Source organism: Streptomyces tagetis (assembly GCF_018069565.1).
Lineage (GTDB): Bacteria > Actinomycetota > Actinomycetes > Streptomycetales > Streptomycetaceae > Streptomyces > Streptomyces tagetis.
In genome coordinates this window covers 1-56,456 of record NZ_JAGPNL010000004.1, presented here as the reverse complement: position 1 = coordinate 56,456, position 56,456 = coordinate 1, and the positions used below count along the sequence as shown (strand labels likewise).

The 56,456-nt window shown below is 72.8% G+C and carries 54 protein-coding genes, 5 tRNA genes and 3 pseudogenes (1 of these 62 running past the window's edge); 51 read left to right on the top strand and 11 right to left on the bottom strand.

Annotated features, from left to right (window positions below):
* The 6 genes from J5Y05_RS16015 to J5Y05_RS15990 all read left to right on the top strand — a co-directional run.
* A protein-coding gene (locus J5Y05_RS16015) for an HAD family hydrolase (protein ID WP_210872919.1) crosses the window boundary here: on the top strand, positions 1–502 show its 3' portion. The gene continues 230 nt to the left of window position 1, outside the view; only the last 502 of its 732 coding nucleotides appear in the window; the start codon falls outside the window, past its left edge; the stop codon is at positions 500–502.
* 90 nt (positions 503–592) lie between these two features.
* A tRNA-Gln gene (locus J5Y05_RS16010) sits at positions 593–664 on the top strand.
* Positions 665–707: 43 nt separating this feature from the next.
* A tRNA-Glu gene (locus tag J5Y05_RS16005) sits at positions 708–780 on the top strand.
* A gap of 86 nt (positions 781–866) precedes the next feature.
* Positions 867–939: transfer RNA gene (locus J5Y05_RS16000), tRNA-Glu, on the top strand.
* A gap of 20 nt (positions 940–959) precedes the next feature.
* Positions 960–1,031, top strand: a tRNA-Gln gene (locus J5Y05_RS15995).
* Positions 1,032–1,059: 28 nt separating this feature from the next.
* Positions 1,060–1,132: transfer RNA gene (locus tag J5Y05_RS15990), tRNA-Glu, on the top strand.
* A 183-nt stretch (positions 1,133–1,315) separates the two neighbouring features.
* Here the strand turns inward: J5Y05_RS15990 and ndgR are convergent.
* A complete protein-coding gene (gene ndgR / locus J5Y05_RS15985; protein WP_210872917.1) occupies positions 1,316–2,032 on the bottom strand; it encodes an IclR family transcriptional regulator NdgR in 717 nt (238 codons plus the stop codon).
* A gap of 197 nt (positions 2,033–2,229) precedes the next feature.
* Between ndgR and leuC the strand changes: the two genes are divergently transcribed.
* From leuC to J5Y05_RS15965, 4 genes are all read left to right on the top strand, one after another.
* Positions 2,230–3,657, top strand: a complete 1,428-nt coding sequence (gene leuC / locus J5Y05_RS15980; protein WP_210872915.1) for a 3-isopropylmalate dehydratase large subunit — start codon at positions 2,230–2,232, stop codon at positions 3,655–3,657.
* Between the two features lie 5 nt (positions 3,658–3,662).
* Positions 3,663–4,256 (top strand): 3-isopropylmalate dehydratase small subunit, encoded by a 594-nt coding sequence (gene leuD, locus J5Y05_RS15975; protein WP_210872913.1) that lies wholly within the window; start codon positions 3,663–3,665, stop codon positions 4,254–4,256.
* Positions 4,257–4,526: 270 nt separating this feature from the next.
* On the top strand, positions 4,527–4,757 hold the full coding sequence (locus J5Y05_RS15970; RefSeq protein WP_210872911.1) for an SCO5555 family protein: 231 nt from the start codon (positions 4,527–4,529) through the stop codon (positions 4,755–4,757).
* A gap of 136 nt (positions 4,758–4,893) precedes the next feature.
* A complete protein-coding gene (locus J5Y05_RS15965) occupies positions 4,894–5,553 on the top strand; it encodes an HU family DNA-binding protein (RefSeq protein ID WP_210872910.1) in 660 nt (219 codons plus the stop codon).
* A 97-nt stretch (positions 5,554–5,650) separates the two neighbouring features.
* Here the strand turns inward: J5Y05_RS15965 and J5Y05_RS15960 are convergent, their stop codons facing one another.
* Both J5Y05_RS15960 and cofC read right to left on the bottom strand, forming a co-directional pair.
* A complete protein-coding gene (locus J5Y05_RS15960) occupies positions 5,651–5,854 on the bottom strand; it encodes a hypothetical protein (RefSeq protein ID WP_210872908.1) in 204 nt (67 codons plus the stop codon).
* Between the two features lie 9 nt (positions 5,855–5,863).
* Positions 5,864–6,502 (bottom strand): 2-phospho-L-lactate guanylyltransferase, encoded by a 639-nt coding sequence (gene cofC / locus J5Y05_RS15955; RefSeq protein WP_210872906.1) that lies wholly within the window; start codon positions 6,500–6,502, stop codon positions 5,864–5,866.
* A gap of 143 nt (positions 6,503–6,645) precedes the next feature.
* Between cofC and J5Y05_RS15950 the strand changes: the two genes are divergently transcribed.
* The 3 genes from J5Y05_RS15950 (at position 6,646) to J5Y05_RS15940 (ending at position 9,731) form a co-directional block, all read left to right on the top strand.
* Positions 6,646–7,422, top strand: coding sequence for a lysophospholipid acyltransferase family protein (locus J5Y05_RS15950; protein WP_210872904.1), 777 nt, complete (start codon positions 6,646–6,648; stop codon positions 7,420–7,422).
* The gene (locus J5Y05_RS15945) at positions 7,419–8,429 is read left to right on the top strand and encodes an NAD(P)H-dependent glycerol-3-phosphate dehydrogenase (RefSeq protein WP_210872902.1); all 1,011 of its coding nucleotides are present in this window, start codon (positions 7,419–7,421) and stop codon (positions 8,427–8,429) included. The genes J5Y05_RS15950 and J5Y05_RS15945 overlap by 4 nt, the downstream gene beginning before the upstream one ends.
* A 147-nt stretch (positions 8,430–8,576) precedes the next feature.
* Positions 8,577–9,731, top strand: a complete 1,155-nt coding sequence (locus J5Y05_RS15940) for a D-alanine--D-alanine ligase family protein (RefSeq protein WP_210872901.1) — start codon at positions 8,577–8,579, stop codon at positions 9,729–9,731.
* 24 nt (positions 9,732–9,755) lie between these two features.
* On the opposite strand, the gene J5Y05_RS15935 is transcribed toward J5Y05_RS15940, so the two are convergent.
* Together J5Y05_RS15935 and J5Y05_RS15930 are read right to left on the bottom strand one after the other, a co-directional pair.
* Complete coding sequence (locus J5Y05_RS15935; RefSeq protein ID WP_210872899.1) at positions 9,756–10,241, bottom strand: DUF3515 domain-containing protein; 486 nt, start codon at positions 10,239–10,241, stop codon at positions 9,756–9,758.
* Positions 10,242–10,261: 20 nt separating this feature from the next.
* Positions 10,262–10,495: an Lrp/AsnC family transcriptional regulator gene (locus tag J5Y05_RS15930; RefSeq protein WP_210872897.1), complete on the bottom strand. Its 234-nt coding sequence runs from the start codon at positions 10,493–10,495 to the stop codon at positions 10,262–10,264.
* A gap of 224 nt (positions 10,496–10,719) precedes the next feature.
* Between J5Y05_RS15930 and J5Y05_RS15925 the strand changes: the two genes are divergently transcribed.
* The gene (locus J5Y05_RS15925; protein WP_210872895.1) at positions 10,720–11,688 is read left to right on the top strand and encodes a thiamine-phosphate kinase; all 969 of its coding nucleotides are present in this window, start codon (positions 10,720–10,722) and stop codon (positions 11,686–11,688) included.
* Complete coding sequence (gene thiD / locus J5Y05_RS15920; protein ID WP_210872893.1) at positions 11,685–12,482, top strand: bifunctional hydroxymethylpyrimidine kinase/phosphomethylpyrimidine kinase; 798 nt, start codon at positions 11,685–11,687, stop codon at positions 12,480–12,482. The genes J5Y05_RS15925 and thiD overlap by 4 nt, the downstream gene beginning before the upstream one ends.
* 80 nt (positions 12,483–12,562) lie before the next feature.
* On the opposite strand, the gene rpmB is transcribed toward thiD, so the two are convergent.
* Entirely contained in the window at positions 12,563–12,748 is a 186-nt protein-coding gene (gene rpmB, locus J5Y05_RS15915; RefSeq protein WP_003993230.1) for a 50S ribosomal protein L28, read from the bottom strand.
* Positions 12,749–13,010: 262 nt separating this feature from the next.
* Between rpmB and J5Y05_RS15910 the strand changes: the two genes are divergently transcribed.
* The 9 genes from J5Y05_RS15910 to mutM all read left to right on the top strand — a co-directional run bounded on the left by J5Y05_RS15910 (position 13,011) and on the right by mutM (position 22,804).
* Positions 13,011–14,897: a DAK2 domain-containing protein gene (locus J5Y05_RS15910; protein WP_210872891.1), complete on the top strand. Its 1,887-nt coding sequence runs from the start codon at positions 13,011–13,013 to the stop codon at positions 14,895–14,897.
* Positions 14,898–15,257: 360 nt separating this feature from the next.
* Complete coding sequence (recG, locus tag J5Y05_RS15905; protein WP_210872888.1) at positions 15,258–17,486, top strand: ATP-dependent DNA helicase RecG; 2,229 nt, start codon at positions 15,258–15,260, stop codon at positions 17,484–17,486.
* 85 nt (positions 17,487–17,571) lie between these two features.
* Positions 17,572–18,159, top strand: a complete 588-nt coding sequence (gene rsmD, locus J5Y05_RS15900) for a 16S rRNA (guanine(966)-N(2))-methyltransferase RsmD (protein ID WP_210872886.1) — start codon at positions 17,572–17,574, stop codon at positions 18,157–18,159.
* Positions 18,160–18,185: 26 nt separating this feature from the next.
* Complete coding sequence (coaD, locus tag J5Y05_RS15895) at positions 18,186–18,665, top strand: pantetheine-phosphate adenylyltransferase (protein ID WP_210872883.1); 480 nt, start codon at positions 18,186–18,188, stop codon at positions 18,663–18,665.
* Positions 18,666–18,784: 119 nt separating this feature from the next.
* Entirely contained in the window at positions 18,785–19,984 is a 1,200-nt protein-coding gene (locus tag J5Y05_RS15890) for a F0F1 ATP synthase subunit B (RefSeq protein WP_210872881.1), read from the top strand.
* Between the two features lie 180 nt (positions 19,985–20,164).
* Positions 20,165–20,818, top strand: coding sequence for a YceD family protein (locus J5Y05_RS15885; protein WP_210872879.1), 654 nt, complete (start codon positions 20,165–20,167; stop codon positions 20,816–20,818).
* Between the two features lie 2 nt (positions 20,819–20,820).
* Positions 20,821–20,994 (top strand): 50S ribosomal protein L32, encoded by a 174-nt coding sequence (gene rpmF, locus J5Y05_RS15880; RefSeq protein WP_003951102.1) that lies wholly within the window; start codon positions 20,821–20,823, stop codon positions 20,992–20,994.
* A gap of 7 nt (positions 20,995–21,001) precedes the next feature.
* On the top strand, positions 21,002–21,856 hold the full coding sequence (gene rnc, locus J5Y05_RS15875; protein ID WP_210872877.1) for a ribonuclease III: 855 nt from the start codon (positions 21,002–21,004) through the stop codon (positions 21,854–21,856).
* 90 nt (positions 21,857–21,946) lie between these two features.
* Positions 21,947–22,804, top strand: coding sequence for a bifunctional DNA-formamidopyrimidine glycosylase/DNA-(apurinic or apyrimidinic site) lyase (gene mutM / locus J5Y05_RS15870; RefSeq protein WP_210872875.1), 858 nt, complete (start codon positions 21,947–21,949; stop codon positions 22,802–22,804).
* On the opposite strand, the gene J5Y05_RS15865 is transcribed toward mutM, so the two are convergent.
* Together J5Y05_RS15865 and J5Y05_RS15860 are read right to left on the bottom strand one after the other, a co-directional pair.
* On the bottom strand, positions 22,762–23,166 hold the full coding sequence (locus tag J5Y05_RS15865; protein WP_210872874.1) for a winged helix-turn-helix transcriptional regulator: 405 nt from the start codon (positions 23,164–23,166) through the stop codon (positions 22,762–22,764). The two genes, mutM and J5Y05_RS15865, sit on opposite strands and share 43 nt — an antisense overlap.
* A gap of 273 nt (positions 23,167–23,439) precedes the next feature.
* Positions 23,440–24,600, bottom strand: a complete 1,161-nt coding sequence (locus J5Y05_RS15860) for a CAP domain-containing protein (RefSeq protein WP_210872872.1) — start codon at positions 24,598–24,600, stop codon at positions 23,440–23,442.
* Between the two features lie 161 nt (positions 24,601–24,761).
* Between J5Y05_RS15860 and J5Y05_RS15855 the strand changes: the two genes are divergently transcribed.
* The 4 genes from J5Y05_RS15855 to J5Y05_RS15840 all read left to right on the top strand — a co-directional run bounded on the left by J5Y05_RS15855 (position 24,762) and on the right by J5Y05_RS15840 (position 31,371).
* Positions 24,762–25,043 carry an acylphosphatase gene (locus J5Y05_RS15855; protein ID WP_210872871.1) on the top strand — a complete coding sequence of 94 codons (282 nt, stop codon included), beginning with the start codon at positions 24,762–24,764 and terminating at the stop codon, positions 25,041–25,043.
* A gap of 368 nt (positions 25,044–25,411) precedes the next feature.
* On the top strand, positions 25,412–25,624 hold the full coding sequence (locus J5Y05_RS15850) for a hypothetical protein (protein WP_030421545.1): 213 nt from the start codon (positions 25,412–25,414) through the stop codon (positions 25,622–25,624).
* Between the two features lie 269 nt (positions 25,625–25,893).
* Positions 25,894–29,724, top strand: coding sequence for an AAA family ATPase (locus J5Y05_RS15845; protein WP_210872869.1), 3,831 nt, complete (start codon positions 25,894–25,896; stop codon positions 29,722–29,724).
* Between the two features lie 225 nt (positions 29,725–29,949).
* Positions 29,950–31,371 (top strand): sugar porter family MFS transporter, encoded by a 1,422-nt coding sequence (locus tag J5Y05_RS15840; RefSeq protein WP_210872866.1) that lies wholly within the window; start codon positions 29,950–29,952, stop codon positions 31,369–31,371.
* A 137-nt stretch (positions 31,372–31,508) separates the two neighbouring features.
* On the opposite strand, the gene J5Y05_RS15835 is transcribed toward J5Y05_RS15840, so the two are convergent.
* A complete protein-coding gene (locus J5Y05_RS15835; RefSeq protein ID WP_210872864.1) occupies positions 31,509–33,014 on the bottom strand; it encodes a cytosine permease in 1,506 nt (501 codons plus the stop codon).
* A 174-nt stretch (positions 33,015–33,188) separates the two neighbouring features.
* On the opposite strand from J5Y05_RS15835, the gene ftsY reads away from it, so the two are divergent.
* Complete coding sequence (gene ftsY, locus J5Y05_RS15830) at positions 33,189–34,400, top strand: signal recognition particle-docking protein FtsY (protein WP_210872863.1); 1,212 nt, start codon at positions 33,189–33,191, stop codon at positions 34,398–34,400.
* Positions 34,401–34,537: 137 nt separating this feature from the next.
* Here ftsY and J5Y05_RS15825 read toward each other — a convergent pair whose 3' ends face one another.
* Positions 34,538–35,203, bottom strand: a complete 666-nt coding sequence (locus J5Y05_RS15825) for a bifunctional DNA primase/polymerase (RefSeq protein ID WP_210872861.1) — start codon at positions 35,201–35,203, stop codon at positions 34,538–34,540.
* Between the two features lie 445 nt (positions 35,204–35,648).
* On the opposite strand from J5Y05_RS15825, the gene nsdA reads away from it, so the two are divergent.
* The 21 genes and pseudogenes from nsdA to J5Y05_RS15720 all read left to right on the top strand — a co-directional run bounded on the left by nsdA (position 35,649) and on the right by J5Y05_RS15720 (position 55,546).
* Positions 35,649–37,139 carry a transcriptional repressor NsdA gene (gene nsdA, locus J5Y05_RS15820; RefSeq protein ID WP_210872859.1) on the top strand — a complete coding sequence of 497 codons (1,491 nt, stop codon included), beginning with the start codon at positions 35,649–35,651 and terminating at the stop codon, positions 37,137–37,139.
* Positions 37,140–37,416: 277 nt separating this feature from the next.
* The gene (locus J5Y05_RS15815) at positions 37,417–38,766 is read left to right on the top strand and encodes an ammonium transporter (protein WP_210872856.1); all 1,350 of its coding nucleotides are present in this window, start codon (positions 37,417–37,419) and stop codon (positions 38,764–38,766) included.
* Entirely contained in the window at positions 38,763–39,101 is a 339-nt protein-coding gene (locus J5Y05_RS15810) for a P-II family nitrogen regulator (RefSeq protein WP_210872854.1), read from the top strand. The genes J5Y05_RS15815 and J5Y05_RS15810 overlap by 4 nt, the downstream gene beginning before the upstream one ends.
* A 252-nt stretch (positions 39,102–39,353) precedes the next feature.
* The gene (gene ffh, locus J5Y05_RS15805) at positions 39,354–40,904 is read left to right on the top strand and encodes a signal recognition particle protein (RefSeq protein WP_210872851.1); all 1,551 of its coding nucleotides are present in this window, start codon (positions 39,354–39,356) and stop codon (positions 40,902–40,904) included.
* A gap of 903 nt (positions 40,905–41,807) precedes the next feature.
* Positions 41,808–42,404: a hypothetical protein gene (locus J5Y05_RS15800; RefSeq protein ID WP_210872849.1), complete on the top strand. Its 597-nt coding sequence runs from the start codon at positions 41,808–41,810 to the stop codon at positions 42,402–42,404.
* 270 nt (positions 42,405–42,674) lie between these two features.
* The gene (gene rpsP, locus J5Y05_RS15795; protein WP_210872847.1) at positions 42,675–43,094 is read left to right on the top strand and encodes a 30S ribosomal protein S16; all 420 of its coding nucleotides are present in this window, start codon (positions 42,675–42,677) and stop codon (positions 43,092–43,094) included.
* 2 nt (positions 43,095–43,096) lie between these two features.
* Positions 43,097–43,336, top strand: coding sequence for an RNA-binding protein (locus tag J5Y05_RS15790; protein WP_003973401.1), 240 nt, complete (start codon positions 43,097–43,099; stop codon positions 43,334–43,336).
* 106 nt (positions 43,337–43,442) lie between these two features.
* Complete coding sequence (gene rimM, locus J5Y05_RS15785; RefSeq protein WP_210872845.1) at positions 43,443–43,997, top strand: ribosome maturation factor RimM; 555 nt, start codon at positions 43,443–43,445, stop codon at positions 43,995–43,997.
* Positions 43,997–44,827, top strand: a complete 831-nt coding sequence (trmD, locus tag J5Y05_RS15780; RefSeq protein WP_210872843.1) for a tRNA (guanosine(37)-N1)-methyltransferase TrmD — start codon at positions 43,997–43,999, stop codon at positions 44,825–44,827. The genes rimM and trmD overlap by 1 nt, the downstream gene beginning before the upstream one ends.
* A 133-nt stretch (positions 44,828–44,960) precedes the next feature.
* A complete protein-coding gene (rplS, locus tag J5Y05_RS15775) occupies positions 44,961–45,311 on the top strand; it encodes a 50S ribosomal protein L19 (protein WP_030421558.1) in 351 nt (116 codons plus the stop codon).
* Positions 45,312–45,356: 45 nt separating this feature from the next.
* Positions 45,357–46,073 (top strand): signal peptidase I, encoded by a 717-nt coding sequence (gene lepB / locus J5Y05_RS15770; RefSeq protein WP_210872841.1) that lies wholly within the window; start codon positions 45,357–45,359, stop codon positions 46,071–46,073.
* Positions 46,066–47,145 (top strand): annotated as a pseudogene (gene lepB, locus J5Y05_RS15765) (signal peptidase I); the annotation flags it as partial. The gene lepB (J5Y05_RS15770) and the pseudogene lepB (J5Y05_RS15765), both read left to right, overlap by 8 nt.
* On the top strand, positions 47,039–48,043 hold the full coding sequence (gene lepB / locus J5Y05_RS15760; protein WP_210872839.1) for a signal peptidase I: 1,005 nt from the start codon (positions 47,039–47,041) through the stop codon (positions 48,041–48,043). The pseudogene lepB (J5Y05_RS15765) and the gene lepB (J5Y05_RS15760), both read left to right, overlap by 107 nt.
* A gap of 389 nt (positions 48,044–48,432) precedes the next feature.
* Positions 48,433–49,206 carry a signal peptidase I gene (gene lepB, locus J5Y05_RS15755; RefSeq protein WP_210872837.1) on the top strand — a complete coding sequence of 258 codons (774 nt, stop codon included), beginning with the start codon at positions 48,433–48,435 and terminating at the stop codon, positions 49,204–49,206.
* A complete protein-coding gene (locus tag J5Y05_RS15750; RefSeq protein ID WP_210872835.1) occupies positions 49,196–49,711 on the top strand; it encodes an NUDIX hydrolase in 516 nt (171 codons plus the stop codon). Before lepB (J5Y05_RS15755) ends, J5Y05_RS15750 begins: the two co-directional genes overlap by 11 nt.
* A 55-nt stretch (positions 49,712–49,766) precedes the next feature.
* Complete coding sequence (locus J5Y05_RS15745) at positions 49,767–50,075, top strand: DUF2469 domain-containing protein (RefSeq protein ID WP_003965949.1); 309 nt, start codon at positions 49,767–49,769, stop codon at positions 50,073–50,075.
* Between the two features lie 119 nt (positions 50,076–50,194).
* Entirely contained in the window at positions 50,195–50,557 is a 363-nt protein-coding gene (locus J5Y05_RS15740; RefSeq protein WP_210872833.1) for a YraN family protein, read from the top strand.
* Positions 50,557–52,157 (top strand): annotated as a pseudogene (locus J5Y05_RS15735) (YifB family Mg chelatase-like AAA ATPase). The gene J5Y05_RS15740 and the pseudogene J5Y05_RS15735 overlap by 1 nt, the downstream one beginning before the upstream one ends.
* A gap of 461 nt (positions 52,158–52,618) precedes the next feature.
* Entirely contained in the window at positions 52,619–53,737 is a 1,119-nt protein-coding gene (gene dprA / locus J5Y05_RS15730; protein WP_307853972.1) for a DNA-processing protein DprA, read from the top strand.
* A 278-nt stretch (positions 53,738–54,015) separates the two neighbouring features.
* Positions 54,016–54,858 (top strand): RNA polymerase sigma factor WhiG, encoded by an 843-nt coding sequence (whiG, locus tag J5Y05_RS15725; protein WP_210872829.1) that lies wholly within the window; start codon positions 54,016–54,018, stop codon positions 54,856–54,858.
* Between the two features lie 130 nt (positions 54,859–54,988).
* Positions 54,989–55,546, top strand: a complete 558-nt coding sequence (locus J5Y05_RS15720; protein WP_210873753.1) for a TetR/AcrR family transcriptional regulator — start codon at positions 54,989–54,991, stop codon at positions 55,544–55,546.
* A 33-nt stretch (positions 55,547–55,579) separates the two neighbouring features.
* Here J5Y05_RS15720 and J5Y05_RS15715 read toward each other — a convergent pair whose 3' ends face one another.
* Positions 55,580–56,173: a peptidoglycan DD-metalloendopeptidase family protein gene (locus tag J5Y05_RS15715; protein ID WP_307853931.1), complete on the bottom strand. Its 594-nt coding sequence runs from the start codon at positions 56,171–56,173 to the stop codon at positions 55,580–55,582.
* Between J5Y05_RS15715 and J5Y05_RS15710 the strand changes: the two are divergent.
* Positions 56,163–56,456: pseudogene (locus J5Y05_RS15710) on the top strand (hypothetical protein); the annotation flags it as partial. The gene J5Y05_RS15715 and the pseudogene J5Y05_RS15710 sit on opposite strands and share 11 nt — an antisense overlap.

Below are 56,456 nucleotides of genomic sequence, written 5' to 3'. Positions count from 1 at the left end.
CCTGGAGCGGGAGCTGACCGACGCCGAGGCCGACGACTGGTTCCGCCGCTACCTCGTCCACTACGAGGCGGCCTGGGCCCTCTTCCCGGACGTGCTGCCCGTCCTGGACGCCCTGGCCGGCAGCCACCGCCACGCCGTGCTCTCCAACTCCAGCCTCACCGTCCAGGACCGCAAACTGCGCGTCCTCGGCGTGCACGACCGCTTCGAGGCCATCCTGTGCGCCGCCGAACTGGGCGTCTCCAAGCCGGATGCCGCCGCCTTCCTGGCCGCCTGCGAGGCCCTCGGGCTCGCCCCGCACGAGGTCGCCTACGTCGGGGACCACCCGGAGATCGACGGGCGCGGCGCCGCCGACGCCGGGCTGCTGTCGGTGTGGATCGACCGGGGCGGTCCGTACGCCGCCCTCGAACCGCCGTCCGGGCCGCGCCGTATCGCCTCCCTCTCCGAACTCCCCGCGCTCCTCGGCGCCGATACTCGTTTTGGAGCCCCGTCCACCTTCGGGTAATGTTCTTCCTGCGCCGCCGGGGAGCGGGCCGAAAGGCCGGAACCGGGGACGCGACGCTAGAACAAGATCCCTCCGGGGCTTGCGTTCCAGTGGCCTATGGTGTAATTGGCAGCACGACTGATTCTGGTTCAGTTAGTCTTGGTTCGAGTCCAGGTAGGCCAGCTCGCAGAGCTTCATCTGCGTCCGTGGAGGACTGCTCCACAAAGCCCCCGTTGTGTAGCGGCCTAGCACGCCGCCCTCTCAAGGCGGTAGCGCCGGTTCGAATCCGGTCGGGGGTACAGATCCATCCCGCGGGAACAATCAGGGTCGCACCCTTTGTTCTCGCGGTGACAACACCCGGCTGCCGCCGGGTGGGATCGCCAAGGCCCCCGTTGTGTAGCGGCCTAGCACGCCGCCCTCTCAAGGCGGTAGCGCCGGTTCGAATCCGGTCGGGGGTACTGACTGGTCTAAACCACATTGGTCTATGGTGTAATTGGCAGCACGACTGATTCTGGTTCAGTTAGTCTTGGTTCGAGTCCAGGTAGACCAGCTCGGACCTGCGGAAACGCAGTGTCCAGGCCCCCGTTGTGTAGCGGCCTAGCACGCCGCCCTCTCAAGGCGGTAGCGCCGGTTCGAATCCGGTCGGGGGTACGTCACGGATGGCCCCTCGCTCAGGCGGGGGGCCATCGGCGTGTCCGGGGTCCGGCGGCCGGTGCGGCGCGCAACTCGCCCCGGGCGGGTACGGGTTCACCCCGGGCGTCGGGGACCAGGGTCGGGGGGAGCGCCCGCCGCGGCGTTGAGGCGGACACTCCCGAGGAGGACGACGGACGGCGGTCAGCCGTTGCGGCGCAGGGCCTCCGAGAGGCGGCCGGCGGCGTCGATGATCGCCTGGGCGTGCATCCGGCCCGGGTGCCGCGTCAGGCGCTCGATCGGCCCCGAGACCGACACCGCGGCCACCACGCGGTTGGACGGGCCGCGCACCGGCGCCGAGACCGAGGCCACGCCCGGCTCCCGCTCGCCGATCGACTGGGCCCAGCCCCGCCGCCGTACCCCGGAGAGCGCCGTCGCCGTGAAGCGGGCGCCCTGCAGGCCCCGGTGCAGCCGCTCCGGCTCCTCCCAGGCCATCAGGATCTGCGCCGAGGAGCCGGCCTTCATCGTGAGCGTGGACCCGACCGGGACCGTGTCCCGCAGCCCCGACAGGCGCTCGGCCGCGGCCACGCAGATCCGCATCTCGCCCTGGCGCCGGTAGAGCTGCGCGCTCTCGCCCGTCACGTCCCGCAGGTGCGTGAGGACCGGGCCCGCCGTGGCGAGCAGGCGGTCCTCGCCCGCCGCGGCGGCCAGCTCGGCCAGCCGCGGGCCGAGGATGAACCGGCCCTGCATGTCGCGCGCCACCATGCGGTGGTGCTCCAGCGCCACGGCCAGGCGGTGGGCCGTGGGTCGTGCCAGTCCGGTCGCACCGACCAACCCCGCGAGGGTGGCCGGGCCGGACTCCAGAGCGCTCAGGACGAGGGCCGCCTTGTCCAGAACGCCGACGCCGCTACTGTTGTCCATGCAACGATACTTGCGTCTCACTCTGTGAAACGCAAGTTCAATTTTCCGTGGAACACGCCACCCTGGGTGCCACGACGTCACAGCGGCCCATGGACGGAACGGGCCTGGCGGCGGACGCCCGGGACCAGGGGGGCGCGGGCGCCGCTTCCACACGATCTAGTTGGTTCGGCGCTCGGTCGCCGGCCGGAGGGAAAGCGATGGCCAGGACACTCGCGGAGAAGGTCTGGGACGACCACGTCGTCCGGCGCGCGGAGGGCGAGCCCGACCTGCTCTTCATCGATCTGCACCTCCTGCACGAGGTGACCAGCCCGCAGGCTTTCGACGGCCTGCGCAAGAGCGGGCGCGCGGTGCGCCGGCTCGACCTCACCATCGCCACCGAGGACCACAACACCCCGACCCTCGACATCGACAAGCCCATCGCGGACCCGGTCTCCCGGGCCCAGCTCGAGACGCTGCGCAAGAACTGCGCCGACTTCGGCGTGCGGCTGCACCCGCTGGGCGACGTCGAGCAGGGCGTGGTGCACGTGGTCGGCCCGCAGCTCGGCCTGACCCAGCCCGGCACCACCGTGGTCTGCGGCGACTCGCACACCTCCACCCACGGCGCCTTCGGCGCGCTGGCCTTCGGCATCGGCACCTCGCAGGTCGAGCACGTACTGGCCACCCAGACGCTGCCGCTGGCCCGCCCGAAGACCATGGCGATCACCGTCGACGGCGAACTGCCCGACGGCGTCACGGCCAAGGACCTGATCCTGGCGATCATCGCGAAGATCGGCACCGGCGGCGGCCAGGGCTACATCCTGGAGTACCGCGGCGAGGCCATCGAGAAGCTCTCGATGGAGGCCCGGATGACCATCTGCAACATGTCGATCGAGGCCGGCGCCCGCGCGGGCATGATCGCCCCCGACGAGACCACCTTCGCCTACCTCAAGGGCCGCCCGCACGCCCCCGAGGGCGAGGACTGGGACGCGGCCGTCGCCTACTGGAAGACGCTGAGGACCGACGAGGGCGCCGAGTTCGACGCCGAGGTCGTCATCGACGCCGCCGGGCTGTCCCCGTTCGTCACCTGGGGCACCAACCCCGGCCAGGGAGCGCCGCTCTCCGCCGCCGTCCCCGACCCGGCCACCTACGATGACGCATCGGAGCGCCTCGCCGCCGAAAAGGCCCTGGAGTACATGGGGTTGGACGCCGGACAGCCGCTGCGCTCCATCAAGGTGGACACCGTCTTCGTAGGTTCCTGCACCAACGGGCGCATCGAGGACCTGCGCGCCGCCGCCGAGATCCTCCGGAGCCGCAAAGTCGCCGACGGCGTGCGCATGCTGGTCGTCCCCGGCTCCGCCCGGGTCGGCCTCCAGGCCGTCTCCGAGGGCCTGGACCAGGTCTTCAAGGAGGCCGGCGCCGAATGGCGGCACGCGGGCTGCTCGATGTGCCTGGGCATGAACCCGGACCAGCTCGCCCCCGGTGAGCGCTCCGCGTCCACCTCCAACCGCAACTTCGAGGGCAGGCAGGGCAAGGGCGGCCGGACCCACCTGGTCTCCCCGCAGGTCGCCGCCGCCACGGCCGTCACCGGCCACCTGGCCTCCCCGGCCGACCTGGCCGCCGACGTCCCCACGCCCGCTGGAGTCTGAGAGTCATGGAAGCCTTCACCACGCACACCGGCCGGGCCGTCCCGCTGCGCCGCGGCAACGTCGACACCGACCAGATCATCCCCGCCCACTGGCTCAAGAAGGTCACGCGGGACGGCTTCGAGGACGGGCTCTTCGAGGCATGGCGCAAGGACCCGTCCTTCGTGCTGAACCAGCCCGAGCGCCAGGGCGCCACGGTCCTGGTGGCCGGCCCCGACTTCGGCACCGGCTCCTCCCGCGAACACGCCGTCTGGGCCCTGCAGAACTACGGCTTCAAGACCGTGATCTCCTCGCGGTTCGCCGACATCTTCCGCGGCAACTCGCTGAAGAACGGCCTGCTGACCGTGGTCCTCGACCAGAAGGTCGTGGACGCCCTGTGGGCGCTGACCGAGGCCGACCCGCAGGCCGAGATCACCGTCGACCTCCAGGCCCGGGAGGTCCGCGCCGAGGGCGTCACCGCCGCCTTCGAGCTGGACGAGAACTCCCGCTGGCGGCTGCTGAACGGCCTGGACGACATCTCCATCACGCTCCGCGAGGAGGGCGACATCGCCGCCTACGAGGCGACGCGCCCGTCCTTCAAGCCGCGGACGCTCCCGGTCTGACCCGGCCGCCCGCCGTCGGCACGGTCGACTTTCGGCCACCCCGGCACCGCCTCCGTACCCCCGATCAGCCCGATCGGGGGTACGGCCGTGTCGGGGTCCCGGCCGCCGCGCCCGAGCCTCCTCGAATCGGTAACTTCCCACGTTAGAGCCGTGGTTGCAGGGGTACACGCCCCCTGGAGCCACGGCTCTCGCGCGTCCCGGAACGACGTGCCGAGACGTGAGTTGCCCCCTGCGCAGGCGACAACTCGCCCCAGATGGCACAATCTGTGCATGGAACACGACGGCCAACTCGAGCTCTATGCGGCGGTCGCGGTCCGGCTCAAAGAAGCGCACGCGAAAGTGCGCGCACTGCAAGTCCCGGAGGGCGTACGGATGGCGCTGACCCGGAAGCTGCTGGTCATTACGGCCGCGGCCAAACACGATCTGCCCGGTGCGGCGCGGCGTCTGGAGCGGTTCACGGCGGACCTCGACGAGGGTCGGTTCCCCGACGAGGAAGCCTGAACAGGCCGAGACAGCCGAGTCCGTTGCGGCACAAGGGTGATTAGCCCGTTTCGTGTTTGATTTGCGGTATATATCTGCCTAACGTGCGAAAAAGCCTGAACGCATTCGTTCCGGCAATGTCTCCGAAGGGGAAGACGTGAACAAGGCGCAGCTCGTAGAAGCGATTGCCGACAAGCTGGGCGGACGGCAGCAGGCCGCCGACGCCGTCGACGCGGTCCTGGACGCCCTCGTCCGCGCGGTGGTCGCGGGGGACCGGGTGTCGGTCACCGGCTTCGGTTCCTTCGAGAAGGTCGAGCGTCCGGCCCGCTACGCCCGCAATCCCCAGACGGGCGAGCGGGTTCGGGTCAAGAAGACCTCCGTCCCCCGCTTCCGCGCGGGCCAGGGCTTCAAGGACCTGGTGAGCGGCTCGAAGAAGCTCCCGAAGAACGACATCGCGGTCAAGAAGGCCCCCAAGGGCAGCCTGTCGGGCCCCACGCCGACCATCGCCAAGGCCGCGGGCAAGAAGGCCGCCGCCAAGAAGGCGACCACGGCGGCGGCGAAGAAGGCCACCCCCACGGCGAAGAAGACCACCGCGGCCAAGAAGGCCACCCCCGCCAAGAAGACGGGCGCGGCCAAGACCACGGCGGCGAAGAAGAGCACGGCGAAGAAGGCCACGGCGAAGACCACCACCGCCGCGGCGAAGAAGACCGCCGCCAAGAAGGCTCCCGCGAAGAAGGCGACGGCCAAGAAGGCCCCCGCCAAGAAGTCGACCGCCCGCACGACCACCGCCAAGAAGGCCACCGCCCGCAAGAAGTAGCGGCGGGCCACCGGGCAGCAGGGCACTCACGCGCCGGGCCGGACTCCCCGTCGGAGTCCGGCCCGCGGCGTGTCCGGCACCGCCCGCGCGGCCCGTATCAGAAGGTCTGGAGCGTCACCAGCGTGATCCGGCGGCCGGTCCCCGCCCCCTCGGTCTCGATGCGCACCCGCTGTCCGGGCCGCAGCAGCCGAAGGCCCCCCGCGTCGAACGCCGCCGCGTCGAAGGGCACCGGGGTGCCGTCGTCGAGCAGCACCTGCCCGCTGCGGCTGTCGGGGTCGTAGGTGTACGCGGTCGCCTGCATACCGGCAGCCTACGTCCAGGCCGCGGGCAACCGCTCGGCCACCGCGGCCGTATGAGGACCCACCCCCAGCGCCAGCGCCGTCCGCAGGTCCTCGCCGGTGTCGACGTCCTGCCGTACGGAATCCACCCCGGGAACGAGCAGCTCGACCGCGCCGGACGCGCGGTGGCGACGGCGGGAACGCCCCCCGAAAGCCGGGGACAATTCCCGGCCGGGCGCGGCGGTCAGCAACGTCGTGCCGATTCCCGCCGCATCCGGGAGAAAGGCGCGGGGAAAAGACGCCGCCGCCGACAGCACGCGCGCCAATTCCGCCGGCCTGAGCGCGGGGAGATCCGCGTTGAGCGCGGCCACCGCGCTTTCGGGGAGAAGCGCCCGCACCCGCGCCGCGCCGTGGGCCAGCGCGGCGTTGAGACCGGCGTCCGGTTCGTCGCGGACGACGTCGGCGCCGAGGGCCGCGAGGGCGCCGGCCGCGCGCGGATCGTCCGTGACGACGGCCACACCCGCCACCGCCGGGCAGGCCAGCGAGGCCGCCACGGTGTCCTGCGCGAACGCCAGCGCGAGCCCCGGCCGCACCCCGTCGTGGGCGGTGTCTGACAGCCTGCTCTTGGCTCGGGCCAGGGGTTTCACGGGTACCACCAAGGTCCACTGCACGGGCGTCCCGTCCTTCTCTCGTCGCCGTCATTGTCACCCGGGGTATCTGGCGGTTCCCCCGTCGGGGCGTACGGTGTTCTCGACAGACGGGCGGCCCGGGGCGACACTTGTCCGGCCCCAGGCCCTGGAGGAAAGGTGTCCGCGTGCCCCGCCGCAGAATCGGCTTCTGGTACCGCTTCGCCGCGGTGATCTGCAAACCGCCGCTGGTGGTTCTGCTCAAGCGGGACTGGCGGGGAATGGAGAACATTCCGGCCGACGGCGGATTCATCACCGCCGTGAACCACAATTCGCACGTCGACCCCTTCGCGTACGCGCACTATCAGTACAACACCGGACGGGTGCCGCGGTTCCTGGCGAAGAGCGGCCTTTTCCGGAAAGGGCTCGTCGGCGCCGCGATGCGCGGCACCGGGCAGATCCCCGTCTACCGCGAGAGCACCGACGCGCTCAGCGCCTTCCGCGCCGCCATCGACGCGGTGGAGCGCGGCGAGTGCGTCGCCTTCTACCCCGAGGGCACCCTGACCCGCGACCCCGACGGCTGGCCCATGACCGGCAAGACCGGCGCCGCCCGCGTCGCGCTCCAGACCCGCTGCCCGGTGATCCCGGTCGCCCAGTGGGGCTGCAACGAACTCCTGCCGCCCTACACCAAGAAGCCCCACCTGCTGCCGCGCAAGACCCACCGCGTGCTGGCCGGACCACCGGTCGACCTCTCCCGCTTCTACGGCCAGGAGATGACCGCGGAACTGCTCAAGGAGGTCACCGAGGCCATCATGGCCGACGTGACGCGGCTGCTGGAGGAGATCAGGGGCGAGAAGGCACCCGAGACCCCCTACGACCCGCGCCGCGAGCGGATCGAGCAGCGGCGCCGCACCGAGGCGCAGACGCAGACGCAGGAGCAGCACGCGGAAGGGCAGAGCACGTGAGCACAGCGGTCAGGGCGGCCGTCTTCGGCACCGGTTCCTGGGGCACCGCCTTCGGCGCGGTCCTCGCCGACGCGGGATGCGAGGTCACCCTGTGGGGGCGCCGCGCCGCACTCGCCGACGCGGTCAACTCCACCCGCACCAACCCGGACTACCTGCCCGGCGTCGAACTCCCGGCGAACCTGCGGGCCACCACCGACGCCGCCGAGGCCGCCGAGGGCGCCGACTTCACCGTCCTCGCCGTCCCTTCCCAGACCCTGCGCGAGAACCTGGCCGGCTGGACGTCGCTGCTGGCGCCCGGCACCGTCCTCGTCTCGCTGATGAAAGGCGTCGAACTCGGCTCCGCGATGCGGATGAGCGAGGTCATCGAGGACGTCGCCGGGGCCGCCGCCGACCGCGTCGCCGTCGTCACCGGCCCCAACCTGGCCCGGGAGATCGCCGCGCGCATGCCGGCCGCCGCCGTGGTCGCCTGCCGCGACGAGGAGGTGGCCCGGCGGCTCCAGACCGCCTGCCACACCCCGTACTTCCGCCCCTACACCAACACCGACGTGGTCGGCTGCGAACTGGGCGGCGCCGTCAAGAACGTCATCGGCCTCGCCGTCGGCATCGCGGACGGCATGGGCCTCGGGGACAACGCCAAGGGCTCCCTCATCACCCGGGGCCTGGCCGAGACCACCCGGCTCGGCGTGGCGCTCGGCGCGGACCCGCTGACCTTCTCCGGACTGGCCGGACTGGGCGACCTGGTGGCCACCTGCTCCTCGCCGCTCTCCCGCAACCACACCTTCGGCACCAACCTCGGCAAGGGCATGACCCTCCAGGAGACCATCGCGGTCACCCGGCAGACCGCCGAGGGCGTCAAGTCCTGCGAGTCCGTACTGGATCTGGCCCGCCGGCACGGCGTCGACATGCCGATCACCGAGACGGTCGTCGCCATCGTGCACGAGGGGAAGTCCCCGGTGGCCGCCGTCGCGGAGCTGATGGGGCGCAGCGCCAAGCCCGAGCGGCGCTGAACCGGCCGCGGGGCCCCGGCCGGGCCCCGCCGGCCACGACGCTGAGCGACCGTCCCGGCGACAGCGCGCGACCGTCCGTGGGACGTTGCGCGCGGGCGGCCCGGCGGCGCTGACGCACGGAATACCACCGGGTACTCTCGACGCGATATGAGCACCGAGAACCTCCCCCAGAGCCCCGAGCCGCCGCGCAAGCCGCGGGTGGCCGTCGTGTTCGGCGGACGCAGCTCCGAACACGGGATCTCCATGGTCACCGCGGGCGCCGTCCTCGCGGCCATCGACCGGTCGGCGTACGACGTCCTGCCGATCGGCATCACCCGCGAAGGCCGGTGGGTGCTCACGGCCGACGAACCGGAACGCATGGCCATCACCGAGCGGCGCACGCCCAGCGTGGACCAGCTCGCCGAGTCCACCGACGGCGCCGTGGTGCTGCCCGTCGACCCCGGCAACCGCGAAGTCGTCTACAGCGAGCCCGGTTCGGTGCCCAAGGCGCTCGGCGAGGTCGACGTCGTCTTCCCGGTGCTGCACGGCCCCTACGGCGAGGACGGCACCCTCCAGGGCCTGCTGGAGCTCTCCGGCGTCCCCTACGTCGGCTCGGGCGTGCTCGCCTCCGCCGTCGGCCAGGACAAGGAGTACATGAAGCGGGTCTTCGTCTCCTTCGGGCTGAAGGTCGGCCCCTACGAGGTGATCCGGCCCCGCGAGTGGGAGCGCGACCGGCCCGCCGCCCGCAAGCGGATCGTCGACTTCGCCGCCGACCACGGCTGGCCGCTCTTCGTGAAGCCCGCCCGCGCCGGCTCCTCCATCGGCATCACCAAGGTCGAGGACCTCGCCGGGCTCGACGAGGCGATCGAGGAGGCCCGCGCCCACGACCCGAAGATCCTCATCGAGGCGGCGCTGCGCGGCCGGGAGATCGAGTGCGGGGTGCTGGAGTTCGAGGACGGCCCCCGCGCCTCCGTCCCCGCCGAGATCCCGCCGCCCTCCTCGCAGGCGTACTACGACTTCGAGGCCAAGTACATCGACTCCACGCCCGGCATCGTCCCCGCCCCGCTCACGCCCGAGGAGACCGCCGAGGTGCGGCGGCTGGCCGTGGAGGCGTTCGAGGCGGCCTCCTGCGAGGGGCTGGTGCGCGCGGACTTCTTCCTCACCGAGGACGGCGAGTTCGTGATCAACGAGATCAACACGATGCCCGGCTTCACGCCGATCTCGATGTACCCGCAGATGTGGCAGGCGAGCGGCGTCGGTTACCCGGAGCTGGTGGACCGCCTCATCAAGGCGGCGCTGCACCGCTCCACGGGACTGCGCTGAGACCCGGCCGCCGTCGGAGGGTGTCTAGGAGGCGATTCCCTCGGGGATCGCCTTCTTCACGGCCGGGGCCAGATCGACCAGCGGCGCCATCCCGCCCTCCGCCCGCTCCTTCGGGACGGTCACCTCGACGTACGCCTCCCGCAGTGTCGTGGTGAACCGGAACGCGCCGTCGTCCCGTTCGAGCAACTGCCAGCCCACCCCGTCGACCTCGACCCCGTCCGCCGCGGGATCGTCCATCTCGGCGGGCCGCTCCACACCGCAGCGCAGTATGATCACCGGGTTTCCCCAGCCCGCCGTCAGCTTCGAGGCGGGCGAGGGGTCCGCACGCTTCAGGCCGTCCACCGTCGGCGGCAGCGCCAGGTCCAGGTTCTGGCACAGCCCGGCGACCTTCGCGTCCGGGCTCGGGACCGCGGCCGACGCGCCGTCGTCCGCGGTGGCGCAGCCCGCGGCGGCGATCAGCAGGACGAGGGCGGGCAGCAGGTGGCGGGGCCGGTGGCGCGAGGATGTCACCGGCACAGCGTAGACGGGGGCTAGAGATGGACGACCGGGCAGGTCAGGGTACGGGTGATCCCGTCCACCTGCTGGACTTTGGCGACCACCATGCGGCCCAGGGCATCGACGGTGTCGGACTGGGCCCGGACAATGACGTCATAGGGTCCCGTCACGTCCTCGGCCTGGATCACGCCGGGGATCTTTCCGATCGTCCGGGCGACGGCCGACGCCTTGCCGACCTCCGTCTGGATCAGGATGTACGCCTGTACCACGGAACCTCCAGGTCGGCCGCGAGGATCATGTGCGGGAAAAAGGAACGCCACGGTATCGCGTCGCCCCGCCCGGCGGGGAGACCCGCGGGGCAGGGACACGCCGGGCATCCGGCATCGACGCGAGACCGGCACCCACACGGCCGTGACGACGGTCCTCTCGACCGTAACCAGCCCGGGAACGGCACGCGACCGGGCCCGGACAGGGACAGAAGGGGAGTAAGGCAATGAAGGGCACTGTCGGTGAGCTGGGGGAGTTCGGGCTCATCAGGGAGCTCACCTCCCGCCTCACCACGACCCCGGCGGTCCGCGTCGGCCCCGGCGACGACGCCGCGGTGGTCGCCGCGCCGGACCGCCGGGTGGTGGCCAGCACCGACATCCTCGTGGAGGGACGGCACTTCCGCCGCGACTGGTCCACCGCCTACGACGTGGGCCGCAAGGCGGCGGCCCAGAACCTGGCCGACATCGCCGCGATGGGCGCCGTGCCGACCGCGCTGCTCCTCGGCCTCGTCGTCCCCGCCGAACTCCCGGTGACCTGGCCGACCGAGCTGATGGACGGACTGCGCGACGAGTGCCAGGTCGCGGGCGCCGCCGTGGTCGGCGGCGACGTGGTGGGCGGCGACACCATCACCGTCGCCATCACCGCCCTCGGCGACCTGCGCAACCAGGAGCCCGTCACCCGGGGCGGCGCCCAGCCCGGCGACCTGGTCGCGGTGACCGGCTGGCTCGGCTGGTCCGCCGCCGGATTCGCCGTCCTGTCCCGGGGTTTCCGCTCCCCGCGCGCCTTCGTGGAGGCCCACCGGCGCCCCGAGCCGCCCTACCACGCGGGCCCGGCCGCCGCCGCGCTCGGCGCCACCGCCATGTGCGACGTGAGCGACGGACTCATCGCCGACCTCGGGCACATCGCCGAGGCCAGCAAGGTGCGTATCGACGTCCGCTCCGGACAGATCGACATCCCCTCCCAGATGAACGACATCGGCCAGGCCGTCGGCGTCGACCCGATGCAGTGGGTGCTCACCGGGGGAGAGGACCACGCCATGGTCGCCACCTTCCCGCCGGACGTGAAACTGCCCGCCCGCTGGAAGGTCATCGGCGAGGTGCTCAACCCCTCGGCGCTGCCCCAGGTCACGGTCGATGGCGCCCCGTGGACCAGCACCGGCGGCTGGGACCACTTCGGAGGGGGTGGGGAGGCGTGAACCGCCCGCACGTCCTGACCGTGGCCGGCTCCGACTCCGGCGGCGGCGCCGGCATCCAGGCCGACCTGAAGACGATGCTCGCCCTCGGCACCCACGGCATGAGCGTGCTCACCGCGGTCACCGCGCAGAACTCGCTCGGCGTCCAGGGCGCCTGGGAACTGCCGGCGGAGGCGGTCCGCGCCCAGTACCGCAGCGTCGTCGACGACATCGGCGTGCAGGCGGTCAAGACCGGCATGCTCTCCTCCGCCGAACTGGTCGAGACCGTCGCCGAATTGATCGACGGCACCGACGCGCCGGCCGTGGTCGACCCGGTCGGCGTCTCCAAGCACGGGGACGCGCTGCTCGCCGCCTCCGCCCTGGACGCCGTCCGCACCCGGCTCCTGCCGGCGGCGACGGTGGCCACGCCCAACCTCGACGAGGTGGCGCAACTGACCGGGGTGCGCGCCGACTCGGAGGCGGATCTGCCGAGGGCCGCGGCGGCGGTCCTGGAGTTCGGGCCGCGCTGGGCGCTGATCAAGGGCGGACACCTGGCCGGGGACGCCGTGGACCTGCTCACCGACGGCTCCGAGGAGCACTGGCTGCGCGCCCCGCGCCTGGACAACCGGCACACGCACGGCACCGGCTGCACCCTCGCCTCGGCCGTCGCCTGCGGGCTGGCCCGGGGGCTGTCCGTCCCCGACGCGGTCCGGGCGGCCAAGGAGTACGTCACCGGCGCCATCCGGGCCGGCTTCGCGCTCGGCGGCGGCATCGGACCGGTCGACCACGGCTGGGCCCTGCGCCGTACGACGCCCTAGCTACCGGTGTGCGGGTACGGCAAAAAGCCGGTCCACCTCAGGTGGACCGGCTTCGTACCGCGGACCGGGCAGTGCACGCGTCAGCGCGAGACCTTGCCGGCCTTGATGCACGAGGTGCAGGCGTTCACGCGCTTCGGCGTCCCGCCGACCACGGTACGCACACGCTGGATGTTGGGGTTCCAGCGACGGGACGTACGGCGGTGCGAGTGCGAGATGTTGTTGCCGAAGCCCGGCCCCTTGCCGCAGACGTCGCAGTTGGCAGCCACGGGTCACTCCAAAGACTTCAGATGCACTTACGGTTGATCCCGGCATGCCGGGATCATGATTTCGGCTCGTGAGCGTTCCGGAATCTGAGTGGCGGTGCCAGGGAGAGCCCGATCGGATCGGGCAACCGGAGCAGCATACAACGACTGCATCGGTACAACGAAACTACCATGGCGGCCCACCGGCCGGTCCCGGCCCTCTGCGGGCCGGCGCCCCCGTACGGTCTACGCTGCCTGCCACGTCCAGCAGCTCAGGGAGGCGCAGGTGCCGCGGAGGTTCTTCGACGCTTCGGCGGTGCGCACCTGGTGCGGACTGTCGCTGGGCGCGCTGGGGCGGGCCCGCGAGGAGATCGACGCGATCAACGTCTACCCGGTCGCGGACGGGGACACCGGGACCAACCTGTACCTCACCGTGGAGTCGGCCGCCGCCGCCGTCGAGGCGGTCTTCGCCGCGCACGAGGTGCCGACGGCCGTGACCGCGGAGGGCGGGGAGGCCGGTGAGGCCGGGGACGCGGGGGCGGGCGCGGGTGCGGACGGCGCGGAGGCCGGGAAAGGGCGGGGGGTCGCGGACGCCGGGCCCGAACTGGCCGACGTGGTGCGCGCCATGGCGCACGGGGCGCTGATCGGCGCCCGGGGCAACTCCGGGACGATCCTGGCGCAGCTCCTGCGGGGGATGGCCCAGGTGCTCGCCGGGCAGGGCGAGTCAGGGGCTGACGGTTCCGCCGGGCCTGCCGGGACTGACGGTTCCGCGCGGCCGACTTCGCCCGGACTCGGCGGCGGGGCCGCCGCCGACGGGCCGGTGCTCGCGCTGGCCCTGCGCCGCGCGGCCGACTCCGCCCGGCAGGCCGTCGCCCACCCGGTCGAGGGCACCGTCCTGACCGTCGCCTCGGCCGCCGCCGACGCGGCGCAGGTGGCCGCCCGGCACCACGAAGGCGCCGGGGGCGACTGTGCCGCCGTGGCCCGCGCCGCGTACGACGGGGCCCGCGAGGCGCTGGCCGCGACCCCCGGCCTGCTCCCCGTCCTGGAACGCGCCCACGTGGTCGACGCCGGCGGCCAGGGCCTGGTCACCGTCCTCGCCGCGCTGGTCGAGGCGCTCACCGGCCACGCCCCCGAGCCGCCCGTCGTGCCGCACGCGCGCGTGGAGCGCGCCGAGCCCGCGGGCCGCCCCGCCTCGGCGGCGCACGGCGAGCGGGACGCGCCGGGGGAGTGCGCCGGGGCGGAGTGCGCCGAGGACGGCCCCGCCTTCGAGGTGATCTACCTCCTGGAGGCCGCCGACGACGCCGTGGCCCGGCTGCGGCGGCGGCTCGACGCCCTCGGGGAATCGCTCGTCGTGGTCGGCGGCGACGGACTGTGGAACGTCCACGTGCACGTCGACGACGCCGGCGCCGCCGTCGAGGCGGGCGTCGAGGCCGGGCGGCCGTACCGGATCAGGATCACCCACTTCGGCCGCGACGAGACGCACGCCGCCCAGCGCCCGGTCCGGGAGCGGGCCCAGCGCGCCGTGGTCGCCGTCGTCCCCGGCGAGGGACTGGCCGGGCTCTGCGCCGAGGCCGGCGCGACCACCGTGCTCGCCCGCCCCGGGGAGCCGCCCGCCAGCGGCGAACTCGTCCAGGCCGTCCGGCGCGCGCACGCCCGCGAGGTCGTCCTGCTGCCCAACGACACCGAACTGCGCCACACCGCCGCCGCCGCGGCCGAACAGGCCCGCGCCGAGGGCATCCGCGTGGCCCTCATCCCCACCCGCTCCGCCGTCCAGGGCATCGCCGCGCTCGCCGTGCACGAGCCCGGACGCCGCTTCGACGAGGACGTCGTGGCGATGACCTCGGCGGCCGGCGCGACCCGCCACGCCGAGGTCACCGTCGCCGAGCACCGGTCGTGGACCTCGGCCGGCATCTGCCAGGCCGGGGACGTGCTCGGCCTCCTCGACGGGGACGTGGCCGTGATCGGCACCGACGTCACCGCCGTCGCCGAGACCGTGCTCGACCGCATGCTTGCGGCCGGCGGCGAACTCGTCACCCTGGTCGTCGGCGACGAGGCCCCCGAGGCCGTCGCCGACCGCCTGGAGGCCCGCGTGCGGGAGGCGTACCTCGCCGTCGACACCGTCGTCTACCACGGCGGCCGGCAGGGCGCCCTGCTCCTCATCGGCGTCGAATAACCGCCCGTCCCCCCGGGCGGCGCCTGCCGTGCGGACCGGCGGCGCCTGCCGTGCGGACCGGCGGCGCCTGCCGTGCGGACCGGCCACGCCTGCCGTACGGACCGGCGGCGCCTGCCGTGCGGACCGGCCACGCCTGCCGTACGGACCGGCGGCGCCTGCCGTGCGGACCGGCCACGCCTGCCGTACGGACCGGCCGCGCCTCCCGTACGGACCGGCCACGCCCCCCGTACGGACCGTTCGGACACACGGTCCGCACCGGCCGCGCACCCCGTCCGCGCCGGCCCCGCCGCCCGCCCGTACGGGCCGTACCACCAGCGCTTTTCCGGCGCGGATACGGCGATGTCGGTGCCGTGGTGTGCAATGGATCTCGTGCCCGCACAGCGAGAAGCCCTCGACCAGCCCCTGAAGTCGGTGCTCGGCCCCGCCACCGCGAAGGTGATGGCCGACCACCTCGGCCTGCACACCGTCGGCGACCTCCTCCACCACTACCCCCGCCGGTACGAGGAGCGCGGACAGCTCACCCACCTCGCCGACCTGCCCCTGGACGAGCACGTCACGGTGGTCGCCCAGGTCGCCGACGCCCGGCTGCACACCTTCGCCTCCTCCCGGGCCCCGCGCGGCAAGGGACAGCGCCTGGAGGTGACCATCACCGACGGCAGCGGCCGGCTCCAGCTCGTCTTCTTCGGCCACGGCGTCCACAAGCCCCACAAGGAACTGCTGCCGGGCACCCGCGCGATGTTCGCGGGCAAGGTCTCCGTCTTCAACCGCCGCCTCCAGCTCGCCCACCCCGCCTACGAACCGCTGCGCGGCGACGGCGAGGACGGCGCCGAGGCCGTCGAGTCCTGGGCGGGCAGCCTCATCCCGCTCTACCCGGCCACGGCCAAGCTGGAGTCCTGGAAGATCGCCAAGGCGGTCCAGACCGTCCTGCCCAGCGCCGGACAGGCCCTCGACCCGCTCCCCGCCCCGCTGCGCGAGGGCCGCGGACTGCTCCCGCTCCCCGAGGCCCTGCACAAGATCCACCGCCCGCACACCAAGGCCGACGTCGAGGCCGCCCGCGCCCGCCTGAAGTGGGACGAGGCGTTCGTCCTCCAGGTCGCCCTGGCCCGCCGCCGCCACGCCGAGACCCAGCTCCCCGCCGTCCCCCGCCGCCCCCGCCCCGACGGACTGCTCACCGCCTTCGACGCGCGGCTGCCCTTCACCCTCACCGAGGGCCAGCGGACCGTCTCCCGCGAGATCTTCGACGACCTCGCCACCGACCACCCCATGCACCGCCTGCTCCAGGGCGAGGTCGGCTCCGGCAAGACCATGGTCGCCCTGCGCGCCATGCTCGCCGTCGTCGACGCCGGGGGACAGGCCGCCATGCTGGCGCCCACCGAGGTGCTGGCCCAGCAGCACCACCGCTCGGTCACCGAGATGATGGGGGAGCTGGCCGAGGGCGGGATGCTCGGCGGCACCGAGCACGCCACCAAGGTCGTCCTGCTCACCGGCTCCATGGGCGCCGCCGCCCGCCGCCGGGCCCTGCTCGACCTGGCCACCGGCGAGGCCGGCGTCGTCATCGGCACCCACGCCCTCATCGAGGACAAGGTCCGCTTCCACGACCTCGGCCTCGTCGTCGTCGACGAACAGCACCGCTTCGGCGTCGAGCAGCGCGACGCCCTGCGCGGCAAGGGCACCCAGCCGCCCCACCTGCTCGTCATGACCGCCACGCCCATCCCGCGCACCGTCGCCATGACCGTCTTCGGCGACCTGGAGACCTCCGTCCTGGACCAGCTCCCGGCCGGCCGCTCCCCGATCGCCAGCCACGTCGTCCCCGCCGCCGACAAACCGCACTTCCTCGCCCGCGCCTGGGAGCGGGTCCGCGAGGAGGTCTCCCAGGGCCACCAGGCGTACGTCGTCTGCCCCCGCATCGGCGACGAGGACGAGGACCCCGGCAAGCGCAAGCCGCTCGCCGACGCCCAGGGCGACGACGCGAAACGCCCCCCGCTCGCCGTCCTGGAGGTCGCCGCACGCCTCGCCGAAGGCCCCCTCGCGGGCCTGCGCGTCGAGATCCTGCACGGACGGATGCCGCCCGACGACAAGGACGCCGTCATGCGCCGCTTCGCCGCCGGCGAGACCGACGTCCTGGTGGCCACCACCGTCATCGAGGTCGGCGTCAACGTCCCGAACGCCACGGCGATGGTCATCATGGACGCCGACCGCTTCGGCGTCTCCCAGCTCCACCAGTTGCGCGGCCGGGTCGGACGCGGCTCCGCCCCGGGCCTGTGCCTGCTGGTCACCGAGGCGCCCCCGGCGAGCGGGGCCCGGCAGCGCCTGGACGCGGTCGCCGCCACCCTCGACGGCTTCGAGCTCTCCCGCGTCGACCTGGAGCAGCGCCGCGAGGGCGACGTCCTCGGCCAGGCCCAGTCCGGCGTCCGCAGCTCCCTGCGCGTCCTCGCCGTCATCGAGGACGAGGAGATCATCGCCGAGGCCCGCGAGGAGGCCGCCGCGCTGGTCGCCGCCGACCCGGACCTCACCCGGCTCCCCGGACTGCGCACCGCGCTCGACGCGCTCCTGGACGAGGAACGGGAGCAGTACCTGGAAAAGGGCTGACAGACTGGACGGAGCAGCGCCCCCGCCCCCTGCCCGCGCACGGCGGCCCGGCCCTGCGCACCGACACCACCGGGAAGGACCCGAGATGACCCGCGTGATCGCCGGACGGGCCGGCGGACGCCGCCTGGCCGTTCCGCCGGGCAACGGCACCCGCCCCACCTCCGACCGCGCGCGCGAGGGCCTCTTCTCCACCTGGCAGTCCCTGCTCGGCGGCCCCCTCGACGGCCTCCGCGTCCTCGACCCGTACGCGGGCTCCGGCGCCGTCGGCCTGGAGGCGCTCTCCCGCGGCGCGGCCCACGTGCTGCTGGTGGAGGCCGACCCCCGGGCCGCCCGCACCCTCCGGGAGAACGTCCGCTCCCTCGGCCTGCCCGGCGCCGAGACCCGCACCGGGAAGGCCGAGCAGACCATCCGCACCGCGCCCCCGGCCGACCCGTACGACGTGGTCTTCCTCGACCCGCCCTACGCGGTCTCCGACGACGATCTCCGGGAGATCCTCCTCACACTCCGTACCGGGGGGTGGCTCGCGCCGGACGCGCTCGTCACCGTGGAGCGCAGCACCAGAGGCGGTGCGTTCGGCTGGCCGGACGGCTTCGAGGCGCTCCGTGCCCGTCGCTACGGCGAGGGAACGTTTTGGTACGGTCGCGCCGCCTCTACGTGCGAAGACGCACGATGACCGGACCGGAGAGCGAGGGACCACCAGTGCGCCGAGCAGTCTGTCCCGGGTCGTTCGACCCGATCACCAACGGACACCTCGACATCATCGCCCGTGCCTCCAGCCTCTACGACGAGGTGTACGTCGCGGTGATGATCAACCAGGCCAAGAAGGGCCTCTTCGACGTCGACGAGCGGATCGACCTCATCCGCCGGGTCACCGCCGAGTACGGCAACGTGCGCGTGGAGTCCTTCCACGGACTGCTCGTCGACTTCTGCAAGCAGCGCGAGATCCCCGCCATCGTCAAGGGCCTGCGCGCCGTCAGCGACTTCGACTACGAACTCCAGATGGCCCAGATGAACAACGGGCTGTCCGGCGTGGAGACCCTGTTCATCCCCACCAACCCCACCTACAGCTTCCTCTCGTCCTCCCTGGTCAAGGAGGTCGCCACCTGGGGCGGAGACGTCTCCCACCTGGTCCCGGAGCTGGTCCACGCCGCCCTCGCCGAACGGCTGAGGAAGGACTGAGCCACGCCCCGCGCGGCTCCCGGAGGCTGACAAACCGTCACCCGGTGTCCCTTGGCGGGCCGGGGGTCGTACAGTCGTCCCGTCCGTCTCCAACACAGCTAGAGAGTGGCGAGCACACGGTGGACGTGCAGAAGAAGCTCGACGAGATCGTCACGATGGTCTCCGGCGCCCGCGCCATGCCCATGTCGGCCTCGTGCGTGGTCAACCGCGCCGAGCTGCTCTCCCTGCTGGAGGAACTCCGTACCGAGCTGCCCGGCTCGCTCGCCCAGGCCCAGGAGCTGATCGGCGACCGGGACCAGATGGTCGCCCAGGCCCGCCAGGAGGCCGAGCGCATCATCGAGGGCGCCCACGCCGAGCGCGGCTCCCTCGTCGCCGGCACCGAGGTCGCGCGCCGCTCCCAGGCCGAGGCCGACCGCATCCTCGCCGAGGCCCGCCAGGAGGCCGAGGAGGTCCGCGCCGAGGCCGACGACTACGTCGACTCCAAGCTCGCCAACTTCGAGGTCGTCCTCACCAAGACCCTCGGCTCCGTCGGCCGTGGCCGCGAGAAGCTCCTCGGCACCGGACCGGGCCTGGACGAGAACGGCTACGAGGACGAGGACGCCCCCGAGCGCAGCCACGACCCGGAGACGCTGCGCCGCGACGCCGACTCCTACGTCGACACCAAGCTCGGCGCCTTCGAGGCGGTGCTGGCCAAGACCCTGGAGGCGGTCGGCCGCGGCCGGCAGAAGCTGCACGGCCGGATCGCCACCGACGACCTCGGCGCCCTCGCCGACGACACCACCACCGTCCGGCACTCCAGCGACGCCGACTACCTCGCCGACCTCGCGGCCCTCTCCGACGCCCCCGCGGCCCCGCTCCGCGCCCCGGAGTACGGCGAACAGCAGCTCACGGCCGCCGCCGAGTACGGGGAACGGCAGCTCACCGCCGCCGCCGAGTACGGCGAGCAGCAGCCCGCCGCGGCCCAGGCGACGCCGGAGACCGCCCAGCCCGCCTATGGCTACGCCCAGCAGCCCGACCCCTACGCGGGCTACGCGCAGCAGGGGTACGACGGCGGCCAGGACGCCTACGGCTACCAGCAGCAGCCCGACCCCTACGCCGGTTACGCGCAGCAGGGGTACGACGGCGGCCAGGCCGGTTACGACACCGGCCGGCAGCCCGCGTACGACACCGGACAGCAGGGCGGCTACCCGGCGCTCCCGCCCGCCGCGCCCCAGCCCCCGCAGGCCCAGCCGCAGATCCTCGACGAGACCAGCCTCTTCGACACCAGCATGATCAGCGCCGAACAGCTCCGGGCCTACGAACAGGGCCGCGGGCTCTAGGAGCGGGACCGTCGCCTCTCGGAACGGGGCCGCGGCGGTGTCCGTGGCCCGGTACCGGATTGGGCCGAGCGCCGAACGTCCAGTATCCTGGCTCATCGGTCGCGTGTACGTCCGCGATCGCCGCTGCCCGGGAACACCGTAGGGCGGCGTCCCTCTCAGTCACGGAGACCGAAAGCAGGAATGGTTCTGAACGCGCGCTTGGACCACCGTGATCCCCTCGTGTTCGACACGCACGAGCTGGGACGACGGCCGGGTGCGCTCCAGCGCCTGAACCGCACGGTCGACGCTCCCAGGGACCTGGGGATCAAGGGGGTCATCGGAGTGCCGGAAGGCGCCCCGGTGGAGCTCGGACTCCGGCTGGAATCCGTCATGGACGGAGTGCTCGTCACGGGTACCGCCCGTGCGCGGGCCAAGGGGGAGTGCGTAAGGTGTCTGGAGCCGCTGGAGCAGGAGCTCGAAGCGGATTTCCAGGAGTTGTTCTCGTACCCTGACGCCGACGACCGGGGCCGCGCCAGCGCGGAACCGGGCGACGACGCCGAGGACGACGAGGACAGGCTCTTCGTCGAGGACGGTCTGATCGGCCTCGAATCCGTGCTGCGCGACGCGGTGGTGCTCGCACTGCCGATGCAGCCGGTGTGCCGGGAAGACTGCCCGGGTCTGTGCTCCGAGTGCGGAGCGCGCCTGGCGGACGATCCGGACCACCATCACGACGCCGTCGACATTCGTTGGGCGGCATTGCAGGGACTCGCCGGATCACTGGGAGACGGCGAGAAGGACGACATGAGCGGCGACGCGCCTCGTTCAGCAGACGCCGCCGAGAAGCAGGAGAAGTAGCCGTGGCCGTTCCCAAGCGGAAGATGTCGCGCAGCAACACGCGCCACCGCCGGTCGCAGTGGAAGGCTGCGGTCCCCACCCTGGTTGCGTGCGAGCGCTGCCACGAGCCCAAGCAGCAGCACATCGCGTGCCCGTCTTGCGGCACTTACAACAAGCGCCAGGTCCTCGAGGTCTGAGCGGCTGGTGAGAGGCACTGTGTCCACGCCCAAAAAGCAGTCGTCCCGCACCGTCGGGAACGGACCGGCGGACAACACGGCCTCGTCCCACACGCTTCTGGAAGGGCGGCTCGGCTATCAGGTCGAGTCCGCCCTTCTGGTGCGTGCGCTCACCCACCGTTCCTACGCGTACGAGAACGGCGGTCTGCCGACGAACGAGCGACTGGAGTTCCTCGGTGACTCCGTGCTCGGCCTCGTCGTCACCGACACGCTGTACCGCACCCACCCCGATCTGCCCGAAGGCCAACTGGCCAAGCTGCGGGCCGCGGTGGTCAACTCGCGCGCACTGGCGGAGGTGGGCCGCGGGCTCGACCTCGGCTCCTTCATCCGGCTCGGCCGCGGTGAAGAGGGCACGGGCGGCCGGGACAAGGCGTCCATCCTCGCCGACACCCTCGAAGCGGTGATCGGCGCGGTCTACCTCGACCAGGGCCTGGACGCGGCGGCGGAGCTGGTGCACCGCCTCTTCGACCCCCTGATCGAGAAGTCCTCGAACCTCGGTGCCGGACTGGACTGGAAGACGTCCCTCCAGGAACTCACCGCGACCGAGGGGCTCGGTGTCCCCGAGTACCTGGTCACGGAGACCGGCCCCGACCACGAGAAGACCTTCACTGCTGCCGCCCGCGTCGGAGGCGTCTCGTACGGCACCGGCACCGGCCGCAGCAAGAAGGAGGCGGAGCAGCAGGCAGCGGAATCCGCCTGGCGCTCCATCCGGGCGGCGGCGGACGAACGCGCCGCGGCCGAGGCCACTGCCGAGGAGGCCGGGGCGGCCGAGACCGCCGGGGCCGCCGAGGCGGGCGCCGACGCGCCCACGGCCTCCGCCTGACCCACCCGCGTACGACCGCGCGCCCGTCCCGGCCCCGGGGCGGGCGTTCGCTCGTCCACCAGGCCCACCCGGCCCACCCGAGGGGATGCCATGCCCGAGTTGCCCGAGGTCGAGGTCGTCCGGCGCGGACTGGCGCGCTGGGTCGCCCACCGGACGGTCGCGGACGCCGCCGTCCTGCACCCGCGCGCGGTCCGCCGTCACCTTGCCGGCCCCGACGACTTCGCCCACCGCCTCAAAGGCCACCGCATCGGCACGCCGAGCCGCCGCGGCAAGTACCTGTGGCTGCCGCTGGAGGACACCGGCGAGGCGGTCCTCGCCCACCTCGGCATGAGCGGCCAGCTCCTCGTCCAGCCGCACGAGGCGCCGCCGGAGAAGCACCTCCGGGTCCGGGTGACCTTCGCGGACGGCCTCGACACCGAGCTGCGCTTCGTCGACCAGCGCACCTTCGGCGGCCTCTCCCTGCACGACACCGGTCCCGACGGGCTGCCCGACGTCATCGCGCACATCGCCCGCGACCCGCTCGACCCGCTCTTCGACGACGAGGCGTTCCACCTCGCCCTGCGCCGCAAGCGCACCACCGTCAAACGGGCCCTGCTCGACCAGTCCCTGATCAGCGGCGTCGGCAACATCTACGCCGACGAGGCGCTGTGGCGCTCCCGCCTGCACTACGAACGCCCCACCGCGACCCTCACCCGCCCCCGCACCGCCGAACTCCTCGGCCACGTCCGGGACGTGATGAACGAGGCCCTGGCCGTCGGCGGCACCAGCTTCGACAGCCTCTACGTCAACGTCAACGGCGAGTCCGGCTACTTCGACCGCTCCCTGGACGCCTACGGCCGCGAGGGCCTGCCCTGCCGCCGCTGCGGCACGCCGATACGGCGCCGCCCCTGGATGAACCGCTCCAGTTACTTCTGCCCCACGTGCCAGCGGGCGCCCCGGGCGTCGTAGCGCTCCCGGGAGTCCAGCACCTGGTCCATACGGTCCTCCAGGCATCCGATGAGGGCGATCAGCCGGCCGGTCACCTCGCGGCCGAGGGGCGTCAGCTCGTAGTCGACCCGGGGCGGGCTCGCGGGCCGCGCCTCGCGGTGCACCAGACCGTCGCGCTCCAGCGCCTGGAGCGTCTGCGACAGCATCTTCTCGCTGACCCCGTCGACGCGCCGGCGCAGCTCGTTGAAGCGCAGCGACCCCTCGTACAGCGCCCCGAGCGTCAGCACGCCCCACCGCCCGGTGACGTGCTCCAGCACCCCCCGCGAGGGACACCCCCGCGAGAACACGTCATATCCCCCCGAAACCCCACGACCCTCCACCATGCCCCCAGCGTACGGCCCGTCTCCTCCCCGACCCGGGCCTGCGCCGTACGCGCGCTGTGACCCGTGGGGTCCTCAGTGGTCGAAGAGGTGAAGGCTGTCCCGGTCGAGCTCGTGGCGGTGTGGCGAGAGGCCGCGGACGGAACAGTGACCGCCGGCAAGACACCCAGGCCGACGGAACGATGGACCGGTCACGCACCGCGCAGGCGACCGACCCCGCCCACCCCGCGCCAGAACCGGCCCACCGGGCGCCCAGCCTGCCGACCTGCTGTTGCCTCAGTAGCCGAAGTTCTGGGTCCACCAGGGGCCGCCGTTGGCGAAGTGGACGCCTACGCCGAGGGTGCGGAAGTCGCAGTTCAGTATGTTGGCGCGGTGGCCGGGGCTGTTCATCCAGGCGTCCATCACGGCCTGGGCGTCGGCCTGGCCGCGGGCGATGTTCTCGCCGCCGAGGTTGGCTATGCCGGCCTTCTCGGCGCGGTCCCACGGGGTGGCGCCGCTCGGGTCGGTGTGGTCGAAGAAGCCCTGGGCGGCCATGGCCTTGCTGAAGTTCTCGGCGAGGTCGCGCAGCGCGCTGCTGGCCGCGAGCGGGCTGCACCCGACCTTGGCGCGCTCCTCGTTGACCAGCTTGAGCACCGCGGCCTCCGCGGCGGCCTGCTCGGAGACGGTGACCGGGGCCTCGACCCGCTCGGGCGCCTTGGTCTCCGTACGCGACGGCGTGGACGGGGACGTGGTCTCGGGGGCCGCTTCCCGCTCGGCCGTCTCGGCGGGTGCCTCGGGGACGGGCGCGGCCGGAGCGGAGGGCGAGGCGGACGGGGAGGCGGGGGCCGTGGAGGAGGCGGGGGCGGAGGGCGAGGCCGTGCGGCCCGTACCGCGGCTCGTGGACGCCTCGGCCCCGTGGCCGGCCTCCGCGCTGCCGGAGGTGCCGCCCAGCCCGGCCGGGCTGTTGGTCGGGGCGTCCTCGGCCTGGACCCGGTCGCCGCCGCCCGTGTCGCCGCCGATCCGGTAGTTCTCCAGGCCCGGCACCGCGCCCGTGGCCACGGCGACCGTGCCGAGGGCCACCGCGGCGGAGACGCCCAGCAGTCCCGTACGGACCGGGGTGGCCGCCTTCTTCTTGCGGCGGCGGTGCGCGCCGGAGCGCTGTGGTCCGTCGTCGGGCGCGTAGACCTCGCTCACGTAACCCTCACTCGGGAAGTCGACCGTGCGGCGGGCCTGCGGCGGCACCGCGGCCTCCGTCTCGTCCGGTGCGAAGAGGTACGCGTCGCTGCGCGCGTGCGCGTCGGAGTACGCCTCGGGGTTCAGGTAAGGAGCGATCCCCATCGCGGGGCGGCCGTCGGCGTCCCGGCCGAGTACGCCGGGGTCCTGCCCGTCCGGCTGCTGGTCACCCGCGGCGCGGCCCGTAGCGGCGCGGCCGGCGTCGGAGCGTCGGTGGCGTCCCATGTCCTGGCCTTCCTCGTCCTGGCGGTCGACTGACCTTCATGATCATCACTGAACTCACACGATCGAGTGAGTTTCATATGAGATTCATTGGGTGGGGACGGTACCGCATGGGCCAGGGGCGCCGTGTGCCCGGAGGGAGTTTGACCGGTTAGGTTGCCCTCATGAGCGAGGATGCGCGACTGGTGGCATGGGTGCGGGGACGGGTACAAGGGGTGGGTTTCCGCTGGTTCACCCGCGCCAGGGCACTGGAAATCGGCGGCCTGAGTGGTTTTGCTCTCAATGTGGCCGACGGTCGCGTCCAGGTCGTCGCCGAGGGCCCGAGGGAACGCTGCGAAGCTCTGCTCGACTGGCTGCGCGGCGACGACACGCCCGGCCGCGTGGAGGGCGTCACGGAGATCTGGGACACACCGCGCGGCGGCTACGACGGCTTCGCGATCCGCTGACACCGGCCCTCCCGGCGTCCGGCGCGCACCCCGCGCCCCGCCCCGCCAGGAGGGAAAACGAGCAGGTGGTTGCCAAGGCGGCCGGCTCGTGACAGGCTCCGGACGGCAGAGTGATCGCCACGCCCCGAGGGCCCCGCAGGAGTCGCAGCGCCGCCGCTTTCCGGCCGCGCGCCCCCGGTGCCCACCGATACGGGGCGTGATCGTGTTGACCGTCAAACTTTTTGGTGAGACGCTGAAAGCCCCGCGCACCTGAGCTGTTTGGCATGGTTGAACGGCAGTACGGCTCAAGAATGCCAGGCACCGCGGGTGCGAATCCCTCACGACCCACACCGCATCGGTCGGTCACTCATTGTGGAGGACCATCCATCATGGCAAAGGCGCTTCTCGGTTACGTCGGCGGCTCCGACCCTCGACTCCTCGCCGAGATGCGACGGCTCCAGCAGCGCGTCCAGGACCTGGAATCCGAGCTCGTACGGATTCAGGCGGAGAACGACGCCCTGGCGGCTGCCGCTTCTCACGAAAGGATCATGGAGAGCATGGAGAGCGTTGACGCACACCAGGCGGAGCCTGCGCTCACCTGATCACCGTAATCGCTCCAGGACTCCATGACGGCACAGCAGTGGTTGCGCCGCCCGTCAACCGCTTCGTTGTCCGAGTTGCAAGGGACGCTTCGGCGTCCCTTCTTTCTTGCCCGCCCCCTTCGGCCGCGCCCCGTCCCCTCACACCATTCGTTCACCGTGCATTCTTTCAACCCTTCAACGTCTGGTCTGCCCTGCCCGTTCACCCGTGAAACCGCGCCGGTTCACCGGTTCATGGAGCGAGATGTCCGGGAAAGGTAGAGTCGGGCCGCGTGCACCTGAAGGCCCTGACCCTCCGCGGATTCAAGTCGTTCGCCTCCGCGACCACCCTCCGGTTCGAACCGGGCATCACCTGCGTCGTCGGCCCGAACGGCTCGGGCAAGTCCAATGTCGTGGACGCGCTGAGCTGGGTGATGGGCGAACAGGGGGCCAAGTCCCTGCGCGGCGGCAAGATGGAGGACGTCATCTTCGCCGGCACCACCGGCCGCCCGCCGCTCGGCCGGGCCGAGGTGTCGCTGACCATCGACAACTCCGACGGCGCCCTGCCCATCGAGTACGCCGAGGTCACCCTCACACGGACCATGTTCCGCAACGGCGGCAGCGAGTACCAGATCAACGGCGACACCTGCCGGCTGCTCGACATCCAGGAACTCCTCTCCGACTCCGGCATCGGCCGCGAGATGCACGTCATCGTCGGACAGGGCCAGCTCGACTCCGTCCTGCACGCCGACCCCGCCGGACGCCGGGCCTTCATCGAGGAGGCCGCCGGAGTCCTCAAGCACCGCAAGCGCAAGGAGAAGGCGCTCCGCAAACTCGACTCCATGCAGGCCAACCTCGCCCGCGTGCAGGACCTCACGGAGGAACTCCGCAGCCGGCTCAAGCCCCTGGGCCGCCAGGCCGCCGTCGCCCGGCGGGCCGCCGTCATCCAGGCCGACCTGCGCGACGCCCGGCTGCGCCTGCTCGCCGACGACCTCGTACGGCTGCGGGAGGCGCTGCGGACCGAGGTGGCCGACGAGGCCGCGCTCAAGGAGCGCAAAGAGGCCGCCGAACGCGAACTCGCCCGCGCGCTGCACGGCGAATCCCTGCTGGAGGACGAGGCGCGCGGGCTCGCGCCCCGCCTCCAGCGCGCCCGCCAGACCTGGTACGACCTGTCCCAGCTCGCCGAACGGGTACGCGGCACGATCTCGCTGGCCGACGCGCGCGTGCGGAGCGCCACCTCCGCCCCCGTCGAGGAACGGCGCGGCCGTGACCCGGAGGAGCTGGAACGCGAGGCCGCCCGCGTCCGCGAGCAGGAGGCCGAACTCGACGCCGCCCGGGAGGCGGCCGAACGCGCGCTGGAGGACACGGTCGCCCACCGAGGCGAGCTGGAAGGCGAACTCGCCCGCGAGGAGCGCCGCCTGCGGGACGCCGCCCGCGCCCTCGCCGACCGCCGCGAGGGGCTGGCCCGCCTCGGAGCCCAGGCGGGCGCGGCCCGTTCGCGCGCCGCCGCGGCCCAGGCCGAGATCGAGCGGCTGGCCGCCGCCCGGGACGAGGCACGGCAGCGCGCCGCCGCCGCGCAGGAGGAGTACGAGGCCCTCCGGACCGAGGTCGACGGACTCGACGCGGGCGACCGCGACCTGGCCGAGCGGCACGAAGCCGCCCGGAGCCGACTCGCCGAGGCGGAGAACGCCCTGAACACCGCCCGCGACGCGCTCGCCGCGACCGAACGGGAACGGGCCGCCACCCAGGCCCGCCACGACGCCCTCGCCCTGGGCCTGCGCCGCAAGGACGGCACCGGCGCCCTCCTCGCCGCCGGGGACCGCCTCACCGGCCTGCTCGGCCCGGCCGCCGGACTGCTCACCGTGGCCCCCGGCCACGAGACGGCCCTCGCCGCGGCGTTCGGCGCCGCCGCCGACGCCGTCGCGGTCGCCTCCCCCTCGGCCGCCGCCGACGCCCTGCGCCTGCTCCGCAAACAGGACGCGGGCCGCGCCGCCCTGCTCCTCGCCGGCGCCCCGGACGACACGCCGGAGGAACGCCGGACCGGCGACGCGCCGGTGGGGCGTGGGGGTGGCGACACGCCGGCGCGGGTGCGGAGTGGCGACACGCCGCGAGGCGAGCGGTTCGGCGACACGCCGGAGGAGCACCAGACCGGCGACGCGCCGCACGCGTACCAGACCGGCGACACGCCGCCGCACGCACACACGGCCGACACGCCGCACGCGTACCGCCCCCGCGACACGCCGCAGCCCCGGAACACTGCCGACACGCCCGCGCCGCCCCGCCCCGGCGACACGCCGCCCCCGCTCTCGACTCCGCCCGGCAGCCCTCCCTTCGCCGCCGACCTCGTCCGTGGCCCGGCCGAACTGCTGCCCGCCGTACGGCGTCTGCTGCGCGGGATCGTCGTCGTGGGGACCCTGGAGGACGCCGAGGAACTGGTCCGGGCCCGGCCGGGGCTCACCGCGGTCACCGCCGAGGGCGACCTGCTGGGCGCCCACTACGCGCAGGGCGGCTCCGCCGGCGCCCCCAGCCTCCTGGAGGTGCGGGCCTCCGTCGACGAGGCCGCCGCCCGACTGCGCGACCTGGACGCCCGCTGCGAGGAACTGGCCGTCGCCCGCGACGCGGCAGCCGACCAGCGCGCCCGCTGCGCCGCCCTCGTCGAGGAACTGGGCGAACGGCGCCGCGACGCCGACCGGGAGAAGTCCTCCGTCGCCCAGCGGCTGGGCCGGCTCGCCGGGCAGGCCCGGGGCGCCGCCGGGGAGGCCGAACGGTCCGAGGCCGCCGCCGACCGGGCCCAGGAGGCCCTGGAGAAGGCCCTCGCCGAGGCCGGGGAACTGGCCGAGCGGCTCGCTGTCGCCGAGGAGGCGCCCGGCGAGGAGGAACCCGACACCTCCGTACGCGACCGGCTCGCCGCCGACGGCGCCAACGCCCGCCAGACCGAGATGGAGGCCCGCCTCCAGCTCCGTACGCACGAGGAGCGGGTCAAGGGGCTCGCCGGACGGGCCGACTCCCTCGACCGGGCCGCCCGCGCGGAACGTGAGGCACGCGCGCGTGCCGAACAGCGCCGGGCCCGCCTCCGCCACGAGGCGTCCGTCGCCGAGGCCGTCTCCCGCGGCGCCCGGCAGCTCCTCGCCCACGTCGAGGTCTCCCTCGTCCGCGCCGACGAGGAGCGCGCCGCGGCGGAGGCCGCCAAGGCCCGCTGCGAGGAGGAACTCTCCGCCGCGCGCGCCGCCGGACGCGACCTCAAGGCGGAACTGGACAAGTTGACGGATTCGGTTCACCGCGGCGAGGTACTCGGCGCCGAGAAGCGGCTGCGCATCGAGCAGCTCGAGACGAAGGCGCTGGAGGAACTGGGTGTCGAACCGGCGGGGCTGGAGGCGGAGTACGGTCCGCACCGGCCCGTGCCGCCCGCGCCCCCCGCCGACGGCGAGGAGGCGCCGCGGGACCCGGAGCACCCGCGCAACCGGCCCCGGCCCTTCGTCCGCGCCGAGCAGGAGAAGCGGCTGAAGGCGGCCGAGCGCGCCTACCAGCAGCTCGGCAAGGTCAACCCGCTGGCCCTGGAGGAGTTCGCGGCCCTGGAGGAGCGGCACCGCTTCCTCGGGGAGCAGTTGCAGGACCTCCGGCAGACGCGGGCCGACCTGCTCCAGGTCGTCCGGGACGTCGACACCCGCGTCGAACAGGTCTTCACCGAGGCGTACCGGGACACGGCCCGGGAGTTCGAGGGCGTGTTCGGCCGGCTCTTCCCGGGCGGCGAGGGGCGGCTGGTCCTGACCGACCCCGGCAACATGCTCACCACCGGTGTCGACGTCGAGGCCCGGCCGCCGGGCAAGAAGGTCAAACGGCTCTCCCTGCTCTCGGGCGGGGAGCGTTCACTGACCGCGGTGGCCCTGCTCGTGGCGATCTTCAAGGCGCGGCCGAGCCCGTTCTACGTCATGGACGAGGTCGAGGCGGCCCTCGACGACACCAACCTGCGGCGGCTGATCGGGATCATGCGGGAGCTCCAGGAGACCTCACAGCTCATCGTCATCACGCACCAGAAGCGGACGATGGAGGTCGCCGACGCGCTGTACGGCGTGTCGATGCAGGGCGACGGCGTGTCGAAGGTCATCGGCCAGCGGCTGCGCTGACGGACGGGGCGCAGGCACGGGAGCACCCCCGAACCGGCACTTCGGCTTCACCTCTTGAACATGCCAGTGCCCTGCCGGGTCCAGAAGGGGCCCCACCCTCCCTATTGGGTTCGAAACTTGAAGGCTTAGTCTCTGCATCGTTGAATTCACCTTCAGGTGCCTCACGTGGCACCACGAAGGGCGGCCCCCACCCCGGCAGCGCTGCCGGTGGCCCGAGGAGTACACGTGACCAGCACATCGAAGGCGCCCGACCCAGCCGCCGGCGCGGCGGCCCACCCCGAGCATCTCGGCCATGTCGTCTTCATCGCGGCGGCTGCCGCGATGGGCGGCTTCCTCTTCGGCTACGACAGTTCCGTGATCAACGGCGCCGTCGAGGCCATCCGCGACCGGTACGACGTCGGGTCCGCGGTGCTGGCCCAGGTCATCGCCGTCGCCCTGATCGGCTGCGCCATCGGCGCCGCGACCGCCGGGCGCATCGCCGACCGCATCGGCCGCATCCGCTGCATGCAGATCTCCGCGGTCCTCTTCGTGGTCAGCGCCATCGGCTCCGCCCTGCCCTTCGCGCTGTGGGACCTCGCCATGTGGCGGGTGGTCGGCGGCTTCGCCATCGGCATGGCCTCGGTGATCGGCCCCGCCTACATCGCCGAGGTCTCCCCGCCCGCCTACCGCGGCCGGCTCGGCTCCTTCCAGCAGGCCGCGATCGTCGTCGGCATCGCCGTCTCGCAGCTCGTCAACTGGGGCCTGCTCAACGCCGCCGGCGGGGACCAGCGCGGTCGGCTGATGGGCCTGGAGGCGTGGCAGGTCATGCTCGGCGTCATGGTCGTCCCGGCCGTGCTGTACGGGCTGCTCTCCTTCGCGATCCCCGAGTCGCCCCGCTTTCTCGTCTCGGTCGGCAAGCACGAGCGCGCCCGGCGCGTCCTCGCCGAGGTCGAGGGCGACCGGGCCGACCTGGACGCCCGGGTCGCCGAGATCGAGACCGCGATGCACCGCGAGGAGAAGTCGTCCTTCAAGGACCTCCTGGGCGGCACCTTCTTCTTCAAGCCGATCGTCTGGATCGGCATCGGCCTGTCGGTCTTCCAGCAGTTCGTCGGCATCAACGTCGCGTTCTACTACTCCTCGACGCTGTGGCAGTCGGTCGGCGTCGACCCGACCGACTCGTTCTTCTACTCGTTCACGACGTCGATCATCAACATCGTCGGCACCGTGATCGCGATGATCTTCGTGGACCGCGTCGGCCGCAAGCCGCTCGCCCTGATCGGCTCGGTCGGCATGGTCGTCGGCCTCTCGCTGGAGGCGTGGGCCTTCTCCTACGACCTCGTCGACGGCAAGCTCCCCGCGACGCAGGGCTGGGTCGCCCTGGTCGCGGCCCACCTGTTCGTGCTCTTCTTCGCCCTGTCCTGGGGCGTCGTGGTCTGGGTCTTCCTCGGCGAGATGTTCCCGAACAAGATCCGCGCCGCCGCCCTCGGCGTCGCCGCCTCCGCGCAGTGGATCGCCAACTGGGCCATCACCGCGAGCTTCCCGTCCCTGGCCGACTGGAACCTCTCCGGCACGTACGTGATCTACGCGATCTTCGCCACGCTCTCCATCCCGTTCGTCCTCAAGTTCGTCACGGAGACGAAGGGCAAGGCGCTGGAGGAGATGGGGTAGGCGACGCCCGCCGGCCCGGGGAGGCGGGCCCCGTCCCCGCAGCCCGCCTCCCCGTACGAACCGCCGCCCCGCCCGGTCGCCGACCGGACCGGGCGGCGGTTCGGATTCCGCGGCCGGCCCGCCGCGCGCAACCGGGGTCAGGAGCCCCGGACGGCCACCGGCTCACGAGGCTCCGCGGAGGCCGCACCGGCAGCACCGGCTGCACCGGCCGCGGGGGTCGCGGGGGTCGCGGCCGGCGCCGGGAGGCGCACCGGGGGCTTCGGCAGCACCACGTACAGCAGACCGGAGATCACCACCGTGGCGACCCAGCCGAGGCCGTACTCGCCGACGACGTTGTTCGCGGCGAGCGGGCCCGTGAACCAGTCCGACGAGGTGAACATCAGCCCGGCCGCCAGCCCCAGCGCCCAGGCCGCGACCGCGGCGGGCGAGAACCCGCCCCGGTACCAGTAGGCGCTGGTGCGTCCGGTGTCGGCGAGGGCCGCGCCGTCGTACTCCCGGCGCCGCAGCATGTCCGCGCCGAAGACGCCGACCCACGCCGAGAAGGCGACCGCCAGCAGCGACAGGAAGGCGATGAAGGAGCCCATGAAGCTGGTCGCCGCCAGCATCAGCACCCCGCCGAAGACCAGCGAGATCACCGCGTTGACCGAGACCGCCCAGTGCCGCTCGACCGTGAAGCCCAGGGTCTGCGCGGTGAAGCCCGCCGAGTACATCGACATCGAGTTGATCAGCAGCATCCCGATCAGCGCGGTCAGCAGGTACGGCACCGCGAGCCAGACCGGCAGGATCTCGCCGAGGAAGGAGACCGGGTCGGCGGCCGAGGCCAGGCCCGGCGTGGAGACCGCCATGACCGCGCCCATCAGCACCATCGGCAGGACGACGATGCCCGCGCCGCCGACCGTGACGCCCACGATCCCCTTCGCGGAGGCGGTGCGCGGCAGGTAGCGGGTGAAGTCGGGCGAGGACGGTATCCAGCTCACGCCGCCCGCCGCGATCAGCCCGATCCCCGTGATCACCGACGCCACCGGACCCGCCGGCCGGTCGAAGACCGCCGACCAGTCGGTGTGCACGACGAGATACCCCAGCACCAGCACCGAGAAGACGCCGAAGAGGTACGTGGCGTACGTGTTGCACCTGCGGAGCGCGTGGATGCCGAGCCCCGAGATCGCGAAGGTGCCCAGGACGAAGGCGAGCAGCATCACCAGATCGAGCACGGCGTTGCGGCGGATTCCGAAGAGGACGTCCAGGACGGTCAGCACCGCGTAGGCGCCGGTCACCGCGTTGATCGTCTCCCAGCCCCAGCGGGCGACCCAGATCAGCGCGCCCGGCAGCAGATTGCCCCGCTGCCCGAACACGGCCCGCGACAGCGCCATGCCCGGCGCCCCGCCCCGCTTGCCGGCGATCCCGATCAGCCCCACCAGCCCGTACGAGATGACGGGGGCGGCCAGGGCGACGACGACGGCCTGCCAGAAACCGAGGTGGTAGGCGACGACGAGGCTCGCGCCCATCGTGAGCAGCAGCACACTGATGTTGGCGCCGACCCAGGTGGGGAAGAGGTCGCGGATGCGGGCGGTGCGCTCGTGGTCGGGCACCTGCTCGATGCCGCGGGTCTCCAGGGCGCCGTCGGTCCGGGCGGTCTTGCTCATAGGGGGGTCCGTGCCTCGATCGTGGGGGAGAGGGAGGGGTCGGGGACTCTACGCGCGTCGACGGAGCCTCTTCCATCGTACTTTGGTCCGACTCGTTCCTTCCAGTGGCCTTTGTCTCTCGGAGGAAGGTACAAGCGGAGCGTCTCGGGAGCCATGACTGATACTGGACGGGTTATGGACATCGTCATCCTTGCTGTAGTCATCGCCGTGGTCGTGATCGGCGCGCTCGGCGGGCTCGTCGTCGGCAGCCGGCGCAAGAAGAAGCTGCCGCCGCCACCCGCCACGCCCGACATCACCGCCCCTCCGGCCGAGCCGCACGTCGGCGACGAGGCCGAGACACCGCGCGACGAAACGCGCCGGACGATAGAGGAGGTCGACCTTCCGGACGGTGGCGGAGCCCCCGCCGCCGTCGAGGAGCCGCCCGTCGTCGAAGAGCTCGAAGTCCCTCCGATCGAGGTCCCCGAGCCCACCGCCGGCCGACTGGTCCGGCTCCGTGCCCGTCTCTCCCGTTCGCAGAACGCGCTCGGCAAGGGGCTGCTCACGCTGCTCTCGCGCGAGCACCTGGACGAGGACACCTGGGAGGAGATCGAGGACACGCTGCTCACCGCCGACGTCGGCGTGCTGCCCACCCAGGAACTGGTCGAGCGGCTGCGCGAGCGGGTCAAGGTGCTCGGCACCCGCACCCCCGAGGAACTGCGCACCCTGCTCCGCGAGGAGCTGGTCACCCTGGTCGGCCCCGAGATGGACCGGCAGGTCAAGACCGAGCCCGAGACCGGGAAACCGGGCGTCGTGATGGTCGTCGGGGTCAACGGCACCGGCAAGACCACCACCACCGGCAAGCTGGCCCGGGTCCTCGTGGCCGACGGATGCACCGTCGTCCTCGGCGCCGCCGACACCTTCCGCGCCGCCGCCGCCGACCAGTTGCAGACCTGGGGTGAGCGGGTCGGCGCCCACACCGTGCGCGGCCCGGAGGCGGGCGACCCCGCCTCCGTCGCCTTCGACGCGGTGAAGGAGGGCAAGGAGATCGGCGCGGACGTCGTGCTGATCGACACCGCCGGCCGGCTGCACACCAAGACCGGCCTCATGGACGAGCTGGGCAAGGTCAAGCGGGTGGTGGAGAAGCAGGCCCCGCTCGACGAGGTGCTGCTCGTCCTGGACGCCACCACCGGGCAGAACGGCCTCATCCAGGCCCGGGTCTTCTCCGAGGTGGTGGACATCACGGGCATCGTGCTGACCAAGCTGGACGGCACGGCCAAGGGCGGCATCGTGATCGCCGTCCAGCGCGAACTGGGCGTGCCGGTCAAGCTGATCGGGCTCGGGGAGGGCGCGGACGACCTGGCGCCGTTCGAGCCGGGGGCGTTCGTGGACGCCCTGATCGGCGACTGAACCGCCCGCCGGACCAGGCCCGCCCGCCGGACCAGACCCGCGCGCGAGGAAGCGCCCGCCCCCGAGGTGCAGTCGGGGACGGGCGCTTCGTCATGGGGCGGGCGGCCGGGCGCCCGGCCGCCGGGCGGGGCGGGCCGCTACGCCCAGCAGCGGTGGGCCACGTACGCCAGGGTGCCCAGCAGCAGCCGGGCCGCCGGGGGGCGGGTCGTCGAGTCGAGCGCCGGGGGCCGCAGCCAGCGGGCCGGGCCCTGGCCGCCCCGGTCGGAGGGCGGCGCCGTCAGGTACGTACCCGGGCCGAGGCCGCGCAGGTCGAGGGCGGACGGGTCGTCCCAGCCCATCCGGTACAGCAACCGGGGCAGTTCGGCCGCGGCGCCGGGGGCGACGAAGAACTGCGCGCGGCCCTGCGGGGTCACGGCGACCGGACCGAGCGGCAGACCCATGCGCTCCAGCCGCGCCAGCGCCCGCCGCCCGGCGGCCTCGGCCACCTCGATCACGTCGAAGGTCCGCCCCACCGGCAGCATCACCGCCGCCCCCGGGAACCGCGCCCACGCCGCGCCCGCCTCGCCCAGCGTCGAGCCGGCCGGCACCTCCGGGGCGAAGTCCAGCGGATGCGCACCCGGCGCCGGACACTCCCGCCGGCCGCAGGAGCAGGCGCCCGCGGCGGCCCGCGCCCCCGGCACGACGTCCCAGCCCCAGAGTCCGGTCAACTCGGCCACGGCCGTGCACTCCGAGGTGCGTCCGCGGCGCCGCGCGCCGGACCGGATGTCGCGCATCGCCCGACTGCTGCCGATCGTGAAGCCCATGCCCCCTCCAACGGTCCGACGCGGCGTCGGTTACGCAGCGGACGCGAAACGTGACTCTCTGTACTCCAACTCCCCGGTGTGGCGCGGTTCATGCAGCGCCCGGAAGCGCGTCCGGTGGTGTGCTTGGCGGTGTGCGCCCCGGCGTGCATCCTTGCACCGACTCCCGGTTGGCCTGTGTCAAGTCAACCGTGGGCAGCCTGAGGGGTGTTCATTCGAAGGGGTGGCGAATGGTGGCGTTTCTGGAATCCCCATGGCTGGACGGGTGATCGTAGGATTACTTTGAGTGCACGACGCCTTGGGGCACATGCACGGCAGGGTATGCCGGAGGCAAGTCGATCCCCTGTTCGAAGGGTGACGAACACCGGACAGAGGGTCGCCGACACCGGCATTCTGATAAGGCTTGGCGCACTCGGCGACAGGTGGTCTCAGGGATGGGGGCGTTCCAGTGAGCGGCAACGGCGGAAGCGGGACGAGCGCGGGGAGTCCTACGCCCGCTGAGAAGCGCCCCAACGAGCTGCTCACCTCGTGGTTCGTACGCAGCGGCTGGTCCAAGGGCGAGCTGGCCCGGCAGGTGAACCGCCGCGCGCGCCAGCTCGGCGCCAACCACATCTCCACCGACACCTCGCGGGTACGCCGCTGGCTCGACGGCGAGAACCCGCGCGAGCCGATCCCGCGCATCCTCTCCGAACTGTTCTCCGAGCGGTTCGGCGTCGTCGTCGCCGTGGAGGACCTGGGCCTGCGCACCACCCGCCCCACCCCCTCCACGACCGGCGTCGACCTGCCCTGGACCGGCCCCCAGACCGTGGCACTGCTCAGCGAGTTCTCCCGCAGCGACCTGATGCTGGCCCGGCGCGGCTTCCTCGGGACCTCGCTGGCCCTGTCCGCGGGCCCGTCCCTGATCGAGCCCATGCAGCGCTGGCTGGTCCCCTCGCCACCGGTCCCCGCCGAGCCCGACCCCCTCTCCGCCGAGCACCCGCGCGGCCGGCTCTCCGCGCCGGAGCTGGACCTGCTGGAGTCCACCGCCGTGATGTTCCGGCGCTGGGACGCCCAGTGCGGCGGCGGACTGCGGCGCAAGGCGGTCGTCGGCCAGCTCCACGAGGTCACCGACCTGCTCCAGGAGTCCCAGCCGGACGCCATCCGCGCCAAGCTGTTCAAGGTCGCCGCCGAACTCGCCGAACTGGCCGGCTGGATGTCGTACGACGTCGGCCTCCAGCCCACCGCGCAGAAGTACTTCGTCCTCGCCCTGCACGCCGCCAAGGAGGCCGGGGACCGGCCCCTCGGCTCGTACATCCTCTCCAGCATGAGCCGGCAGATGATCCACCTCGGCCGGCCCGAGGACGCGCTGGAGCTGATCCACCTCGCGCAGTACGGCAGCCGGGACTGCGCGAGCCCCCGCATCCAGTCGATGCTGTACGCGATGGAGGCCCGCGCCTACGCCAACATGGGCCAGCCCGGCCGGTGCAAGCGGGCCGTCCGCATGGCCGAGGACACCTTCACCGACATCGCCGAGTGGGACGAGCCGGACCCGGACTGGATCCGCTTCTTCTCCGAGGCCGAACTGCACGGCGAGAACTCCCACTCCTTCCGCGACCTCGCCTACGTCGCCGGCCGCAGCCCCACCTACGCCTCCCTCGCCGAACCACTGATGAGCCGGGCCGTCGAGCTGTTCGCCCAGGACGAGGAGCATCAGCGGTCCTACGCGCTCAACCTGATCGGCATGGCCACCGTCCACCTGCTGCGCCGCGAGCCCGAGCAGAGCACCGTGCTCGCCGCCGAGGCCATGGCCATCGCCAAGAAGGTCCGCTCCGAACGCGTCAACACGCGTATCCGCAAGACCGTCGACACCGCCGTACGCGACTTCGGCGACCTCGGCGAGGTCATCGACCTCACCGAACGGCTCGCCATCGAACTCCCGGAGACCGCCGAGGCGGTCTGACCCCACCCCCAGACCCCGGCCGCGGCCGGCCCTCCCGAACTGCCCGACTCGGCTCCCCCATGCCAGTCATTCGGAAGGCCGGACGCGGCCGGCTCGCGTCCGCCCCGGCCGCCACCCGCCGGTTCACCGGGGCGTAACACCCACGGCACCTTCGTCACCCGCGCGAAACCGCGCGGGGCGCCCGCCGAAACGGCGCCACGTCACGCTCGTGACACGCGGCGGCCCGCATCCGCCGGGCTCCGCCCGCTCGGGCCGCACCAACGACGAGGAGGCGCCGATGGCCCCCGCCACCCCACTCGCCGCGGACACCCCCGCGCTCTCGCCCGCCAACACCGGCTTCATGCTCGTCTGCACCGCCCTGGTGATGCTGATGACGCCCGGCCTGGCCTTCTTCTACGGCGGCATGGTCCGGGTCAAGAGCACCCTCAACATGCTGATGATGAGCTTCGTCAGCCTCGGCATCGTCACCGTCCTGTGGGTGCTCTACGGCTTCTCCCTCGCCTTCGGCACCGACACCGCGGGCCTCATCGGCTGGAACCCCCACTGGCTCGGCCTCAGCGGCATAGGCCGCACCGACCTCTGGGACGGCACCACCATCCCGGTGCTCGTGTTCCTGGTGTTCCAGATGATGTTCGCGGTGCTCACCCCGGCCCTGATCAGCGGCGCCCTCGCGGACCGCGTCAGGTTCGGCGCCTGGGCCCTCTTCGTCGCCCTGTGGGCCACCGTCGTCTACTTCCCGGTCGCCCACTGGGTCTGGGGCGCGGGCGGCTGGGCCTACCGCCTCGGCGTCATCGACTTCGCCGGCGGCACCGCCGTCCACGTCAACGCCGGTGCCGCCGCCCTCGGCGTGATCCTGGTGATCGGCAAACGGGCCGGCTTCGGCACCGACCCGATGCGCCCGCACAACCTGCCGCTGGTCATGCTCGGCGCCGGGCTGCTCTGGTTCGGCTGGTTCGGCTTCAACGCCGGGTCCTGGCTCGGCAACGACGACGGCGTCGGCGCCCTCATGTTCGTCAACACCCAGGTCGCCACCGGCGCGGCCGTGCTGGGATGGCTCGCCTACGAGAAGCTCCGGCACGGTGCCTGCACCACCCTCGGAGCGGCCTCCGGCGCCGTCGCGGGCCTCGTCGCCATCACCCCCTCGGGCGGCGCGGTCTCCCCGCTCGGCGCGCTCGCCATCGGCGTCTGCGCCGGCGTGCTCTGCGCCCTCGCCGTCGGCCTGAAGTACCGGCTCGGCTACGACGACTCCCTCGACGTCGTCGGCGTCCACCTCGTCGGCGGCGTCCTCGGCTCCCTGCTCGTCGGCCTCCTCGCCACCGGCACCGGCCAGTCCGACGTCGCCGGCCTCTTCTACGGCGGCGGACTCGGCCAGTTCTGGAAGCAGTGCGCCGGCGTCCTCGCCGTCCTCGCCTACTCCCTCGTCGCCTCCGCCCTCCTCGCCCTCCTCCTCGACCGGACGATCGGCATGCGCGTCGCGCGGGAGGCGGAGGAGAGCGGTATCGACGGCACCGAACACGCCGAGACCGCCTACGACTTCAGCGGGGCCGGCGGCGGCGCCGGCCGTACGCCCTCGGCACCGGACGCCCCGGCCGCCGAACGGGCCCGGACCGGGAAGGTGACCGCGTGAAGCTCATCACCGCCGTCGTCCGCCCGCACCGGCTCGACGAGGTCAAGAACGCCCTCCAGGCCCTCGGCGTGCACGGCCTCACCGTCACCGAGGCCCGCGGCCACGGCCGGCGCCCCGGCCACACCGAGGTCTACCGGGGCGCCGAGTACACCGTCGACCTGACGCCCAAGGTCCGTATCGAGGTCCTGGCCGCCGACGAGGACGCCGGGCGGTTGATCGACGCCGTCGTCACCGCCGCCCGCACCGGCACGCTCGGCGACGGCAAGGTCTGGTCCGTCCCGGTCGACACGGCCGTACGGGTCCGGACGGGGGAGAGGGGGGTGGAGGCGCTCTGATCCCGGGGGGCGCTTCCAGGGGGGCGTTCCGTGCAGGGGAGAGGTGCGGTCCCGTCCGCCGCAGGGCGTGTCGCCCGTGGAACCCCGGAGCATGGCCGCCCGCCTGCCCGGCGCGCGGGCGGACCGTCCAGGGCGGACGGTCCAGCGCCGACCGTCCCGGACGGACCTCGCCCGCGGGGGCCGAATCGCTTGCGGGGCCCGATACCCTGGAAGACGCTCAGACTGCCGCCGACCCCGAGGACCGACGCCGCCGTGTTCGATACTCTCTCCGATCGCCTCTCAGCCACGTTCAAGTCCCTCCGGGGCAAGGGCCGGCTCTCCGAGGCGGATATCGACGCCACGGCCCGCGAGATCCGCATCGCGCTCCTCGAAGCGGACGTGGCCCTCCCGGTCGTCCGGGCGTTCATCAAGAGCGTCAAGGAGCGCGCCCTCGGGGTCGAGATCTCCAAGGCCCTCAACCCGGCGCAGCAGTTCATCAAGATCGTCAACGACGAGCTGGTCACCATCCTCGGCGGCGAGACCCGCCGGCTGCGCTTCGCCAAGCAGCCCCCGACCGTGATCATGCTCGCCGGCCTCCAGGGCGCGGGCAAGACCACCCTCGCGGGCAAGCTCGGCCGCTGGCTCAAGGAGCAGGGCCACTCCCCGCTGCTGGTCGCCTGCGACCTCCAGCGCCCCAACGCGGTCAACCAGCTCAGCGTCGTCGCCGAGCGGGCCGGCGTCGCGGTCTACGCGCCCGAGCCGGGCAACGGCGTCGGCGACCCGGTCAAGGTCGCCAAGGACTCCATCGAGTTCGCCAAGGCCAAGGTCCACGACCTCGTCATCGTGGACACCGCCGGCCGCCTGGGCATCGACCAGGAGATGATGCGGCAGGCCGCGGACATCCGCGACGCGGTCTCGCCCGACGAGATCCTCTTCGTCGTCGACGCGATGATCGGCCAGGACGCCGTCAACACCGCCGAGTCGTTCCGCGACGGCGTCGGCTTCGACGGCGTGGTCCTGTCCAAGCTGGACGGCGACGCGCGCGGCGGTGCCGCCCTCTCCATCGCCTCCGTGACCGGCAAGCCGATCATGTTCGCCTCCAACGGCGAGAAGCTGGAGGACTTCGACGCCTTCCACCCGGACCGGATGGCTTCCCGCATCCTCGACATGGGTGACCTGCTCACCCTGATCGAGCAGGCGGAGAAGACGTTCAGCCAGGAAGAGGCCGAGAAGATGGCCTCCAAGCTGGCGTCCAAGAAGGGCCAGGACTTCACCCTGGACGACTTCCTGGCCCAGATGGAGCAGGTCCGCAAGATGGGCTCGATCTCCAAACTGCTCGGCATGCTGCCGGGCATGGGCCAGATCAAGGACCAGATCGGCAACCTCGACGAGCGGGACGTCGACCGCACCGCCGCGATCATCAAGTCGATGACCCCCGGCGAGCGCCAGGACCCGTTGATCATCAACGGCTCCCGCCGCGCCCGTATCGCCAAGGGCTCCGGTGTCGAGGTCAGCGCGGTGAAGAACCTGGTCGAGCGGTTCTTCGAGGCCCGCAAGATGATGTCCCGCATGGCCCAGGGCGGCGGCATGCCGGGGATGCCGGGCATGCCCGGGACGGGCGGCGGCCCCGGCCGGCAGAAGAAGCAGCAGAAGAAGGCCAAGGGCAAGCAGCGCTCCGGCAACCCGATGAAGCGCAAGCAGCAGGAGCAGGAGGAGGCCGCCCGCCGGGCCGCCGCGGCGCAGAGCGGGGGCGCCCTCGGGCTGCCGCAGCAGGGCGCCCAGGACTTCGAGCTGCCGGACGAGTTCAAGAAGTTCATGGGCTGACCCGCCGCACCCGGGCGGATGATCCCGGGCCGTGCCGTCTGGAGGCCGCCTCCTCCAGACGGCCGTCCTCACCTCTGACGGCCTCACCTCTGCGTCCTCACCTCTGGCGGGGCCTCGGCCGGACGGGCGGCCGACGGCACCGCCCCGTACCGCCGCGCCCTCGCCGCTGACCAAGGTCGACCAGGTCAAGGTCCCCGTGCGGTGCGCCCGGCTTCCCCGTCCGCCGGGAGACTCCCGGTCCGCCGCGCCGCCCAGAGGCGCGGACCCCTGCCGGGCCCCTCATCCGTCCGGGTGGCGAGAAGTCGTCGTCCGGTCACCCGCCCGGCCGGTACGGGGCACCGGGCGGCCCGGTCCCGGGCCCGGCACCGGATGGCCGGAACACGGTGCCCGACCGTGACAGTGGGTCGACAGCGCGCCGCGGCGGCGCCCGTACGGCGCTTTCGGCCAGGGCCCGCACCGCCGACGCGCGGGCCACGGACGCGGAGCACCGGGCTCCGGACACCGGTGGCCGAGAAAGGCGGGCCGGGTGCGCACACCGACGGCGCACCCGGTAGCCTCGCGCCCGTCGGCGCGCTGGGGGGTGCTCGGGAGTGCAGGGGGATGCACAGGGGTGTACGGGGGTGCGCGGGGCACGCTTGCCGGGATGCCGTCCGTCCGCCGCGACACCGGCCGAAACCAGACTTGCGTGAACGCGGAGCGTCCGTACCCCGGCGCGTGGACAGGGCGTACGCGCCCGCGCGTACGCCGGACTACGCACCGACTTGCCACCAGGTGGGAGGCTTCTCCGCAGATCAGCGCACCCGCCCTCGTCGGGACGCATCAGCGGCAACTGACGGGTACGTGCAAATTATTTGGGATGGCCCGGAATAGGAACACAGCGGCACCCCGGCTCGTTGTCATTACGTGAGCACGACACCACCTGTTCTCGCCGCAGAGCTGGCGCAGGCGTGGGCCGACATTCAGCGGTACCACCCCGAGCTGCCGGATCTTGCCGCGCCGGAGTCCCTGATCGGGGAGTCGTCGTCCGCCTGCGGACACGAACTCTCCTTCGAGCGACTGCTCCATGAGGCAGTCCACGGCATCGCCGCAGCCCGGGGAGTGCGTGACACCTCCCGAGCCGGCCGCTACCACAACCGACGATTCCTGGCCATCGCCGAGGAGATGGGCCTCGACCACCCCGAGGAACCGCATCCCAGCAGCGGTTTCTCGCTGGTCACGCTCACCCCCGAGGCGAAGCGCCGCTACCGCCCGACGATGGAACGCCTCCAGCGCGCGCTGAAGGCCCACTCCGCCGCGACCTCGGCCGACTCCGCCCGCAGCTTCCGCGGGCCGGCCGCCCGGCACGGCTCCTCCGGCGGAGGGGTACGCGTCAAGGCGGTGTGCGACTGCGGACGCAATGTCCGGGTCGTGCCGTCGGTCCTCGCCCAGGCGCCCATCATGTGCGGCGGCTGTGGCAAGCCCTTCCGCATCCCGGAACCGGTCGGCGCCGCCGCGGGCTGACGGCCCGGCTGCTCGTGGCAGCCGGACCGCCGGCCGGCGGCGAAGGAGGCGTCCGGGCCGGTCACGACCGTGCCCGGACGCGCTCCGGGCTGCCCGGACGCCCGCGTCCACACCCCCCGAGCGGGTGTGGCAGAATGGCGAGCTGTACTCGACAGCCGAACAGGACCCCTCTCTCCTCCGGCTGACGCGTCCGTCGGGCACTCGGGTACCGCAACCCCACGCGGCATCCCGCCGTGCCCCACCACGTCAATTCCAGGAGAACCCACTCCCGTGGCAGTCAAGATCAAGCTGAAGCGTCTGGGCAAGATCCGTTCGCCTCACTACCGCATCATCGTCGCCGACTCGCGCACCCGCCGTGACGGCCGGGCCATCGAGGAGATCGGCAAGTACCACCCGACGTACAACCCGTCGGTGATGGAGGTCGACGCCGAGCGCGTGGCGTACTGGCTCGGCGTCGGCGCCCAGCCGACCGAGCCCGTGCTCGCCATCCTCAAGAAGACCGGCGACTGGCAGAAGTTCAAGGGCGAGCCCGCCCCGGCGCCGCTGCTCGTGGCGGCCGAGAAGCCGGCCCGTCCCGTCTTCGAGTCCCTCGGCGGCGACGACGCCGGCAAGGGCGAGGCCATCACCCAGAAGAAGAAGGCCGACAAGAAGGACGAGGCCGAGTCCTCGTCTGAGTCGACCGGGGCCTGAGCATGCTCGAGGAGGCTCTCGAGCACCTCGTGAAGGGCATCGTCGACAACCCCGACGATGTGCAGGTGGCCTCGCGCAATCTGCGTCGCGGGCGCGTCCTCGAAGTCCGGGTCCATCCGGACGACCTCGGCAAGGTGATCGGCCGTAACGGCCGGACCGCCCGCGCGCTGCGCACCGTCGTGGGCGCCATCGGCGGTCGCGGTGTCCGCGTCGACCTCGTCGACGTCGACCACGTCCGCTGACGTTTCACAGCACCGGCTCGGGCCGGGGAGGGCCATCGGCCGTCCCCGGCCCGTCGTCGTCCGAGCCGTGACCGGCTCCCCGCAGTTCCGACAGGAGATCAGCACAGTGCAGCTCGTAGTCGCCCGCATCGGCCGCGCCCACGGCATCCGGGGCGAGGTCACGGTCGAGGTCCGCACCGACGAACCCGAGCTGCGGCTCGGCCCCGGTGCCGTGCTGACCACGGACCCCGCCGCCGTCGGCCCGCTCACCATCGAGACCGGCCGCGTGCACAGCGGGCGCCTCCTGCTGCGCTTCGAGGGCGTCCACGACCGCGACGGCGCCGAGGCCCTGCGCAACACCCTCCTCATCGCCGAGGTCGACCCGGACGAACGCCCCGAGGACGAGGACGAGTATTACGACCACCAGCTCATCGACCTCGACGTCGTGACCGTCGACGGCGAAGAGGTCGGGCGCGTCACCGAGATCTCCCACCTGCCCACGCAGGACCTCTTCATCGTGGAACGCCCCGACGGCACCGAGGCCCTCGTGCCCTTCGTCGCCGAGATCGTCACCGAGATCGACCTGGAGCGCCAGCGGGCCGTCATCGACCCGCCGCCCGGCCTCATCGACGACCGCGCCGAGATCGCCTCCGCCCGGGACGCCGGGGAGGACCAGGCGTAATGCGGCTCGACGTCGTCACGATCTTCCCCGAGTACCTGGAACCGCTCAACGTCTCCCTCGTGGGCAAGGCCCGCGCCCGCGGACAGCTCGACGTGCACGTGCACGACCTGCGCACCTGGACCCACGACCGCCACCACACCGTCGACGACACCCCCTACGGCGGCGGCCCCGGCATGGTCATGAAGACCGAGCCCTGGGGGGAGGCGCTGGACACCGTCCTGGCCGACGGCTACGAGGCCGGCCACGGGCGGCCCGCCCTCATCGTCCCCACCCCGAGCGGCCGGCCCTTCACCCAGGACCTCGCCGTCCGCCTCTCCGAACAGCCCTGGCTGATCTTCACCCCCGCCCGCTACGAGGGCATCGACCGCCGGGTCGTCGACGAGTACGCCACCCGAATGCCGGTCCACGAGGTGTCCATCGGCGACTACGTGCTGGCCGGCGGCGAGGCGGCCGTCCTCGTCGTCACCGAGGCCGTCGCCCGGCTGCTGCCCGGCGTCCTCGGCAACGCCGAGTCCCACCGCGACGACTCCTTCGCCCCCGCCATGGCCGGCCTCCTGGAGGGGCCCGTCTACACCAAGCCGCCGCTCTGGCGCGGCCGGGACATCCCCGACGTGCTGCTCAGCGGACACCACGGCAAGATCGCCCGCTGGCGCCGCGACGAGACCCTGCGGCGCACCACCGCCCACCGGCCCGACCTCATCGAGCGGTGCGCGCCGGACGCCTTCGACAAGAAGGACCGCGAGATGCTCTCCATCCTGGGCTGGCAGCCCGACCCCGAAGGGGAGCGCACCGGCCGATTTTGGCGCAGGACCGAAGACGTGGAAGAATAGGCCGCTGTTGTGCGCAGGTCCGGCGCTCGCCCCTGCCACAGGGGGAGCCGACGCACGCCCCGACCCGCACCATCACGATCCGTCAATCTAGTGCCGTTGATGACCTGTGGCATCAACGAAGAAAGCAGACGAAATGTCTCACCTGCTCGACTCCGTCGACGCCGCGTCGCTGCGCAGCGACGTCCCGGCCTTCCGCCCCGGCGACACCGTCAACGTCCACGTGCGCGTCATCGAGGGCAGCCGCTCCCGCGTGCAGCAGTTCAAGGGTGTCGTCATCCGCCGCCAGGGCGCCGGCGTCCGCGAGACCTTCACGGTCCGCAAGGTCTCCTTCTCCGTCGGCGTCGAGCGCACCTTCCCGGTGCACACCCCGATCGTCGAGAAGATCGAGCTGGTCACCAAGGGCGACGTCCGCCGCGCCAAGCTGTACTACCTGCGCGAGCTGCGCGGCAAGGCCGCGAAGATCCGCGAGAAGCGCGAGAGCTGAACGCACTGAGGGGTCCGTGACCGGGCCGGATAGCATCTGGCCCCGATGGACACCGACGCAGAACGCACGGAGCGCGACCGCTCCTCCCGCCCCGCCGGCACCGAGCACCCCTCGGCCCCGCAGGGCCCGGAGGAACGGTCGCGTTCCGCGTTCGCCACGAGCCTCGCGGAGTGGGTGCCGGGCGGGCGGTTCACCCTCGCCCTGCTGGCCTTCCTGGTCCTGCTGCTGCTCGTCAGCACCTTCGTGCTCAAGCCGTTCCAGATTCCCAGCGGCTCCATGGAGCGGGGATTGAGGATCGGGGACCGGGTTCTCGTAAACAAGGTGGCGTACGGTTTCGAAGGGCTGCCGAGGCGGGGCGACATCGTCGTCTTCGACGGCACCGGGACCTTCGGGCACGGCGACTACATCAAACGCGTTGTCGGTGTGGGCGGTGACCACGTGGTCTGCTGCGACAAGGAGGGGAGGGTCCAGGTGAACGGCGTGCCCGTCGACGAGTCGGCCTTCCTGTACCCGGGCGACAGCCCCTCCACCGTGCCCTTCGACGTCGTCGTCCCCGACGGCGCCCTCTTCGTCCTCGGCGACCACCGGGGCGAGTCCAGCGACTCCCGCGACCACCTCGGCTCCCCGGGCGGCGGCATGGTCCGTACCGACGACGTGATCGGCCGCGCCGACTGGATCGTCTGGCCCTTCGCCCACGCCACCCGCCTCGACCGCCCCGACGCCTACGCGCGCGTACCGGCCGCCGAGGGCAGCGATGGGTAGCCGGGGCAAGCCGCGCAACACGCCCAGCAGCCCCGCCGAGGACCTGCTGCCCACCGGCTTCCGGCGGGCCTCCTCCGGCGGCGGACGCTCCCGTACCGAGCGCCGCAAGCTCCAGCGCAAGGTCAAACGGCGCCGCAGGCGCAGCGCCGTCAAGGAGATCCCGCTCCTCATCGGGGTCGCCGTCCTCATCGCCCTGGTCCTCAAGACCTTCCTCGTCCAGGCTTTCGTCATCCCGTCCGGCTCCATGGAGCAGACGATCCAGATCGGCGACCGCGTCCTGGTCGACAAGCTCACCCCGTGGTTCGGCTCCCGGCCCGAGCGCGGGGACGTCGTGGTCTTCCGCGACCCCGGCGGCTGGCTCCAGGGCGAGCAGACCGCCAAGAACGACGATCCCGTCGTCGTCAAACAGGTCAAGGAGGGCCTCGCCTTCATCGGCCTGCTCCCCTCCGACGACGAGAAGGACCTCATCAAGCGGGTCGTCGGCGTCGGCGGAGACCGCGTCACCTGCTGCGACGTCCAGGGCCGGATCACCGTCAACGGCGTACCGCTGACCGAGAGCGACTACCTCTACCCGGGCGACCGCCCCTCCACGACCCCGTTCGACGTCACCGTCCCCGAGGGCCGGCTGTGGGTGATGGGCGACCACCGGTCCAACTCGGCCGACTCCCGCGCCCACCAGGACACCGACTTCGGCACGGTCTCCGAGGACGGGGTGGTGGGCCGGGCCATGGTGATCGCGTGGCCCTTCGGCCACTGGACCACCCTGGACGAGCCGAAAACGTTCACGACCGTGTCCGACGCGGACTCCGGACCGGCCGCCGCCGCGCCGCTGTCGCATAGGGTTGCCTCCTACGGCCCGAACGCGATGGTGCAACTCCCGATCCCTGCGGAACTCCCGCTCGTTATGGGAGTGGTGGGCCTGCGCCGGGCACGGGGCAGGCGGTGGCAGAGAGTGAGGAGTTGGCGTGGGCGATGTGGCGGTTGGCGCGCGGTCCGGACACGACGGCGAGGAGGACCGCGGACGCCCCGGGGAGACGGCCGGCCCGACCGCGCACCGATCCTCGGCCTCCGGGCACGACGCCGGGACGACGGAGGACGGCACGCGAGTGGACGGACACGGCGGCAGCGCTGAGCGGGGCGAGGGCGGAGCCGCCCACGCGGCCCCTCCGGCGGCCAGGAAGCAGCGCTCCTTCTGGAAGGAGCTGCCGATCCTCATCGGCATCGCCCTGGTCCTCGCACTGCTGATCAAGACCTTCCTGGTGCAGGCGTTCTCGATCCCGTCGGCCTCGATGCAGAACACCCTCACCGAGGGCGACCGGGTCCTGGTGGACAAGCTCACCCCGTGGTTCGGCTCCGAGCCGGAGCGCGGCGAGGTCGTCGTCTTCCACGACCCGGCGGACTGGCTGGCGGGCGAGCCGACGCCCGAGCCGAACGCCCTCCAGACGGTGCTGAGCTGGATCGGCCTGATGCCGTCCGTGGACGAGAAGGACCTGATCAAGCGGGTCGTCGGCGTCGGCGGCGACACCGTCGAGTGCGAGGGCACCGGCCCGGTCCGGGTCAACGGCCTGGCGCTGAACGAGCCGTACGTCTACCCCGGCAACACCCCGTGCAGCGTCGACGACCAGGGCGGCCAGTTCAAGGTCAAGGTCCCCGAGGGCTTCCTCTGGGTCATGGGCGACCACCGGCAGAACTCCCGTGACTCGCGCTACAACCGCGCGGACCGCAACGGCGGCATGGTCCCGGTCAAGGAGGTCGTCGGCCGCGCCATCGTCAAGGCATGGCCGATCAACCACTGGGGCACCCTCCCGATCCCCGACACCTACGACCAGAGCGGGCTGAAGAACCAGTCGGCGCCGGCACTCACGCCGGGCGTCGCGCTGACCGTCGCCCCCCAGGGCGTGGCCCTCGCCGGAGCGGTCCCCTTCGTGCTGTGGCGACGCCGGCGGATCGCCTCGGCCGAGACACGCTGAGAGGTGCGTCTGCCGGGGGTTTCGGCCCCGGGTGGGGGCGGTCCCCGGGGCGCGGCCCTGGGTGGGTGCGGCGGTCCCTGGGCGCGGCTCTGGATGCGGGTGAGTCATCGCGGCCCCGGCCGCCCGGCTTCCGGTTCTCCGGACGGCCGGGTGTGCCGGGGTCGTCGTCTGTCCGTGGACCGTCCGGCAGTCTGTCCGTGGACCGTCCGGCATGCCCCGTCCATCGTCGGGGGCGGTCCATCGTCCGGGCCGGCATTTCGGCTGTTGTCTGCCCGTCGTCGCGTCCGCTGTTTGCCCGTCGTCCGTCCGTCGTCCGCCCGCCGCGTTGGGCCCGAGCGGCCGGGGAAGGGGCTGCCCCGTCCCGGTACCGGCGGGTAAGGTGCGGGTCCATGGGTGGCGAGAGCACGACACACACGGCCCGGCGGGGGCCCGGCCCCGGCACCCCGGCCGGCAGCCGGACCGGGCAGCGGCTGTCCGGGCTGGTCGTGGCGCTGGGCACGGTGCTGTTCCTCGGCGGTTTCGCCTGGGGAGCGGTGGTGTACCGGCCGTACACGGTGCCGACCGGTTCGATGACGCCGACGATCCACGCCGGTGACCGGGTGCTGGCGCAGCGCGTCGACGGCGCCGACGTCCGCCGTGGCGACGTGGTCGTCTTCAAGGACGCCACCTGGGCCGACGCCCCGATGGTCAAGCGCGTGGTCGCCGTCGGCGGGGACACCGTCACCTGCTGTCAGGAGGGCCGGCTGAAGGTCAACGGCAAGGTGATCGACGAGACCTACCTGACCGCCGGGACACCGGCCGAGATCACCGGCTTCCCCACCGTCACCGTGCCCGAGGGGCGCCTCTTCCTGCTCGGCGACGAACGCGGCGGCTCCCTCGACTCCACCGCCCACCTCACGGACGCGGCCGGCGGCACCGTCGCCCGCTCCGCGGTGGACGCCCGGGTCGACGCCGTCGTCTGGCCCATGGACGGCATGCTGGAACGGGCCTCCGGCTTCGAGGCGCTCGGCCCGCTCTCCACGCCGGGACCGCTGCGGACGGTCCTCACCGTGATCGCGGCCGGGGCGGTGCTGATCTTCGCCGGTGCGGCGTACGGACCCGTCGCCCAGCGGCTCGCCGCCTCCCGCGCCCGGTCCGCGACGGAGCCCGCCGATGTCCGCTGAGACCGTGCCGGACACGGAGGCCGCGGGCCTGCGCAGGGTGGCGCGGGTCGTCCTGCTCGACCCGCGGGACCGCATCCTGCTGCTCCACGGACACGAACCGGACGATCCGGCCGACGACTGGTGGTTCACCCCCGGCGGCGGTGTCGAGGGCGACGAGACCCGCGAGCAGGCCGCCCGCCGCGAACTGCGCGAGGAGACCGGGATCACCGACGTCGAGATGGGGCCGGTGCTGTGGCGGCGCACCTGCTCCTTCCCGTTCGCCGGCCGCCGCTGGGACCAGGACGAGTGGTACTACCTGGCCCGCACGACCCAGACCACGACCGTCGCCGCCGGCCTGACCGAGCTGGAACGGCGCAGTGTCGACGGAGCACGCTGGTGGACGTGTCGGGAACTGGCTCGTGCCCATGAGACGGTGTATCCGACCAGACTCGCCGAGCTGCTGCGCACACTGCTCGACGAAGGTCCCCCGGCCGGGCCGGTGACCCTGGACACCGAAATCGTCTAGGGCGCGCGGACCTGACGCACAATGGTGGGATCGCACGGCTGAAGGGGAACATGCCATGAGCGCCGAGGACCTCGAAAAGTACGAGACCGAGATGGAGCTGAAGCTCTACCGGGAGTACCGCGATGTCGTCGGTCTGTTCAAATACGTGATCGAGACAGAGCGCCGATTTTATCTCACCAACGACTACGAGATGCAGGTGCACTCGGTCCAGGGCGAGGTGTTCTTCGAGGTCTCCATGGCCGACGCCTGGGTCTGGGACATGTACCGGCCGGCCCGGTTCGTGAAGCAGGTACGCGTCCTCACGTTCAAGGACGTGAACATCGAGGAGCTGAACAAGAGCGACCTCGAACTCCCCGGCGGTTGAAACCCCGACGACGGTCACACAGGCGGGTGACGAAGTTGTCCACAATCCGCTGACCGTCCACCAAGATCCAACAGCGGCGCGGGCCGCCCCCATCGTTGGCACCGGAGGTGGTGCCGACAATGAACGCACGAGACGCGATGGGCAGGTACGGCGAATCCCTCGCCGCCCGCCGGCTGACCGAGGCCGGGATGACCCTCCTGGAGCGCAACTGGCGCTGCGGCAGGACCGGCGAGATCGACATCGTCGCCCGGGACGGAGACGTCCTGGTCGTCTGCGAGGTCAAGACCCGCAGGGGCGGCTCCTTCGAGCACCCCATGGCCGCGGTGACACCCACCAAGGCACGGCGGCTGCGCACCCTCGCCGAACACTGGGTCCACACCCACGGCGGAGCCCCGCCCGGCGGCGTCCGCATCGACCTGGTGGGCGTGGTCCTCCCGCCCCGCGGAGCACCCGTCGTCGAACACGCCCGGGGGGTGGCGTGATGGGATTCGCCCGCACCTGCTCGGTGGCCCTCATGGGCGTCGAAGGCGTCGTCGTCGAGGTCCAGGCCGACCTGGAACCCGGCGTCGCCTCCTTCACCCTGGTCGGCCTGCCCGACAAGAGCCTCACGGAGAGCCGCGACCGGGTCCGGGCGGCGGTGGTCAACTCCGGAGCCGAATGGCCGCAGAAGAAGCTCACCGTCGGCCTCAGCCCGGCCTCCGTCCCCAAGAGCGGCAGCGGCTTCGACCTCGCCGTCGCCGCAGCCGTCCTCGGCGCCACCGAACGCGTCGACCCCCGGCTGCTCGCCGACATCGTCATGATCGGAGAGCTGGGCCTGGACGGACGGGCCCGACCCGTCCGCGGCATCCTCCCGGCGGTCCTCGCCGCGGCCGACGCCGGCTACGAACAGGTGGTCGTCCCCGAGAGCGCCGCCGCCGAAGCCTCCCTCGTCCCCGGCGTCTCCGTCCTCGGCGTGCGCAGCCTGCGCCAGCTCATCGCCGTCCTCGCCGACGAACCCGTACCCGAGGAGGAAGCGGACCGCCAAGGCCGCCCCGACCCGCTGCTCGCCGGACTGCGGATGCCCGGCACCGGCGCCGCCACCGGCGCGCACAGCCCCGCCGAACTGGGCCACGACCTCGCCGACGTCGTGGGCCAGGCATCGGCCCGCACCGCCGTCGAGGTCGCCGCCGCCGGCGGACACCACCTCTTCCTCGAAGGCCCACCGGGCGCGGGCAAGACCATGCTGGCGGAACGGCTCCCCGCCGTCCTGCCCCGGCTCACCCGCCCGGAGTCCCTGGAGGTCACCGCCGTCCACTCCCTGGCCGGCCTGCTGCCTCCGGGCAAACCCCTGATCGACACCGCCCCCTACTGCGCGCCCCACCACTCGGCCACGATGCAGTCCCTCGTCGGCGGCGGCCCGGGTGTCGCCCGCCCCGGCGCCGTCTCCCTCGCCCACCGCGGCGTGCTCTTTCTGGACGAAGCACCCGAATTCAGCAGCCACGCGCTCGACGCCCTACGCCAGCCGCTGGAGTCCGGACACGTCGTCATCGCGCGCAGCGCGGGAGCGCCCGCTTCCTCATGGTCCTCGCCGCCAACCCCTGCCCCTGCGGACGCTTCACCCAGAGCGACGACCAGTGCGAATGCCCGCCCTCGATGATCCGCCGCTACCAGGCCCGGCTCTCCGGCCCACTCCTCGACCGGGTCGACCTGAGAGTCGAGGTGGACCGCGTCACCCGCGCCGAACTCACCGCCACAGGCACCCGGGGCGACTCCACCGCGACCGTCACCGACCGGGTCCGCGCCGCCCGCGAGCGCTCCGCCGCCCGTCTCGCCGGCACCCCGTGGCACAGCAACAGCGAGGTCCCCGGACGCGAGCTGCGCACCCGCTGGCGTGTGGCGCCGGGCGCGCTCGACGAGGCGGAGCGCGGCCTCGAACGGGGCCTTCTCACCGCCCGCGGCCTCGACCGGGTCCTGCGCGTCGCCTGGACCGTGGCCGACCTCGTCGGACACGACCGCCCGGACCCCGCCGACGTCGCCCTCGCCCTCCAGCTCAGGACGGGTGTGCCACGGGGCGTGCCGATGCTGCTGGGGGCGGGGACGTGACCGGCGGGGGAGCGGAGCGCAGCGACGGGCGTGCCGAGCGGGATGCTGAAGCCTGGGGCGGTGGTGGCGGCTGCGGCGGTGGTGGCGGTGGTGGTAGCGGTGCGGCTGGTGAGGAGCGTACGGGGGTGCCGGGCGTGGAGCACGGGCGTACGGGCGTGAACGGGGGAGCGCCGCCGGGCGGGGGTGTGCCTGCCGGCCCTTGTGCAACGGGTGGGTCCGACGAGCTGCCCGGGTTCGGCGGGCTGCCGGGGTCCGATGGATCTCAGGGCTCGGGTGGGTCTCCGGGCTTGGGTGGCTCTCCGGGACCAGCCGGATCTCCGGGCTTGGGTCGACCTCCGGGCTCGGGCGGATCTCCGGGCTCGGGTGGGCCTCCCCCCTCGTACAGTGCGCCGTCGTCCCGGGAGGAGCCGCCCGACGGGGGCCCCGAGGAGGAGACAGGGGAGAGGGAGACGCTCGGCCGGATCTTCCTTACCCGGGTCCTCGAACCCGGCGACGAGACCGGCGGGTGCTGGGTGAGGGAACTGGGTGTCACGGAAGTCGTCCGGCGCCTGCGCGAAGGCGGCCCCGCCCTGCCCGGGGCCGGCGAGAAACGCTGGGCCGGGTTGCGTGCCCGCGCCGTCCGGGCCGACCCCTGCCAGGACCTCGCCGTCGCCCGGACGGCGGGCGTACGGTTCGTGCCGCCCGGCACGGCGGAGTGGCCCCGGCAACTCGACGACCTGGGCGACGCCCGCCCCCTGGGCCTGTGGGTTCGCGGCCTGCCCAGCCTGCGGATGTGGGCGCTGCGCTCGGTGGCCGTCGTCGGCGCCCGCGCCTGCACCGCCTACGGCGCCCACATGGCCGCCGAAATCGCCGCCGGCCTCACCGAACGCGGCTGGGTCGTCGTCTCCGGCGGGGCCTACGGCGTCGACGGCGCCGCCCACCGGGGCGCCCTCGGGGCCGGCGGCGCCACCGTGGCCGTCCTCGCCTGCGGAGTCGACCGCCCCTACCCGCCCGGACACACCCGCCTGATCACCAGGATCGCCGAACAGGGCCTGGTCATCGGCGAACTCCCACCCGGCGACCACCCCACCCCCAGCCGCTTCATCCTCCGCAACCGGGTGATCGCCGCGCTCACCCGCGGCACCGTGGTCGTCGAAGCCGCCCTCCGCAGCGGCTCCCTCGTCACCGCACGCGCCGCCCAGCGCCTGGGCCGGCACACCATGGGCGTCCCCGGACCCGCCACCAGCGCGCTCTCCGCCGGAGTGCATGCGATGCTGCGCGGAGGCGCCGACCTCGTCACCGACGCCGCCGAGATCGTCGAGCAGGTCGGTGCCATGGGCGAACTCGCCCCCGACCGGCGCGGTCCCGTTCTCCCCACCGACCTGCTCGACCCCCGTACCCGCCAGGTCCTCGCCGGACTCCCCGCCCGGGGCGCCGGAACGGCGGACGAGATCGCCCGCCGGGCACAGACCACCCAGGACGACGCCGTCGCCAGGCTGTACGAGCTTCGAGCACTTGGGTACGTCGAACGACACAGCGACGGCTGGAAGTTGACACGCCAAACGACGATCTCCGTGCACGAGGGCCGAAGTCCGCGCTGACCGAGCGTGTTCGGCCGTCCGGGGTAACCCCTACCCCCTTGGGAATTCCCGAAGTTGAGGTAGTCGAGTGATCGCGCAGAGTGATCATCGTCCCCTCTTCGGAGCATTCAGCGGAACGTATCTGCATACCGCTGCGACCCGCCCTTCGCGCACCGCGACAGCTCAGTCACGCTACGCTCACGAGGGCCCCCGCACAGACGGGCACCAACCGGACAGTGGACCGGCAGCCTCCATCGGCTCCCCACACACGATCACGGCAGAACGGCACAAGGCGACGAATGCCCCAGCACACCTCCGGGTCCGACAGGGCGGCGATCCCCCCGGCCGCCCGAGACGGTGGCGGCGTGCGCCCGCCCGCTCCCTCGACGCTCGACGAGTTGTGGCGGTCGTACAAGGAGACGGGAGACGAGCGGCTGCGGGAACAGCTCATCCTCCACTACTCGCCCCTCGTCAAATACGTGGCGGGCCGGGTCAGCGTCGGGCTGCCCTCCAACGTCGAGCAGGCGGACTTCGTCTCCTCCGGAGTCTTCGGACTGATCGACGCGATCGAGAAGTTCGACGTCGACCGGGAGATCAAGTTCGAGACCTACGCGATCACCCGCATCCGCGGCGCGATGATCGACGAACTACGCGCACTGGACTGGATTCCCCGCTCGGTACGGCAGAAGGCACGCCACGTCGAGCGCGCCTACGCCACCCTGGAGGCGAGACTGCGCCGCACCCCCTCGGAAGGCGAGGTGGCCGGCGAGATGGGCATCGCGGTCGAGGATCTCCATGCGGTTTTCAGCCAGTTGTCGCTGGCCAACGTGGTGGCACTGGAGGAACTGCTGCACGCCGGGCAGGAGGGCGGTGGCCGGCTCAGCCTCATGGACACCCTGGAGGACACCGCCGCCGACAACCCGGTCGAAGTGGCCGAGGACCGGGAACTGCGCCGCTTCCTCGCCCGCGCGATCAACACCCTGCCCGAACGGGAGAAGACGGTCGTCACGCTCTACTACTACGAGGGCCTCACACTCGCCGAGATCGGCAATGTGCTCGGAGTCACCGAGAGCCGGGTCAGCCAGATCCACACCAAGTCCGTACTCCAGCTCCGCGGGAAACTGGCCGGATTCGCGCGCTGAAGCGCCCCGGACGGCCGACGAACCGGACCGCTCCGCCACCCGGTCGGCGGGCGTGCGCCCGGTGGCCGACTCCCATACCGGCAGTCACCTCCGTACAGTGGAAGGCGTGCCAAGGATTCGAGCGGCCTCCGTGGCCGAGCACCGGTCGATGCAGCGTGCCGCCCTGCTGGACGCGGCACGCTCCCTGCTGTCCCACGGCGGTACCGACGCCCTGACCTTCCCCGCCCTCGCCGAGCGGACGGGTCTCGCCCGGTCCTCCGTCTACGAGTACTTCCGATCGCGGGCCGCGGTCGTCGAGGAACTCTGCGCGGTCGACTTCCCCGTCTGGGCGGCGGAGGTCGAGGCCGCCCTGGCCCAGGAGGCCACACCCGAGGGCAAGGTCGAGGCGTACGTACGCAAGCAGCTCGCCCTCGTCGGCGACCGCCGGCACCGGGCCGTCGTGGCGATCTCCGCCAGCGAACTGGACGCCGGGGCGCGCGAGAAGATCCGGGCGGCCCACGGCGGGCTCATCGCGATGATCGTCGAGGCGCTGGCCCAGATGGGCCACGCCCAGCCGCGACTGGCGGCGATGCTCCTCCAGGGTGTCGTGGACGCGGCCGTGCGCCGGATCGAACTGGGCGCCGCCGAGGAGCCCGAGACGATCACCGAGGCCGCGGTCTCCATGGCCCTGCGTGGCGTACGGGGCTGACCCGGCCGCGCCGGGGCCCGGTGCGGCCCGGCGTCACGGCGTACCCGAGGGCCGGTCGTCGTCCGGTCGAGGAAGGGGTACGCCGAGCACCGGCAGCAGCCGCGACGGACCCCCGTCGAGCAGCCACGGCGGCAGGAGTGAGAGCGGGTTCAGATAGACCTCGCCCCGCAGCAGGCCCCAGTGCAGGCAGCCCGCGCAGTGCGGCCCCACCGGCTCCAGCGCGCCCAGTACGTCACCGGCCGCCACCTCGTCGCCGCGCCGCACGGACGCGGCCACCGCGAGGTACGTCGTCCGCAGCGGCGGATCGCCCGTACCGGCCAGCTCCACGGAGACGACGCCCCAGCCACCCACCCGGCCCGCGAAGGACACCCGCCCGGCAGCCACCGCCCGCACCGGCGAGGACGGCGCGGCGGCGAGGTCGACACCGCGGTGCCCCGGACCGTAGGGCGTCGCCGGCGGCTCCCAGCCCCGTACCACCGCCGGCCGGTACCCCACCGGCCAGTTCCGGGCGAGGGCGGGGACGTCGGGGGCGGGGACGTCGGAGGTGGGGACGTCCGGGACGGTCGCGTCGAGGGCGGTGGCGTCGGCGGGAGCGATGAGCCCGACCCCGACCGGCGTGGCCGTCACAAGGGGGGCCACCCCCGCCCCCACCCCCTCCCCCCTCCCCTCCACCACCCCCACCCCCGGCGCCATCACCCCCGGCACCACCAGCCCCCACGCCCCCAGCCACGCCCCGGCCCGCACACCCGCCCGGGGCCGCACACCCGCCCGGGGCCGCGCGGCCGATCCGGCGCGCACACCACCCCGCGCCCCCGAACCCGCCCGCGCACCCACCCGTACCGGCACCCGGCCCCGCACCCCCGCCCAACCCTCAACCCGCCCCGGCACCGGCACCCGCCCCGGCACCGGC

Excerpts from the sequence above, each read along its gene's own strand:
- ndgR (WP_210872917.1), bottom strand. The coding sequence starts at position 2,032 with ATGGACAACAGTAGCGGCGTCGGCGTTCTGGACAAGGCGGCCCTCGTC.
- leuC (WP_210872915.1), top strand. The coding sequence starts at position 2,230 with ATGGCCAGGACACTCGCGGAGAAGGTCTGGGACGACCACGTCGTCCGG.
- leuD (WP_210872913.1), top strand. The coding sequence starts at position 3,663 with ATGGAAGCCTTCACCACGCACACCGGCCGGGCCGTCCCGCTGCGCCGC.
- J5Y05_RS15970 (WP_210872911.1), top strand. The coding sequence starts at position 4,527 with ATGGAACACGACGGCCAACTCGAGCTCTATGCGGCGGTCGCGGTCCGG.
- J5Y05_RS15960 (WP_210872908.1), bottom strand. The coding sequence starts at position 5,854 with ATGCAGGCGACCGCGTACACCTACGACCCCGACAGCCGCAGCGGGCAG.
- J5Y05_RS15940 (WP_210872901.1), top strand. The coding sequence starts at position 8,577 with ATGAGCACCGAGAACCTCCCCCAGAGCCCCGAGCCGCCGCGCAAGCCG.
- J5Y05_RS15925 (WP_210872895.1), top strand. The coding sequence starts at position 10,720 with ATGAAGGGCACTGTCGGTGAGCTGGGGGAGTTCGGGCTCATCAGGGAG.
- recG (WP_210872888.1), top strand. The coding sequence starts at position 15,258 with ATGGATCTCGTGCCCGCACAGCGAGAAGCCCTCGACCAGCCCCTGAAG.
- rsmD (WP_210872886.1), top strand. The coding sequence starts at position 17,572 with ATGACCCGCGTGATCGCCGGACGGGCCGGCGGACGCCGCCTGGCCGTT.
- J5Y05_RS15885 (WP_210872879.1), top strand. The coding sequence starts at position 20,165 with ATGGTTCTGAACGCGCGCTTGGACCACCGTGATCCCCTCGTGTTCGAC.
- mutM (WP_210872875.1), top strand. The coding sequence starts at position 21,947 with ATGCCCGAGTTGCCCGAGGTCGAGGTCGTCCGGCGCGGACTGGCGCGC.
- J5Y05_RS15865 (WP_210872874.1), bottom strand. The coding sequence starts at position 23,166 with ATGGTGGAGGGTCGTGGGGTTTCGGGGGGATATGACGTGTTCTCGCGG.
- J5Y05_RS15860 (WP_210872872.1), bottom strand. The coding sequence starts at position 24,600 with ATGGGACGCCACCGACGCTCCGACGCCGGCCGCGCCGCTACGGGCCGC.
- J5Y05_RS15855 (WP_210872871.1), top strand. The coding sequence starts at position 24,762 with ATGAGCGAGGATGCGCGACTGGTGGCATGGGTGCGGGGACGGGTACAA.
- J5Y05_RS15850 (WP_030421545.1), top strand. The coding sequence starts at position 25,412 with ATGGCAAAGGCGCTTCTCGGTTACGTCGGCGGCTCCGACCCTCGACTC.
- J5Y05_RS15835 (WP_210872864.1), bottom strand. The coding sequence starts at position 33,014 with ATGAGCAAGACCGCCCGGACCGACGGCGCCCTGGAGACCCGCGGCATC.
- ftsY (WP_210872863.1), top strand. The coding sequence starts at position 33,189 with ATGGACATCGTCATCCTTGCTGTAGTCATCGCCGTGGTCGTGATCGGC.
- J5Y05_RS15825 (WP_210872861.1), bottom strand. The coding sequence starts at position 35,203 with ATGGGCTTCACGATCGGCAGCAGTCGGGCGATGCGCGACATCCGGTCC.
- J5Y05_RS15815 (WP_210872856.1), top strand. The coding sequence starts at position 37,417 with ATGGCCCCCGCCACCCCACTCGCCGCGGACACCCCCGCGCTCTCGCCC.
- J5Y05_RS15790 (WP_003973401.1), top strand. The coding sequence starts at position 43,097 with ATGCTCGAGGAGGCTCTCGAGCACCTCGTGAAGGGCATCGTCGACAAC.
- trmD (WP_210872843.1), top strand. The coding sequence starts at position 43,997 with ATGCGGCTCGACGTCGTCACGATCTTCCCCGAGTACCTGGAACCGCTC.
- rplS (WP_030421558.1), top strand. The coding sequence starts at position 44,961 with ATGTCTCACCTGCTCGACTCCGTCGACGCCGCGTCGCTGCGCAGCGAC.
- lepB (WP_210872841.1), top strand. The coding sequence starts at position 45,357 with ATGGACACCGACGCAGAACGCACGGAGCGCGACCGCTCCTCCCGCCCC.
- lepB (WP_210872837.1), top strand. The coding sequence starts at position 48,433 with ATGGGTGGCGAGAGCACGACACACACGGCCCGGCGGGGGCCCGGCCCC.
- J5Y05_RS15750 (WP_210872835.1), top strand. The coding sequence starts at position 49,196 with ATGTCCGCTGAGACCGTGCCGGACACGGAGGCCGCGGGCCTGCGCAGG.
- J5Y05_RS15745 (WP_003965949.1), top strand. The coding sequence starts at position 49,767 with ATGAGCGCCGAGGACCTCGAAAAGTACGAGACCGAGATGGAGCTGAAG.
- J5Y05_RS15740 (WP_210872833.1), top strand. The coding sequence starts at position 50,195 with ATGAACGCACGAGACGCGATGGGCAGGTACGGCGAATCCCTCGCCGCC.
- whiG (WP_210872829.1), top strand. The coding sequence starts at position 54,016 with ATGCCCCAGCACACCTCCGGGTCCGACAGGGCGGCGATCCCCCCGGCC.